Raw genomic sequence first — 55,503 nt, 5'->3', positions numbered from 1 at the left:
TAGCTAATCATGATGTTGATATAAAACCACAGGTTATTAAGTTATGACAGAGGTACCACTGCCTCGACTTGAAATTTGTCGATTAAAGGAGTGTAGAAATTTTGTTCTATAGAAGGAAGTATTATATTGTTAAAAATGAATTTGTAGAAATCTTTAATCAACACTTTAATGAAACAAACTTACCGAATCAATTAAAACATGGTGCTCGATTAATTGGAAGGTGGATGGTTCCTCATAATGAATCGACTACGGAAATATTTGCGATTTGGGAGTATGATAGCCAAGAGAAGTATCAAGAAATTGAAGCAAATGTTAGAAGTAACCAAGAGCATGTAAAGAGAATAATAGCCTGGTATGATAAGCATGGTGGAAGAGACTATGTGTATAATGAATATATTTTAGAAGTGAAAAATGAGCCGTTAACGTCTACTTTGTAAGTGCGGCTAAGTTAATAGTTAATAAAACCCCTGCCATCGAATAAATCTCTTAAAAAGTGGCAGGGGTTTTTACATGTCTTTAGGCCGTACGGAATTGTCGGTGTTAGAAATACAAGGTTTTCGCTGTCTTGAAGAGGGATAAATCGCTGGAAGAGAGTAGCCTATTCCAGATTTAAGCTGCTAGTTCGTTACATCCAACGAAACTAATTTAACTCTTACTCATAAATGAATTTTGATAAAAGTTGATCTCAAATTCTTCTAATTGAGCCATAGAAAGTAGATTAGTTAATCGCTTCGTTAATTCTGTTTCAAATTTTTGATAGCGTTCGGGTTCAAGAGATTTTTGCCAAGCGAATTGATAATGAAAAATATGGTTAGGCTCTTTTTCTAGAGGATTTAAAGCCATACCTTGATTTTCATGAGTTTGAACGTTAACAAAAGCTGCGTTACTCAATGCTAATACTTCAATCAGTTTCATTTCTCTTTCTGAAAAGTTGTGATTGGTTATAGAGATGTTCATGTCGGTCATTGCAATGTTTTTAATAAAAATCCCCACCTAGGTTCAAAGTTTGTTAATTCGCACGCTTTCCTTCTTTATTAATTTTGGAATGATAATGTCTCATATTAAATCGCCTCCTAAATTATTATCATTTTGATTATTCGACATAAAAGAAGAAATACCTTTTAAAATGTAATTGTCTGTATTATATTGGAATATTTGCTTGGGTGTCATTGAGAAAACGTTTGCTTATAAATGGGACAAAAGAATCAAATGCCTTACTTATTATATGCATAAAAGATAAAAATCTCTTAAAGTATTAAAAATGGATTGACTGTATAAGTTCTGAATCTTATAATTATTAATGAAAACGATTGCGCTAATTTGAGAAACAGATACATATTAATGGCGAGGATGAGTGACGGTTGCTATTCTGCTAAATGTCTTTTTTATTTATGAAAGCGCTATCTTTTACGTGGTAAATAAAAGCATTTAGTAGATTAATAGTAAATAAAAAGGATATGAGGGGTGTATGTATTGAGGCGACAATTAAGTAGAGTGTTTATGACCTTTTTAGCTTTTATTTTAGTTTTTTCTGGTTCGAGCTTTTTATTTCCAAATACTGGTTATGTAGACGATTTCCAAGTGCAAGCAGCAGAGTCAGAAATACCGGAAAATGCGTTACGAATTCATTATCAAACAGATGATGGTGACTATACGAATTTAGGGTTATGGACTTGGGATGATGTTGAATCTCCAACAGATAATTGGCCAACAGGTGGAATTCCTTTTGTAGAAGAGCAGATGACAGATTATGGAGTGTATCTTGATATCCCCTTAAAATCTGGAGCACGTAATGTTGGTTTTCTTGTTCTTGATGTGACAACAGGTGCTAAGGATGAAGCTGGGGAGCGTGGCGGTGATAAGCGTTTAGAAATGTTCTCGCCTCATATTAATGAAGTTTGGATTCAAGAAGGTTCAGATGACATTTCCCTTTATGAACCGGTTGAATTAGGAGAGGATGTTGTTCGCATTCACTACAAAAAAGCAGATGGGAATTACGAGAATTTAGGGCTCTGGTTATGGGGGGACGTAAAAGTAGCTTCAGGTGATGCTGGAGAGTGGCCTAGTGCAGCGACTCCATTTACAAATGAGCAAGTTGGAAAATACGGTGCCTACTTAGATATTGAATTAAATGAAGGGGCAGAGGAAATTGGGATTCTTGCTGTGAACAGAGAGACAGGAGATCAAGAGATGGATCGCGAATTTACTAATTTAAGTAGTGCGAACCAATTATTTATCGTTGAAGGTGATGATGGAGTGTATACAAACCCGTATGGGGCTGTTGCAACAGAGTTATTGGCAGCAGAGCTTTTATCAGATACAAAAATGGTTTTAAGTTTTACACGAACAGATGAATTAACAGAAGAAGGGTTGTTAGAAGGGCTAACGATTGAAAATGTAGCTGGTGAGCTCGTATCTTTCCATGAGATACAATTTTTAGAGGATGGAAAGTCGGTTGAATTAAATGGAGAATTCCCACTTGAACAGTCGCCTTATACGGTTACTTTCGAGGAGAAAACCGTGACGACAAAAGTGGGTTGGCGAATGCTCGATGAAATGTACGCCTATGACGGGGAGCTTGGAGCAACATTACATGGCGATGGGACGGCTACAATAAAAATATGGTCACCAAAGGCTGAGAGCGTTTCGGTTGTTTTATATGATAAAGAGGATCAAAATACGGTCATTACAGAATTAGAGATGATATTAGGAGAGCGTGGCGTTTGGCAAATTGATTTAGACCAACAGAATACGGGTCTTGCCCATCTTAATGGTTATTATTATCACTATGAGATTGAACGTGATGGCGAAAAGAAGCTGGCCCTTGACCCATATGCTAAATCATTAGCAGCTTGGAATAATGCAGGTGATGATCCAATTGCAAAAGCAGCGATTGTTGATCCGGCTACGATTGGTCCTGAATTGGATTTTGCTCAGATTGATGGTTTTGAGAAAAAAGAAGACGCGATTATTTATGAAGTACATGTTCGAGACTTTACATCTGATCCGAATATTGCCGACGAATTATCCGCTCAATTTGGAACATTTGCTTCCTTTGTTGAGAAGTTAGATTATATTGAAGAACTCGGTGTTACACATATTCAGCTTTTACCAGTCATGAGTTACTTTTTTGCGAATGAGTTTGAAAATGATGTAAGAATGCTTGAGTATGCGTCGACTAATACAAATTATAACTGGGGTTATGATCCACAAAGTTATTTCTCGTTAACGGGGATGTATTCTGAAAATCCAGAGGACCCCGAATTACGAATAGAAGAATTTAAACAATTAATTGATGAAATTCATGATCGTGGTATGGGCGTGATTTTGGATGTCGTCTATAATCATACGGCGAGAGTGAGTATTTTTGAAGATTTAGTGCCAAATTATTATCATTTTATGGATGCAGATGGAACACCAAGGGAGAGCTTTGGTGGAGGACGTCTCGGCACAACCCATGAAATGGCAAGACGCGTGTTAGTTGATTCGATCATGTATTGGGTGGAAGAGTTTAAAGTTGATGGATTCCGTTTTGATATGATGGGTGACCATGACGCAGAAACGATCCAAATGGCATATGATAAGGCGAAAGAATTAAACCCGAATATCGTCATGATTGGAGAAGGGTGGATCACCTATGTTGGTGATGAGGATGATACGAATGTCCAAGCTGCTGATCAACACTGGATGCAGTATACAGATAGTGTCGGTGTGTTTTCAGATGAGTTTAGAAATGAATTAAAATCAGGATTTGGTAGTGAAGGGCAGCCAATGTTTATTACAGGTGGGGCAAGAAATATCGATTTAATTTTTGATAATATCAAAGCTCAACCTCATAACTTTGTTGCCGATGATCCAGGTGATGTGGTGCCATATATTGAGGCTCATGATAATTTAACATTACATGATGTTATTGCCCAATCGATTCAGAAAGATCCAGAATTCCATCAAGAAGAAATTCACCAACGTATTCGTTTAGGGAACTTAATGGTGTTAACTTCTCAAGGAACCGCTTTTCTTCATGCGGGCCAGGAGTTTGGGAGAACAAAACAATTTAGAGCGGAAACGGCAGGGGCTCCTTATAAATCAACATATATGACGGATGAGGAAGGGAATCCATTTACGTATCCTTATTTTATCCATGATTCTTATGACTCGACAGACATTATTAATCGTTTTGATTGGGAGCAAGCGACAGATGAAGCCGAGTATCCAATTAACAATCTGACGAGAGAATATACGACTGGGTTAATCGAGTTAAGAAAATCAAGTGATGCCTTCCGTTTAGGAACGAAGGAATTGGTTGATAGCCATGTGACAAAAGTCGAGGCACCAGAAATTGAAGAACAAGATTTAGTCATTGCTTATCGTAATGAAGCGACGAATGAAGATGCTTATTATGTGTTTGTTAATGCTGATACAACGGAACGTATATTGACATTGGAAGATGATTTAACAGAAGGAATTGTTGTTGTTGACCAAGTGCAAGCAGGAACGACTGAAATTGTCGAACCAGTTGGAGTGGAAATAACAGCCGATTCGATTAAAATTGAACCACTAACAGCTGTTGTTGTAAAAGTCGGTGATGTAGAAGTGACGGACCCTCCTGAAACACCGGAGCCACCAGTTGATCCAAAAGATCCGGAAGATGATCCTATTGAGGAGGAAGAGCCTCCGGTTAAAGAAGAAAATGGAACGGAAGAAGATGATGAAAAAGAAAGTGACACGACTACTCCTACTCCAGAAAAAGAGGAGCAAAAACGAGGGGAAGGTCTACCGAATACAGCAACATCGCTCTATAATTACTTAGCGATCGGTGCGGCTTTATTGTTGGCCGGTGCAGGGTTGTACTGGGTGAGAAGAAGAAAGTTAAATTAAAGAAATAAACAATAAGAACTATGGTTTCCATTGTCTGGAGGTCATAGTTCTTTTTTTATGTTATCGCCATGCATGGATTCGTGCAAATTTTAGCCAAGCCTCCTTACGAGTTAAAAGGATTAGAGCGATGTGATAAATGTCTAAAAAAAGCTAGGTGACTTTTACCATTAAATAAATGGGCTAAAGCTGTTGACTGACTTGGTACTTTAATATAATATATAATTCGCATGTAAATACTTTGTTTTAGAAATAGAAACAGTAGGAGAGAGATAGATGACTTATATGGTAATAACCGGAATCATTTGCGGTGTTTTACTTGGATTTGTTATGCAAAGAGGACGCTTTTGCTTAACTGGTGGATTTCGAGATATGTTTATCGCAAAAGATAATCGGATGTTTTATGCATTGCTAATCGCGATCGCGGTTCATGGTGTAGGTATATATATTTTAATTGATGCTGGTTTGGTTCAATTTTCAGCTGGCGAATTTTCTTGGTTAGGAGTTATTATTGGTTCGTTTATTTTTGGAATTGGGATCATCTTAGCCGGTGGTTGTGCAACTGGAACATGGTATCGAGCAGGGGAAGGTTTGATCGGAAGTTGGATCGCTCTTGCGACGTATATGTTAATGGCAGCAGTCATGAGGACTGGCCCATTAGCTCCTTTGAACGGGTCTGTACAGGAGTACGCTTTACCAAATAATTCAATGGCTGAATCAACAGGACTTTCCGTTTGGGTATTTGTTGTCATTTTATTAGCCGTTGTAACTTGGGTTTTAGTAAGAGAGTTTCGTAAACCTAAAGTGGCGATTCCATCATTAAAACCAAAACGTACTGGTCTTGCTCATTTATTATTTGAAAAACGCTGGCATCCATTTTTTACAGCTGTATTAATTGGAGTTATTGCTGTTGCTGCATGGCCGTTAAGTCAAGCAACAGGAAGAATGTTTGGGCTAGGAATTACGGCTCCGTCAGCGAATATTTTACAATATATTGTCACTTCAGATACGGGCTTTATTAACTGGGGAGTTTTCCTTGTTCTTGGAATTTTCCTAGGTTCGTTTATAGCCGCTAAAGGTAGCCGTGAATTCCGTTTCCGGATGCCAGATGTAAAAACAGGTTTAAATAGTGCTTCAGGTGGTCTGTTAATGGGGTTTGGTGCAAGTTTAGCCGGTGGTTGTTCGATTGGTAATGGTCTAGTCATGACGGCGATGATGACATGGCAAGGATGGATTGGGCTATCGTTTATGATTTTAGGTACATGGACAGCTTCTTATTTTGTATTTATTCGTCCAATGAAAAAGAGAACAACAACTGCTGCACCACCACAGGCAGCTTAATTAACTGTTTTAGTTGATCGTAGTTGGTTATAAGTTTACGATAAGATAGAATTGAACTACTCCCACTTATAGAAGTGGAAGGGTGTCGGAAAAAATAAAAAATTTCGTAGCATGAATTGGTTTAGGAGGAGATTTACAATGGCTAGAAAATTAGAAGTGATGGGTATGGTTTGTCCATTCCCTTTAGTAGAAGCAAAAAAAGAAATGGAAGAAATGGTACCTGGTGAAGAACTTGTCATTAATTTCGATTGTACACAAGCAACCGAAAGTATTCCACGCTGGGCGGCTGAAAGTGGCCACACAGTAACGAACTATGAAGAAGTAGGCGAAGCTGCCTGGACGATTACGGTAAAGAAGAAATAATAAAGTAGATGAAAACGGCTATCTCACCTGAGATAGCCGTTTTTTAGTGTGTTTTATTTGAACTATGGACGGGTAAGTGGCGAGTAGCGTCGTGCCAATCAAGATATGCTACAAAATGTGATAGAACAGCTATATAAGTTGTGTCGATTTGTCTTTAATCCCAATCAACATAAAGCACATTGCCTGTTATAGCATCCACATAAACTTCGACATCATCGTCATGTATTTCGATTTCTACTTCATATAAAACGTTGCCTGATTTTATTTTACGTTCGACTTCATCTAATTTTCCTTCACCAAGATAGTCTAAGGCAATTTTGGCTGCTTCTTCTTTTGAAATATAAGAGGTAGATTCATTTGTTTTTCCGTTATTACTCTCGCTGCTACTCTTACTTTTAGTTGTCATACGTTCCATTTCTTTCATAATGTCACCATCAAGTTTGATGACTTCGCCTGTATTGGCATCGAGATATAAATCTCCATCTTCATCATTGAGTTCTAACTCAATGTCATATAGATAAATTCCACGTTCTTTTTTTAAATCAATGTCATCAATTTTTGAATTTGGCACTAGTTTGTTGGCGATTTCTTTTGCTTCTTCAACGGTGATTTTCATTTCGTTAGCCACTGGAGTTTTTAATAAATCATCATCAATTTCGATGACCTCAGCGGTATAGGCATCAATGTCGAAATCATATTCTTCTCCTTCAAATAAGACTTCAACCTCATAAATAAGTCTGCCATCTTCCTTATCTCGTTCTACCTCTTTAATTTTTCCATCTAAAACAGCAAGGGCTGCCTTTTTGGCTTCTTCTTTAGTGATAAGTCCATCCTTTTTTTGAACGGTTGTTTCTCCGATGTTTTGAACAGTTGATTGAAGCACAATACTTTCTCCACTGTCACTCAAGGGTGTTTGATTACCCCCTTTTGAATCTGAATCATTTGCGGCTACTACTGCAGTGGCACCTACAGATAGTAATAATGCGGTAAACATAATCGTTGTTTTTTTCATTTTAATTCCTCCTTTTGTTCTCTCAGTTACTATGATAGTCACTGACTCTGAAAACAAGATAAAAGGAAAATGAGAATTTGATGAGAAAAAGGATATAATTATTAGGGAAAAAAAGTGTCGGGTAAGGCTAATCTAATTCAACGCTTATGACTTCTCCAGTAAGGGCATCAATTGTAACGAGCATATCTTCACCTGTTGCAAATTCTTCTATCTCAACCTCATACACATCACGGTCATTTCTTCTTTCTAAATCGATATCATCGACTTCCCCTTGTACTTCTGCAAGGGCAATATCAGCCGCTTCTTGTTCGGTAATAAAGGAAAGTTCTTTTCGTTCGAGAATGTAGCTATTAAACTGTTCAGTCTGAATATCAAGTTCAATCGTGGCAATGCCATTTTCCTGTTCGGCTTTAATCAAATAAGTCGTTTGTTGCTCTGAATCGAGTTCAACCGTTAATAAAGTAACTTCCTCATCTAACTCTTTTTCAATAATTTTTTGAATTTCTTGAGGAGTAAGCCGTTTATCTTCGCTTTCATTTGGTGTGCTTTCTTCTGTTGAGTCATCGAGTTGTCGTAACGTCTTAATAGATCCAGTTATTGCGTCCATTTCCACTAAATAAGGGCCTTGAGCGGATTCAAAATAAACATGATACATTTCCTCGCCGTTTTCGTTTAATTGCTCGATCGCTTGAATCGTACCAGTATATCTCTCAGTAACGAGCTCGACAATTTCTGCTTCGGTTAATAATGAGTTGGAAGAGACGATGTTCCATGTGATAATGCTCGCTAATAGGGCAATAACAATTGTAGTAATAATAAATCCTACCTTTTTCAATTTCTCACTCCCTTTCTAACAGAGGGATTTCCACAATAAACGTTGTGCCCACTCCTAATTCACTTTCCACTTTAATCGTTCCCGAATGACTATTGACGATTGATTTAGCAATGGCAAGTCCTAAGCCGCTACCACCCGTTTCTCGGCTTCTTGCTTTATCAACTCGAAAAAATCGTTCAAAGATATGCTCTTTGTCTTGATGAGCAATTCCTACGCCATAGTCGGTTACAGTAAATTGGGCATGCTTATTTTTGGTCGTTAGCATCAAATCGATTTTCTCTTCACTATATTTCACTGCATTTTCTAATAAAATAAAGAGTAATTGTTTTATTTTTTCTTTCTCTGCTAAAACATAGATAGAGTGATCTGTCTGGTCTTCAAATTCGATTTCACGCTCATACGCTTGATTAAAATGCTTTCGCGTTTCCGCTATTACTTGGCAGAGGTCAACCTTTTCAACTTCATTCACTAAAGAATTTTCGCCGTTCGCTAAATCAAGCATTTGTTTCGTTAACCCTTTCATTCGTAAAGATTCAGAAGAAATCGCTTCAATTGCTTCTTCTAAAACTTCTGGCTTCGATTTTCCCCATCTTTTTAAAAGCTTGGCATAGCTACTAATGACGGTCAAAGGTGTTCTTAACTCATGGGATGCATCGGAAACAAAACGTTGCTGTTTTTGATAATTTTGATCGAGTAAATCAATCATATGATTAAAGGTAAGACTCATTTGTCCTAATTCGTCCTTTGTTTCCTTGGAAATCGCAATTTTTTTAAAGCGACCACTTTGTCTAATTTCTTCCATCGTCTGTATTAAGTTTTTGATTGGGTTTAAAATGATGTTGCTTAAGGCACGACCAGCAAAATAAGAAGGGATAATAATGGCAGCACTCGCAATGAAAAGAGCGATTCTTAACAGTTGAATAGTTGATTCGTGAATATTCATTCGTTCAATATATTCCAATGTTAATACGGAGCCATTAGGCCAAATAACCGGAGTTCTGGCGGCCGCATATTTTTCTTCTCTATGAATGATCGTTTCCATTTCCTCACTTAATGAGTAAGCGGATGGAAGCTCACGTAATAAAGATAAATTTAAGGTCGTTTGTAAATAAGGGAGCCCATCATCTGAAATGAGACGAATGACGCCATCATGAACAACCGCTAATTCGAATATTTGGGTGGCATCCGTAACATTGTTTTGTTCTGAAATTTGTTTGGCCATACTCTGCGCTTGATTTAAACTACGCTCTAGCTCTGCTTGCTGTGAGAATTGCGAAAATAAAAGGTAAATCGCGACACTAATGATGAGCATAAGTAAAATGAGTAAGCCTGTAGAAAAAAACGTTATTTTGCGAGCGAGACTCATTGGTTTTTCTCCTTTAACACGTAACCAACGCCACGTACGGTATGGATAATAGGTTTATCAAATGGTTTATCGACTTTTTGTCTTAAATAACGAATATAAACATCAACGATATTTGTATCACCAAAATAATCATAACCCCACACTTGCTCTAATATTTGCTCTCGTGACATCACTTGTTGTTGATGTTCTAATAGAAATAAGAGCAAATCATATTCTCTCGCCGTTAATTCGATAAACGTTTCGTCTCTTTTGACGTCTCTTGATTTTGTGTTCACTGTTAGATTAGCAAATGTGATCGTTGCTTCCTCTAGTTTTGAATGGCCTCGTTCAACAGAAGGATTCATCCGCAAACTAACTCGAATGCGGGCTAATAATTCTTCTATTTCAAATGGTTTCGTGATATAGTCATTGGCTCCTTGATCAAGGCCACTAACTTTATCAACAACGGTGTCTCTGGCTGTCAGCATTATGACAGGTAAGTCTGGGTCTGTCATTCTTAACCGTCTTAGTACTTCCATTCCACTTAATCCGGGCAGCATAATATCTAATAAAATCAGATCCCAATTGTTATCTTGAATATATGTTAAAGCTTGTAAGCCATCAGCCGCTATTTGTGTTTCGTAACCTTCGTGCTCTAATTCTAGCTGAAGCAATCTTGAGATATTTTTTTCATCCTCAACGATCAAAATTTTTGTGGCCATAAAAACACCTCCTACAAATATAAAGCGAAGTCCGTTGGTCAGAAGTGAGAACATTAAGGATCAACGCTAAGTTCGCGCCATCCTGCCGCAACGCCTTGTACCCACGTCCTGTGAGCAGGGCCAGTTAAAAAGTCGCTTTTTGACTTTATAGATGGACCGATTTTTCTCGAGCTTCTAACGGACGTAGCTAGATTGAATATAAAGCGAAGCCTGTTCGTTTAGAAGCGAGAACATTAAGGAGCAACGCTAAGTTCGCGTCATCCTGCCGCAACGCCTTGTACCCACGTCCTGTGGGCAAGAACAGCTGATGAAGACGTTCTTTGTCTTCACTCAGGTGGGCGATTTTTCTCGAGCTTCTAACAGGCGTAGCTAGATTAAATATGATTCATGTTAAGTTTACATGAAAACAACAAAAAGAAAAATGAAGCATTTGGAATGAATAAGTTGAAGAAGTTAAAAAGCCCATTAATTGATTTTTCTGAACCATTATTTGACTTTTCAATAAAATAAGAGTAAACTACCGATAATTACAAACTGAATTCGATGACGAGAAAGAGTAATGATGGGATCTTATCTGCAGAGAGTTGACGATTTGCTGGAAGTCAATGTTAAGACCATGATGAAAATCCTCTCCGAGAAGCAAGGCTGAGCTTAATGTTTTAAGCCTTGACGGTATTCTACCGATATCCAGGACGCGTATGATGGTACGTAGTGATGAGAATTTGAGAAAAACCCACTACTATGAGGTTTTTTTATTTTTCTTTTAATCGAATGTTATTTGTATAGATAACCCGATCCTACGTCAAGGATCGGGTTTTTTGTTTTAAAAAAAATGAAAAGGAGTGAGTGGAATGAGTGATGTGAAAGAACGAGAACTGAGAGTGCGTCAAGTATGGGAAAAGGAAAAAACGTTTCAGAAGTCAATCGATCAGCGTGAGGGAAAAGAGACCTATGTTTTTTATGAAGGACCACCAACAGCTAATGGCCTACCTCATGCGGGCCATGCTTTAGGAAGAACGATGAAGGATTTTGTCGCTCGTTATAAAACGATGTCAGGCTATCAAGTGTTAAGGAAAGCAGGTTGGGATACACACGGACTGCCTGTTGAATTAGAGGTAGAAAAGCAATTAAACATCCGTGGGAAAGATGAAATCGAAAAATATGGAGTCGAGAATTTTATTAAAAAATGTAAAGAAAGTGTTTTTACGTATGAAAAAGAATGGCGTCAATTTACCGAAGCACTTGGTTATTGGGTGGATATGGACGATCCATATGTAACATTGGATAACCCTTATATCGAGTCTGTTTGGAATATCCTTGCGACGATTCATCAGAAGGATTTGTTATATAAAGGCCATCGAGTTGTCCCATACTGCCCGAACTGTGAAACATCGTTAAGCTCGCATGAGGTCGCCCAAGGTTATGCGGATGTGAAGGATTTATCGGCGACCGCGAAATTTTTAGTGCAGGGGACAGAAAATGAATTTTTATTAGGATGGACAACGACTCCATGGACATTACCGGCCAATGTCGCGATCGCCGTCCACCCTGACATGAATTATGTCAAAGCGAAAAAAGGGCAAGAAGTGTATACGGTGGCAGAAGGTCTTGTTGAGAAATTGCTCAAAACAGATTATGAAGTACTCGAGGTTATAAAAGGTGCTATGTTAGTCGGCACAAAATATGACCCTCCGTTTAATTTTATAAAAGTGGAGAAGGGGCATGAAGTGGTTGCGGCTGATTTTGTAACCGATAAAAGCGGTACAGGACTTGTCCATATTGCACCTGCTTATGGGGAAGATGACTATAATGTGATTAAAGAAAATGGATTTGATTTCGTTCATGTGGTCAATTCAAAGGGACAATACAAACAAGAAATTACTCCACTTGTCGGAAAGTTTGTCAAGGACTGCGATGTTGAGATCGTTAAAATGCTCGCTCAAAATAATCGTCTGTTTGACAAGGAAAGGTATGAGCATAGCTATCCACATTGCTGGCGTTGTGATAGTCCCCTTTTATACTATGCGATGGAAGGGTGGTTTATCGAAACGACCAAAGTGAAAGAGAAGATGCTAGTGAATAATCAAACGGTTGAATGGTTCCCTGGACATATGAAGGATGGACGTTTTGGGAATTTCCTCGAAAATATGGTTGACTGGAATATTGGACGTAATCGTTATTGGGGAACGCCTTTAAATGTTTGGCTTTGCGAAAGCTGTGAAGAGCAAGTTGCCCCTCATTCTTTAAATGAGTTACGGGAACATGCCAATGAAGAGTTACCTGAAGACTTTGAGCTTCATAAACCGTTTGTGGACGAAGTGACGTTCACTTGTTCATGTGGGGGAACGATGAAAAGAACAAATGAAGTCATTGATGTTTGGTTTGATAGTGGTTCGATGCCATTTGCTCAATACCATTACCCGTTTGAAAATCAAAAAAAGGTGAAAACTCAGTATCCGGCCGATGTTGTCATTGAAGGCGTCGACCAAACACGTGGTTGGTTTTATAGCTTACTTGCTGTTTCTACTTTGTTTACAGGGGAAGCCCCATATAAACGGGTTCTCTCGCTCGGTCATATTTTAGATGAGAACGGCCAAAAGATGTCAAAAAGTAAAGGGAATGCTTTAAACCCTGTGGAATTAATTGAGGAATTTGGAGCGGATGCACTAAGATGGGCATTGCTTGGCGATAGTGCCCCATGGAATAATAAGCGCTTTTCGAAAAAGACAGTAAGCCAAGCGAAATCAAAAGTGATTGATACGTTAACAAATGTCCATTCTTTCTATTCTATGTATGCTAAAATCGATCAGTTTGATGTGAATCAGACAAACAAAGGGACAAAAACGAGAATGGATGAGTGGGTGTTATCCCGCTTAAATACAGTGATTGAAGAGGTAACAAAAAGTTTAGATGCATATGATGTCACAAAAGGAGCAAGACTTATTGCCGCTTTTTTAGATGAGGTTAGCAACTGGTACATTCGTCGCTCAAGACAGCGTTTTTGGAGTAGTGGCATGAATGATGATAAAAAAGCAGCCTTCCATACTTTGTATGAAGTGTTAACAAAGACTGCCCAGCTTATGGCTCCATTTGCTCCATTTATTAGTGAGGAAGTGTATCTGGATTTAGTAGGTGACAGTGTTCATTTAAGCGATTTTCCAAAGCCTGAATTATCCTTGATTAATGAGCAATTAGAAGAAAAAATGCAAGCGATTCTACAAGTTGTTGAACTTACACGCTCGATTCGAAATGCAGTCGGAATCAAAACGAAACAGCCGCTCTCTCAGTTAACAGTCTTTCCAGTAGGGGCAGTGGAGGTAAGTGGTTTAGACAAATATGATTCCATTGTTGCAGATGAAACGAATGTAAAAAAGGTGCATTTTGCAACGGGTGATTCAGGTTTAGTCACGAATGAATTAAAATTAAATTTCCCAGTAGCAGGACCAAAGCTCGGAAAAGCGGTGGGCGAAGTGCAAAAGTATGTCGCTCAGCTTTCAGAAGAAGAAACGAGCCATTTTTTAGAGGAAAATGAGCTTGAATTAACATTAAAAGATGGAGTGAAGGTTCAATTAACAAAAGAAGATATTCTCATCGAAACGAGTGCAAAGCTAGGATATGCTTTTGCGGAAGGTGACTCATTTAGAGTGCTTCTTCATACGGAAATAACGGAAGAGTTAAAAGAAGAAGGGTTTGTACGCGAGTTTGTACGGGCAGTGCAAATGTACCGGAAACAATTGAATTTACCAGTAGAATTACGAGTTGAGTTATCTATTGAAGCAAGTGAACACGTACAAATGACGCTCAAAAAATTCGAAGCCTTCCTGCATGAAAATTTAATCATCAAATCGATTACATTTGAACGATGTGAGGAAATGGAAACCTTCACTGTTGAAGGGGAAGAGGTTTGTTTAAGGATAAAATAAAAGTAGGCCCCCTGAGTGTAAAAATTAAGGGGGTTTTTTATAGTGAAAAAAAGTGATTATAAGGACCAAGCGGTACAGTGTCATTGAAGCCGGAAGAAGTGAATTTAGGAGGGGTAAGGGAATCATAAGGAGCTAATGATGCCAGAAGAAGGAAAGTGGAGCGGGGAAAGGGAATCATAGGTCCCAAATGAAGCCGAAAGAAGGAAAGTGGAGCAGCGAAAGAGAATCATATGTCTCCAATGAATCCAGTTAAGCTTAAAATAAAAAGCGTGTCTGCATTTTTGTCAATGATTTATAGGGACCTTTCCAACGAGGCTTTTTATTAAATTTTTTGTTTTAAGTAAAGGGTCATTGTTAGGGCGAACAAGACATGAAAAAATACCTCTTACCATATGATAGTGGTTGTAGAGGTAACTAAAAATTAATGAAATCGTTTTTTTATTTGTAGGTTCATATTGATTTCGTTAACAATACTAGGTACATACATAAAAGATGAATTTAGCAAAGGGCGAGTTTCTCGTCCAAACTATAACGCAAAAAAAAGAGTTGGATTTTCCCTTTCTCTGTGTAAAAAAAAGAAGACAATGGGATGAAGGCTATCCACTTATTACTACAGCTGTTCTGAAAGAAAATGATTATATAAAATTAGCATTTAGTGGATTATGTTCCTATCCATTTCGGAATGAAAAATTTGAAAAAAGTTTTAATAATAAGCATTTATCGGATTTTTCACGTGATTAAATGGTAACATGAAAAAGATATAATGGTGATTGTTAAATTAAAAGCGTCGGGGATATTTCATGTAATAAAATCCCATTAAATGATAAAATGAATGAACTAACCACTTGGAATAGAAATTTTTAGATTGAAATCAGTAATGTGAGGTGAAGTCATGAATATTAGTAAATTTGTTGCGCCAGAAATTATTTTTGGGAAAAATTCAATTAAACAGGCAGGAGATGCTTGCCTACGTTTAGGGGCTAAAAAAGTACTAATTATTAGTGATGATGGGGTTGTTAATGCGGGTTGGTTAGAAAAAGTAATGGACATATGTAAAGAATCACATTTACCATTTGCGACCTTTATCGATGTGACGATTGACCCGACTGATCATGAAGTCATCTACGGCTGTCAAAAGTTTATCGAAAATGAGTGTGATGCGATTATTGGAGTAGGTGGTGGGAGTGTTTTAGATGTAGCGAAAGCCATTGCCATTATCGCAACAAATGGTGGTGAGATTAAAGATTATGAAGGCATTGATAAAATTAGAAAACCATTACCACCGATGGTTATGATTATGACGACCGCGGGATCAGGTTCTGAAGTGTCGCAATTTTCAATCATAGTTGATTCTAAGCGAAAGAAAAAAATGACGATCATCTCAAAAACACTTGTGCCAGACATTGCGATTGTTGATCCATATACTTTAGTTACAAAAGATAGTGATTTAACGGCTGCGACGGGAATGGATGTCTTGACTCATGCGATAGAAGCTTATGTAAGTATTGCCGCTACTCCTCTGACAGATGTTCAAGCGAAAAATGCAATAACTTTGGTCGCCAATTATTTGCGGCCATCAGTTGCTTCAAAAACAAATGAAGAAGCAAAGGAAGCAATGGCGATGGCGAGTTTACAAGCGGGACTAGCTTTTTCAAATGCTATTTTAGGTGCTGCCCATGCGATTTCTCATGCGATTGGTGGTCGATTTCCATTGCCTCATGGTGAAGTGAACGCGATCTTACTTCCTTATGTTATGGACTTTAATTTTATAGCTGCACCAAAACGTTTTAGTGAGATAAGCGAATATATGGGCATTGATACGAGAGGTTTTACGCAAAGGGAGGCAGGCAATGCAGCAATAGAGTTTGTGAAGGAATTATCTCATGATATTGGCATTCCTAAAAGGTTTCGAGAGGTCGGGATCACGAATGATATGGTCGATATTTTAAGTCAAACAGCCCTTAGTGATGCTTGTATGATAACGAATCCTCGCGATATGACGATACATCAAGTGAAAGAAATTATCGAACAAGTTTTATAAGGTGGTGAATGGTTTTGATAGAAGATAAAATCGCCAAAATTGCTCTTCTTACAGGGGTCGACTCATCGAAAAAAAATTATTATACCGAATTGAAAAAAACGGTAGAGCAGCTTGAGAAAAAGAATATGCAACTGGAAATATTAAATGGTGTGATGAAGAGTATTAAAGTTAACATGAGAATAGATGAAATTTTAAATAATTTAATCGATAAATTGTCGTTAATCATTGAATTTGAGCGACTTAGTTTTTTAATGATGAAGAATGGTTCACTTTCCTTATCTTTTGTTTATCCAACGAATAGTGTTGCCTTGGAAATAAGTTCGGTTATTCCAAAGGAACAATCCCTTTATTGGTCTGCAATTACAGAGCGACGGATACGATTTGAATGGTTGGAAGGCGAGACACCTTTTAGTGAAAAGCAATATTTAACGGTCCATCAATTGAAAAGTATTTTAGTATTACCGCTCTTTAGTAAGAACAATGAAATTGGGGTTTTAACGATTGGTCGCAAAAATTTAAAGAATTGGGATAAAGATGATCTTCACTTTTTAGAACAATTAACAGATCATCTAGCTGCAATCATTGAAAATGTCCAGCTGTATAATGAAGTGCTTCAGTCCAAACAAGAATGGGAAAATACGTTTAAAGCTGTTGATGATATGATTATTATTTATGATCAAAATTTAAATGTTTTACAATTAAATGACTCAGCTCAATCCCTATATAAACGAAAGTCAAAGTCTGAGCTTGAGCAGTTGAATGAACAATGTCTAACCGAGGCACAAAACACACTAGATTTTTTTAAAGCTAGTTTTCAAGAAATTCATTTACAAGATCAATCAATCTTTGAATTAACGACGTATCCCATTCTGAATGAAAAGAATGAGCCACAAGGGGTCATTGCCTATCTTAAAGATGTAACGGAGAAGAAAAAAATGGAGACCCAACTTATTCATTCTGGCAAACTAGCCGCGATTGGAGAAATGGCTGCTGGTGTTGCACATGAGTTAAATAGTCCATTAACAGCAATATTAGGCAATGCCCAACTCATATTAAGAAAAGTACAAGAAGGTGATCCGAACTATATCCTATTAACAGATATAAAAAACTGTGGGGATCGATGTAAACATATCATTAAGAGTCTATTAACTTTTTCTAGACAGGATGAATATTCTTTTGATAAATTTTCGCTAAATGACGCGATTGCTCAAGTTCTTAATCTGTTAAAATATCAATTAGAAAAAAATAATATTAGCTTAAAAGTAGAGCTTGATAAAGAGATGCCTTTGTTAGATGGAAATCAACCACAAATTGAACAAATCATTATTAATTTGTTGTTAAATGCTAAAGATGCACTAGAACAAAACGCTAATCTCTCAAAACAAATATTCATCCAAACGTATGTCGATGATGATAATGTTTGTTTAAAGGTGACTGATAATGGAATTGGCATTGAAAGAGAACGATTAACCGCCATTTTTCACCCATTTCATACAACGAAGGAATTTGAAAAAGGAACGGGTCTTGGCCTTTCTGTAAGTTTAGGAATTGCTCGAGCACATGGGGGACATATTGGTGTGGAAAGTGAACTTCATAATGGCAGTGTATTTATTTTAACACTCCCTTTAATACAGCGTGGAGCTGAGGTGAAAAAATGACCGCTATTTTAGTTGTGGATGATGAAAAAGAAATCGGTACATTCCTATCTCATCTTTTTCTTGAAAAGGGATATCGTGTTGATGTTATGTCTTGTGGGAGCGAATTTTTGCAGATTGAGCTTGAAACGTGTTTTTATGACTTGGCATTAATTGATTTAAAGTTACCTGATACGAATGGTTTAATGATTTTGGAAAAGATAAAACAGCATCAGCCAAATTGTAAAGTTGTGATTATGACAGGGTATAGCACGATTGAAACAGCCGTTCGAGCTATTAAATTAGGGGCGAGTGATTATATTGAGAAACCCTTTGATGATATCGATTTGTTAGAAGAACAAATTGATCAATTGTTATTAAAGACTCCAACCCGAGGGGGACAGCACGTAACGAATTTAGCGAATGAAGTGGGATTTATCATTGGTTCCAATCAAACAATGGTTGAGCTTGCTGAATTGGCTTATAAAGTAGCGAATAAAAATATAAATGTGTTAATTGAAGGAGAGACAGGTACAGGGAAAGAGGTGCTAGCAAGGTTTTTACATCAGGCGAGTTCAAGGAATTACTCTTCTTTTATCGGGGTAAACTGTGGGGCTTTATCTGAATCACTGTTGGAGAGTGAGCTTTTTGGTCATGAAAAAGGTTCATTTACCGGTGCGACAAAACAACGAAAGGGTTTATTTGAAGTAGCTACAAACGGAACATTATTTTTAGATGAAGTGGTGGAGGCATCGAGTTCGATTCAAGTGAAGCTATTACGTGTACTGGAATCGAAGGAGTTTATGCGTGTCGGTAGTGAAAAGGTGATAAAAACGAACGCTAGAATTATTGCTGCTACAAATGAAAACTTATTTGAGGCAGTCAAACAAAAGAAATTTAGAGAGGATTTATACTACCGTTTAAATGTGGTTCATTTAGTCATTCCACCTTTACGTGAACGAATAGAGGACATTCCTTTATTGCTCAACTATTATTTACAACGATATCCAGAAGTGAAGCTAGCATTTACGGATGAAGCAATGGATATGCTCCAACACTATTCGTGGCCAGGGAATATTCGTGAGCTTACGAATTTTGTAACACGCTTAGTAGCGATCGAGGATGCTAATGAAGCGATAATCGGAGCCGAACAGCTTCCTTTTTCGGTTCAACCTCAAAAAGAAACGTTACCAGCTAAAGTAAAATCAAATGTAGCAGAAATGTCGCCTAATCATAAATTAAAAGAAATTATTGAGAAATGGATGAATAAGACATTAAATAAATATGAAGAAGAGGAAGTGAACTTAGAGGAAATCTTAAGTGAAATGAAAGGCCTTGAGACTGAAGTTGCTAGAGCTTTTATTAACAAAGCACTAGATAAAACGTATGGAAACCGAAAAGCAGCTTCCAAGCAATTACATATTAACTTGCGAAAACTCCGTTATTTGTTAAATGAAAAAGAGAAATAAGAGTGGATAAAAGTAGGGATAAAAATAAAAGCCTTTTGAGTTGTAATAATTCAAGAGCCATTGACTTAAAGCAAATAAGTTAATGGCTTTTTTATTATGTGGGGGAGAATGAGAATGGGGCTGTCCAAATAGATCGCGACAAAAACTCGGCCTTGTACCGAAAAAATGGATAATAGTTGCCGATTTTTTGGCAAGCCATTCAAAAAGCCTCTATTGTAAGCGTTTTTAAAATTGGCGCGTTTTTTGCAATTATTTAAGTGAATCAAATTTTGAGGGGAGAGGTTATTGTATGTGTAGTCAAAAAAGAATGATGAAAGCAGCTGTCGTTAATGAGTTCAATCAGAAGTTGGAGATTCAAAGTGTTCCAGTTCCAGAACTAGAGCATGGCGAGATTTTAGTCAAAATAAAAGCGTGTGGAGTTTGTCATACTGATTTACATGCTGCTCATGGTGATTGGCCAGTAAAGCCGAAGCTGCCGCTTATTCCTGGTCACGAAGGAGTAGGAGTTGTTGAGGAAGTTGGAGAAGGAGTTACGTCAGTTAAAGTCGGCGATCATGTAGGAATCCCATGGTTATATTCAGCATGCGGTGAATGTGAATATTGCTTAACTGGTCGCGAAACATTATGTCCTGATCAATTAAATGCGGGTTATTCTATAGATGGTGCATATGCGGAGTATTGTAAAGCACCAGCAAATTATGTGGTCAAAATACCAGAACACCTTGATTTTGCTGAAATTTCACCGATTTTCTGTGCGGGAGTGACGACTTATAAAGCGTTAAAGGTATCCGATGCCAAACCAGGTCAATGGGTTGCGATTTATGGAATCGGAGGATTAGGACATGTTGCCCTACAGTACGCAAAAGCGATGGGATTAAATGTCATAGCAGTTGATATATCGGATGAGAAGTTAGAGTTGGCCACTAGTTTAGGAGCTGATTTAACCGTTAATGGTTTAAAAGTAGATCCAGTAGAAGAAATAAAAAATAAAGTGGGAGGAGTTGAAGCGGCAATCAGTGTGGCTGTGACGAAAAAAGCGTTCGAACAAGCGTATGGTTCTGTTAAACGAGGGGGCACTCTTGTTGTTGTTGGTTTACCTAATGACGAGCTTCCAATTCCTATTTTTGATACCGTATTAAATGGGGTAACGGTTAAAGGGTCTATTGTAGGGACAAGAAAGGACTTACAAGAGTCGATTGAATTTGCGGCACAAGGTAAAGTGCGGACAAATATTGAATTACAGCCACTTGATAGTATTAATGAAGTGCTTGAGAGAATGGAGAACGGAAAAATTAATGGACGAGTTGTCTTAACAATGCCATAAATTTAGGCAAGTGGAAAATATGATTAATAGTGATGGTGGTGTAGGTAGTAGTGGAAAGCGAGATAACAGTGGAACCGTTATTCAAATATTGAATGATCAGATGCTTTTAGAAATACATGTAAAAGCGATTCAACATAAGCTTGATCCGATTTTTATCAATATGATAAAGGAAGAAATTGATTCTCGCTATCTAGAGAGTAAGTAATAGTTTATAAAAAGTTAAGGAAATCAGCTAGCTGGTTGTCGTCCATTTTATAAGGGTGCAACCAGTTCTTATTTCGAATCAATTCTTATTTTCGAGCGAATTAATTGACTATTTAAAAAAAAGATTATACACTCAAGGAGTACAATCTATGAAAACGCTTTCTTTAGAGGGTTTTATAGATTTCTAATTTATGTCGTTTTTCTTTTTAAGTTTGAGCTCTAAATAGTAGTTGCAAAAATGTTCAGCGAAAGAGTTAGCTTAAAGTAAATGAGGCACTAGCAGTTATCCTAAATTTGAATTGGAGGAATGAGTAATGATTTATGCAAATCCAAATCAAGACGGTTCGAAGGTTTCATTTAAGGAAAAGTATGACAATTACATTAATGGAGAATGGATGGCACCTGTTAACGGACAATATTTTGAAAACGTGTCACCGGTTACTGGAGCAGCTTTTTGTGAGGTTGCACGCTCAACGGCGGAGGATATTGAACTTGCTTTAGATGCGGCTCATGGAGCAAAAGTTGCATGGGGGAAAACCTCTCCAACAGAAAGAGCAAACATCCTAAATAAAATTGCTGATCGAATAGAAGAAAATAAAGAAATGTTAGCGGTTGCTGAGACTTGGGATAATGGAAAAGCGGTGAGGGAGACACTTGCAGCTGATGTGCCGTTAATGGTCGATCATTTCCGTTATTTTGCCGGCACGATTCGGGCTCAAGAAGGTTCATTAAGCCAAATTGATGATGATACAGTCGCTTATCATTTCCATGAGCCGCTTGGTGTTGTTGGTCAAATTATTCCTTGGAACTTTCCATTATTAATGGCAACTTGGAAGCTTGCACCAGCACTAGCTGCAGGGAACTGCGTTGTGTTAAAACCAGCTGAGCAAACGCCAGCATCTATTATGGTTTTAATGGAATTGATTGGTGATCTTCTACCGAATGGGGTTGTTAATGTTGTCAATGGTTTTGGTGTAGAAGCTGGAAAGCCACTCGCTTCTAATTCCAGAATCGCCAAAATTGCGTTCACAGGAGAAACGACAACAGGACGATTAATCATGCAATATGCTTCACAAAATATCATTCCAGTTACACTTGAGCTCGGTGGGAAATCACCAAATATCTTTTTTAAAGATGTTCTGGATGAGGATGATGCCTTTTTAGATAAAGCAATTGAAGGTTTTGTCCTATTTGCTCTTAACCAAGGGGAAGTTTGTACGTGTCCATCAAGAGCGTTAATTCATGAATCGATTTATGATCAATTTATGGATCGAGCTTTAAAACGTGTCAATGAAATTAAAGTAGGAAATCCATTAGACACATCAGTCATGATGGGGGCACAAGCTTCAACAGAGCAAATGGAAAAAATCCTTTCTTATATTGATATTGGTCAACAAGAAGGGGCAGAGATGCTAACAGGTGGTGGTCGAAATAAGATCGAAGGGTTAGAAAATGGCTACTATGTTAAACCAACTGTCTTTAAAGGGAATAATAAAATGAGAATTTTCCAAGAGGAGATATTTGGTCCAGTTGTCTCAGTCACAACGTATAAAGATGAAGAAGAAGCTCTTGCAATCGCTAATGATACATTGTACGGGCTTGGGGCAGGGGTATGGACACGTAATATTAATAAAGCTTACCGTTTCGGACGGAATATAGAAGCTGGACGTGTTTGGACAAACTGCTACCATGCTTATCCAGCTCATGCGGCCTTCGGTGGATATAAAAACTCCGGAATTGGACGTGAAAATCATAAGATGATGCTTGAGCATTATCAGCAAACAAAGAACCTTCTCGTAAGCTATGGAACAGACCCACTAGGGTTCTTTTAAAGTGGGGAAGTAGATGGTTAAACGTGTGACGGCGACAAATGAGGCGATTGATTTTATTGAGCAGTTAAAAGAAAAACATGGCCCATTGATGTTTCACCAGTCAGGTGGTTGCTGTGATGGCAGCTCACCGATGTGTTATGCTCAAGGTGAATTTCTTGTTGGTGACAGTGATGTTTTACTCGGTAAAATTGCGGAAACCCCCTTTTATATGAGCAAAGCACAATATGAGTACTGGAAACATACACAAATCATCATTGATGTTGTACCAGGACGAGGCGGCATGTTTTCACTTGAGGGACCAGAAGGAAAACGCTTTTTAACTCGCTCTAGAGTATTTACACAGGAAGAATTAACCAAGCTGAATAATTAAATATAAAAGAGCAAGATGGCTTTTAGCGAGACGCTTCTAGCCTCATCATAAGTAAGGGATTGTGTGAAGTCTTGAAAATGACTTCATACAATCCCTTTTTGTATTGAATTATGTAATTATCTTATAAAGCTTTTAAATTGAAAAGGATGTGGGAATATAATCGTAAATCTAAAAGTCGTTAAGTTATCGAGGTGGCCTGTATGCAAGAAAGGATATTGGAAGCCCTTGAACATATTCAAAGTGAAAAAAAGTTCTTTTCATTTGAACAAAATGAGAAGCAAACAGATGCGGTTACGGTGTATATCAATTACTATCAATTGCCGACTGAAGGAGTTAAATATCAATATGGATATGTCCATTCAGGTAATAAAGAAATATATTTGCAGTCTTTTGCCCCTGACAACCCACGTGGGACAGTCTTCTTAATGCACGGCTATTTAGACCATTTAGGCTGTTTAAGTCCCTTTATTACGTACTTAACTGGACAAGGTTATCAAGTCATCGGTTTTGATTTACCTGGTCATGGACTATCTACCGGGGAAAAAGCGTCGATTGATGATTTTCAAGAATACGTGGAAGTTTTAGATAATGTGTTAAATCTTGTCATTAACGATATCCATACCCCTTTATATTTAGTTGCACATAGTACCGGGGCAGCGATTAGTTTTTCATACTTGGTGAAACAACATCACTGTTTTGAACGGGTTGTGATGATTGCTCCACTGATTCGGGCTGCGTCATTTCGGGTATCACAAATTCTGTTCATTTTGGCAAGACCCTTTATTAAACACTTTCCAAGAGTGTTCCGAGCGAATTCAAAAGAGCAAGCTTTTCTTGAATTTATAAAAAAAGATCCATTACAGGCAAAAAAGCTTTCGATGAATTGGGTTGGGGCAAAGTTAAAGTGGTTTAATGCGATTAAAGGAGGGCAGGCATGTGAATGTGATGTCTTGATTTTACAAGGTGATCAGGATAAAACGGTTGATTGGAAATACAATTTATCCTATTTGGAAAAAAGTGTGCCAAACAATGAGATTCATGTTGTAGAAGGGGGAGGGCACCACCTTTTAAATGAAGTTCACCTTTTACAAGAAAAAATATTTCAGCAAATCGAACGGTTTTTCTCTACTGAAAAATAATAAGCTTTTCGAGAAATCTAATGTTTAGTGACTGTGTTAATTCATACGATAATAGATAGATTTCATATGGTTTCAATTGGTTCTTCTTTGACTAATCCCTGTCAGCATTTAAACAAATAAAGACTGCTCAAAAGTAATATAAGCTTTTTTGAGACAGTCTCGAATCGATTTTAAGTATATTGTTGGATGCTTACAACCTCGCCATTTGGAAAGTCATTGGCGTAAAGTAAGTCACTGATAACTTTAGCCACTCTATTTGCTGCCATTAGATGTCCTTCGGCTTTATAAGCTTGGAACCTAGCTAATTCAGTGAAATCAGTTTTATCGGTTGAACGAATTTCTTCTTGCATTCCTGTGTCGATAATCCCAGGGGCAAAGGCACAAACTTGTACAGGAAATGGTTGTTGCTTTTGCTCAATTGCCACTGTTTGGCTAAATAAATTAACACCAGCTTTTGAACTTCCATAGCTACTCCAACCATAAATTGGAGAACGAGAAGCCCCAGAACTAATATTAATAATTCTCTTATCGAGTTTATATTTTTCCGTTTGTTTAATAAAACAAGAGCTGAAAATTAATGGAGCCGTTAGATTGATCGAGATATTCCTTGATATTTCGAGTGGATCAGCATTTTGTATCGGCTTAATAGGTGTGATGACCCCTGCATTATTAATTAAGAAAATACGTTCTGCTCTTTCTAAATTTATTTTTTTAAAAATATTTTGGACAACCTCAGGGATTTTCTCCGTTTCACTTAAATCGAAAGGAACATCTTCAAAAATAGCATCTGTTGATTCAGAAAATAACGTCATTTCAGGGTTATTTGTTCTTGCTACTGAAAAAATATGAATCGGTTCTTGGAGTAATTGTTTTACAATTGCAGCTCCTAGGCCTTTAGAACCTCCAGTAATGATTGCATAATTCATCTCTAATATTCACTCCTTTAATATAAAGCAAACGGACGTATCTAGATTGTTAAAAAAAGCGAAGTCCGTTTTCGAGTTTCTAACAGGTTAGCTAAATTTCAATAAGTTTATCATATCTCTCAAAATAGCTCCTTGCAAATCTTTTTTAAAACGAGGTTATTCTTGATTCTTCTGAAAAACCCAGTATCATAAAGTATATAACCTAATTATAGGGGAGCTGTTACAATTGAATCTATTTAAAGCTCATGTCGTTCATCCACAAACGGACGTCCCGCTAATCATTTATTTTAACAAAAGAGACGGTTTTGTAACGTTTGCAAAAGACGAAGAAGTGATCAACATTTTAAAAAATATTAGAGAAGATCTTTGGAAGGATCATGTATTTTTGCATAACTTAGAAAAGGTAAACAGTCTTTGTGAAACACAGTATCCCGTTGATACATTTGAACAGGTCTATGAATTTCTCACAAAAGTAGGTTTCAAAAAAACGGATGTAGAATTTAAACAGATGATTTTACATTAAAAGAATGAAGAGGCTGGGACAAAACCCTTCTCTGATCTGAAAAGCCAGTAACATTTTACTCGTATAAAATGTTACTGGCTTTGTTCTATTCATTGGAAGTGTAAAGGATTCCATAAACAGAAAAATGGTATCTTTATGGAAATTAGAGTGTAAGTACTCTATTTTTCAGGTACAAGAATGGTTCGTTGTAAAGGTACTCCCCCTGTATTTATTGTACGTTCGGTAAAAATATAAGGTTTCTCGTCAATTAAAAAGCGACGATTACCTAAATACTTTACCATTTTACCTTGATTTTGAAGCTCTTGTTGAACAGCTTTTGTATGCTCATCTAACTTAGTATAACGTTGATCGAAATCAATAATAATGTGATTCTTTTTATAGCCCATTAAATAATTAAATAATCCCCATAAAACAATTAAAAACAATATAGCAAAAATGATAAACATATTCTCCACTCCTAATATAAATTTCTTTAAATATTTTTTTGAATTAATTCATCTAATATCAATAGTTTAAGTTCCTAGTAATCGAAAAAACTGCTATTCTACTTCTCTATAAAGTATACAGTATAATAGCTGTATATAAAATACTGAAAATGAAAAATTAGGATCTCGAAACTATTTGTTCTTTATAAATAATAATTAAGTGAATCAATTTCATACTGACCTCATTTTAAAATTTATGCTGCTTGTTGCTGCTTTGACTAGTACGAAGCCGACCCACAGCGAGTCTCGAAGCATTGTAAACCAAAGTGAACAAAAAACACCTCGGTCTTTAGACTCTTTTTCTACTTTTTATAGCTAGTAATGTCCCAGTATCTTTATTATAGGCAAAAAATTGTACATTAGTGCTTATTCGTTATTTAATAAGTACATGATAATAAAGAGAAGAGAGGGAGGGGTTCAAATGGAATTAGGAATTAGTACATTTGTCGAGACCACACCGCATGTAGGAACAGAGAAAGTCACAAGTCATGCACAAAGAATACGTGAGGTTGTGGAAGAAATAGAGCTCGCTGATCAAGTGGGATTAGATGTTTTTGGGGTTGGTGAGCACCACCGCGAGGATTATGCCGCGTCATCGCCGGCTCCTATCCTTGCTGCAGCTGCGACCCGAACAGAAAGAATTCGCTTAACAAGTGCTGTAACAGTTTTGTCATCAGCTGATCCAGTCAGGGTTTTTCAAGACTTTGCAACGGTTGATGCTGTTTCAAATGGACGAGCAGAAATTATGGCTGGTCGCGGATCCTTTATCGAATCATTTCCTTTATTTGGATATGATTTGAATGATTATGACGAATTATTTGAAGAGAAATTAGATTTATTATTGAAGATTCGTGATTCAGAAAAGGTAAGTTGGTCAGGTAACCATCGAGCCTCAATTAATAACTTAGGGATCTATCCTCGTCCCCACCAAGAAAAACTCCCGGTTTGGATTGGAAGTGGTGGTAACTCTGAATCTGTCGTTCGAGCTGGTTTATTAGGGTTACCACTCGTTTTAGCTATTATTGGTGGTAGCCCATCAAACTTCAAACCGTTAGTTGATTTATATAAAAAAGCTGTCGCACATGCAGGGCATGACTTTTCGAAATTAGCTGTTGCCTCCCATTCACATGGGTTTGTTGCCGAGACAACAGAAACAGCAGTAGAAAAATTTTATCCTTCGACCGCACAAGCGATGACAAAGCTAGGGAAGGAAAGAGGCTGGCCACCATATACCCGTGAGACATTTGATGCTGCAAGAAGTTTTGAAGGGGCTTTATATGTAGGTGATTCAGATACGGTCGCTGAAAAAATTATTAATTTGAGAAAGAATATCGGAATCACTCGGTTTATGTTGCATGTCCCAGTAGGTTCGATGCCACATGAGGATGTCTTAAGAGCGATTGAATTGTACGGAAAAGAAGTCGCACCAAAAGTTCGAGCGGAGATTGCGAAGTGGGAAGAAAATTAACTCTTTTAAAAGAAGGAACCGCAACAAGTTCGTAAAAACTTGTTGCGGTTGCTTTTTATGTTTAGCTTTAATTTAGATTTTTCGGGAGTTGGATGGTTCGTGTTGTGCTTCGAATGTTTTTATTAAGTCAATCACTCATCTGAATCATCTACAGGGTAAACCCCATTTTCATCATGCACTTCATTCCCTGTAAGGGGTGGATTGAAGACACATACCATTCGCATATTTGTTTTCGCACGAAGAAGATGTTCATCATGTTTATCTAACACATAAATTTCATCTTTTTTGATTGGCCACACTTTACCATCTGAAATCGTTTCGACTTCACCTTCACCCTCAATGCAATATACGGATTCGAGGTGATTTTGATACCAAATATGAGTTTCCGTACCCGCATAAATAATCGTATCATTTACAGAATAACCCATGCCATCTTTTTTCATCACAAGGCGGCGACTATTCCATGTTTTATCTTCATTTTTGACGTCATGTTCTGTTCCAATTACGTCTGCTAATTTAACTACTTTCATGATTAAAACCTCCAAAGATTGTTGATAAAATAGTTGATAAATTGTTAAAGTAATGTTATTTGCAATTATGGCGTCACAAGTTCTTTTTTCCCAATCACTGCTCTGACACTCTGTTCAAGGATGTTAAATCCTTTTTCAAGTGTTTCATTATCAATGGTTAAGGCAGGGAATAATTTGAAAACTTCATCGTCTGGACCTGATGTTTCCATAATTAAACCACGTTTAAAAGCTTCTGCTGCCACTTTTGATGCTAAGCCCTCAACTTCAGAGCAAATCCCAACCATTAATCCACGGCCGCGGAAGTGTCCTTTAATTTCAGGGTAATCTTGAACGATTTTTTCTAAATAAGCTTTTGTTTTCTTGGACTTTTCGGCAATGCTTTGTTCAAATTTCGGATCTTCCCAATAAGAAAGGGCTGCAGTTGCAGTAATGAAAGCATGGTTATTGCCACGGAAAGTTCCGTTATGCTCACCTGGTGCCCAAATATCAAGGTCCGGACGAATCAGTGTTAAGGCAAGAGGTAACCCCATTCCACCAATTGATTTTGAAAGGCAGACGATATCGGGAGTAATGCCCGCTTTTTCAAAACTAAAGAAAGTACCTGTGCGGCCAATTCCAGCCTGAACATCATCAACGATTGAAAGAATGCCCCAACGTTTACAAATCTTCTCTATTCTTTGTAGCCACTCGTAACTTGCGGCATTAATACCACCTTCACCTTGGACTGTCTCGAGAATCATGGCAGCTGGAATTGCAACTCCACTTCCACGATCTTCTAGGAAACGTTCGAGATACTCCAGAGTGTCGAGCTTATCACTGACAAAGCTGTCATAAGGCATCGTTACAACGTTATGCAAAGGAATTCCTGCCCCTTTACGTTTAAATGAGTTACCTGTGACAGATAATGAGCCAATTGTCATTCCATGGAATCCATTTGTAAAACTGATAATATCAGGACGACCCGTTACTTTACGAGCTAATTTCAGAGCACTCTCAACTGTATTCGTTCCAGTTGGACCAGGAAACATCACTTTATAGTTTAAGTTACGGGGTTTTAGAATCGTTTCATTAAAAGCAGTTAAAAATTCACCCTTAGCTGTTGTTGCTTTATCTAATGAATGGGTAATTCCATCTGCTAAAATATAATCAACTAATTTTGACTTCATTTTAGGATCATTATGACCATAATTTAGTGCTCCTGCTCCTGAGAAGAAATCAATATATTCTTTATTATCTTCATCCCACATTTTTGCCCCTACCGCTTTTGTAAAGACGGTTGGAAAACTTCTGCAGTAACTACGTACCTCTGATTCTAACTCTTCAAATAGCTTCATATCGGTTTGTGTCATTCTTTTGGTCTCCTCCTAATTAAAATATACATATACGGTGTATAGGTATTTCTGTGGTTAGACTTAGTTAAAGAGATAAGTTCTTTATAATAGAATTGGTCCTACTTTAAACATAAGCTCTTCTTCGTGGTTGTCACCAGGAAATAATTCTTCCTTAAAATAAGGTCGAATATCGCAGTTGGTTTCGTAGACTCTAGCCAATTTTTTAAATAGAGCTTGAGAGGCATCATTAGACGGGGTAACAGTAGCTTCTACAAACTTGATCTTCGGTAAGAAGTTACTTTTAATTAAGTAGTTTAATAAACCTGAAGCAATTCCCATACCATGAGCTGATGGTTTAACCCCGATTTGCCAAATAAATAATGTATCTTGGCGATTCGGAGGTCTAAAAGCTGTAACAAAACCTACCACTTCATCCTCGCGTTTAGCAATGACACAAGTTTCAGTGAAAAAGTCCGCCATCATAATATACTTGTAAGCTGAGTTTTGATCTAGAGACGTTTCATTCACTATCTCCCACATGGCAGTACCATCTTGCTTAGAAGGGTGTAAAAATTCAATAATTTCTGTTTTCTTTTCAGGTGCAATAACCGTTTGATTAATAATAGTTGTTTCCTCCTTTTCTTTTAAAATAAATGATAAAGGTAAATAACAGACGTTTCGCAATTTCAATTCCCAATTCTCATTACTTTTAAACGACTTTTTTATTACTTTTTTAAACTACATCATTAATCATAATTGTATCGTTTAAAAGGTGCAAACGAGTTAATCAAGGATTATCTAGCTAATAACAGCCTTAGCAACGTTCAAAGTATCTAAGAGGGAACATTATCTTATATCCTCCCATATCGTAAGCAATTCTCACAATATTAAAAAAATACCTATATATTAAGGGTGAAAAGACCTATTTGGTGGGGGAGAAATTACAACCGTTAAGGGGAGTATCTACAGAAAAACAAAGATAGAAGCAGCATTAGACAATAAAAGCCTTCTTTAGTCATCATTCTTCACAAAAAAGTCGGTGACTATTGGGAGAGATGTTGAAACTTTCGGATCGCGTGAATTAAGGTTGAAAAACAGGGGATAGGTAATGAAAAGCCGAGCTGACTCAAATTAGGGTGCGAAATGTCCGGGATAAGTAATAAAAATCGGTGCTGCGTCAAATTACGGTGCGAATAACTGGTAATTGCTAATAAAAAAGCGGAGTCCCCGGAATTAAGGTACGAATAATGCCAAGTGTTTATAGGCCAAAAAAACAGAAGAAAAGGGTAAATACTACTCTTCTCTTCTATTTTGGAATTCTTTTATTTGTTCTTTTTTCTTTTCTTCTTTTTATTTGTTGATTCTGTTTCAACTGGCTCTGCAAATTCTTGAGCAAATTCGGTTTCTACTGTTTCGTTTGTTTGATTTTGCTGCTGTTTCTGTTTCTTTTTACCCATAGGAAACACCTCTGTTCTTTTTAGTTGGTTTACATATTTTTAGGTTGAGAGCGTGCTGCACGGTCAGCAGCTCGGAATTCTGCTCCGTACTGAACTTCTAATGCCTTACGAAATGGAGTACGTCCATCTTGTTGTGCTTTCTTTTTAGTCATAATTTGCTGCCCCCTTCCATCAAGATACTTTTAGTTTGTACATTAAAAAGTAAAATATTCCATATGAATGAGAAGGATTTATTTAAGAGTAATCTTTAAGAGATTATCGCAAAAATTGGAGTAGTAGGGTAAGAAGGCTATTGAAACATAAGCTATAAGTTACTAAAACGATTGAGGGTGGAAGTTTCGATTTTCGTCTCAAAGCTAACAGCCCAAAAACAAAAGGAAAGCCATCTATTAGGGTACATGAACGGACCTTAATAAATGGCTTTTATTCACTTTATTAAATTTAAGCTTCCATTGCTTCTTGGTTTTCCATTTCGACTTGGTGAGTACGCAGTCTATGGAAGTGGTATTGGTCTTTTTCGATTTGAAAAAGGTCGTAAATTTCGCTGTCTTTGTTAAGATGTGCATATATATCTGGACGAATTTCATTTGCAAGTGTGCAATATGGCAACTTTTTGGCAGCTTGAAAAGAACGGACATTTTCTTTGCGAATTCTCATAAAGACAGTTTGAATGTCACAGCTGTAAAAGAGCTCATCAAAAAAAGCATCTTTTGCAAGCTTGTTATAACCTTTGCCAAAGAAGGGCTTTCCGATCCAAGTTCCGAGAAATCCAGCATTGTCTGATAGATCGAATAAATTAATGGTGCCAATCGGGGCACCCCATTCATCTGTAACTGTCCTAGAAATTAACTCACCGCGTTCTTCTGCCTCAATCGTTTGTTTCGTTAAAAACACAAACTCATCATAAGAATTTGCCTTTTGGCGAACATAAGGAAATACAGCAGGATCAATTAAATAGTCGTACAATACATGGCAATCAGCTACGTCACGTTTTTTTAAGATCATAAAAAGCCCTCCTTGTAAGACGAGGGCAAATAACGGTGATCCACCCTCGAATTTAATAGTCGTACATTATCAAATTCGGGGTGGGAATCGAACCCACTAGGACCAGAAAAACTGGTGGCGCACCAATTGCCTTCCCAATGTTTATATAATTGGATTTATCGGTATATAGCGTCATAATTAATGGTTAGATGTGATTAGCAACAGTTAACTACCTTTATATATTGTTATTTCGTCAATATACTCTTGATTCCTTCTATATATTAATGTTTTTTTTGAAAAAAAGATACATTTTTTTTGAAAAATATTGTGAAAAAATTTGCCATAATCCTTATTTTTGTAACAAATCTGTTAAGGCTTCGTTAAGGTTAGGGAATTTGAAGGAATAACCGTGCGTTAAGGCTTGTTCAGGTAAGACTTTTTGCCCGTCTAGGACGAGTGTGCTCATTTCTCCAAGTAAAATTTTTAAAGCAAAACTTGGCACTGGAATCCAGTGAGGTCGGTTCAATATAGAACCAAGAGTTTTTCCGAACTCTTTCATTTGTTTAGGATGAGGGGAGGTAAGATTTATTGGACCATTTAATTCCTCATGTTGCAAAACAAAAGCAAACAAATGAATGACATCATCAATATGAATCCAGGAAAACCATTGATTGCCTGTGCCGAGTGGACCACCAATGAATAACCGATAAGGAAGCAGCATTTGATTTAAGGCACCCTCATTAGCGTGAAGGACAATTCCTAAACGACAAAAAACGGTTCTAATCCCGAACTCGCGAGCCTGTGCGACCTGTCCCTCCCATTGATGAACGACGGAAGTTAAAAATTTATTATCAACTGATTTTGATTTTTCTGTAAATGTCTCGGACTCAGAGTTCCCATAATAGCCTATGGCAGAGGCACTAATGAGTGTTTTTGGTTTTTGTTTCAATTTGGAAATGATCGATAACAATTCATTGGTTGATTCAATTCGGCTATTCAAGATTTTTTGTTTTTGTTCAGTGGACCACCTTTTTCCCCCGATTGATTCGCCTGCAAGATGATAAATCGCTTCAATTCCTTCGAGTTCTACAGCGGGATTTGAATCATCACTAAGCCATTTAATATAAGTAACTCCTTCTTTTGCTTCTTTATTTTTTAAACTTCGTGTTAATATTTTGATTTGATGACCTTCTGTTAATAAATAATCAACAAGTCTTGATCCAATAAATCCGGTCCCTCCTGTAATGGCTATCTTCATATGACCCCTCTTTTCGTTGAGTATATATATTTCTTTTACCGTTGTTACGCTTTTCTTAAACATTCTTTTTAAGTTGACGATTCCCTTCTTAAAATGAAATACTTTATAATAAAGCCTAGTTTACGAAATGAAGTACTTTTTTCCAAAAAGAGGTGACATTAATGAAAGTAACGATTACGAAGATTACGGCCCATAAACGTTTTAAACAAAGGTATCATCTCTTTTTTAATAAAGGGAATGGAGAAGAGTATGGGTTCAGTATTGATGAAGACGTTCTAATTAAACGAGGTATTAAAAAGGGTCTTGAGATTGATCAAGAGGAACTAGAGCAAATTGTGGATGAGGATGAAAAAAAGAAAACTTATCATCTAAGCATTCATTACTTATCATATAGAATGCGATCGGTTTTTGAGTTAGTTGAATACTTACAAGGGAAAGAACGAAAAAAAGAACATATTGAATATACAGTGCAATTATTACTTGAACAAAAGTTATTAAATGATGAAGAGTTTGCGAAAAGTTTTGTGCGGACCAAAAAAAATACACAGCTAAAAGGACCGCTCAAATTAAAGCAGGAGTTAAAACAAAAGGGTATCTCTGAAGCGATTATTGAAGGAGCTTTAAGAGAATTTTCGTTTGCAGAACAAATTGAAAAACTGACAAAATGGTTAATGAAACAAAAACCATCCATGAGGGAATCGGCTCATGCCTTAAAACAAAAGCAGCAAAACAGATTACAAGCAAAGGGTTTTAGTCATGCAGTCATTCAGATAGCGTATGATGAGGTGGATGCAGATTTAGACAATGACTCTGATCAAGATGCCGAGTGGCAAGCTTTATGTTTTCAAGCGGAAAAGCTGAAAAGAAAGTACAAAACGAAGTATAATACTTATGAATATGAGCAGAAATTAAAACAAGGGTTATATCAAAAAGGCTTTCCGATTGATGAAATTACCCGTTTTATTGAAAAAGACAAAGAGAACGAGACATTTTAGGGGGAAGTATTGAAATGGATGAAAAACGATTTAGTGACATGAGTGAATATGAGCTTCATACAGTTATACGCCAATTTAATGAAAAGGCGAAAAAGGCGGAGCAGCTCGGAATGATGAATGAGTATGCGGTTTATGAACGGAAAGTTTGGATGGCTAAAGCCTATTTGCTTGATCCGAAACAATTTGAGCCAGGTAAAACGTATCAAATGTTTGATGAAGAATCGACATTTCAAATTTCTTATTTAAATGGTCATTTTGCTTGGGGTTATCGTAATGATCAAGCCAACCTTGATGCCGTACCGATTTCATTATTAAAAGTAGAGAGTAAATAAAAACTCCCCCTAAAATAAAGCTTTTAGGGGAAAGTTTTATAAAATGGTTGAGCTAGTCCATAATTTTTGTCTTAAGCACGTTTCCGTGTCTGCACGGCTAGAACAATATTATGGTAACTTTGTTGGGTCTCACCATTGACTTGGTGGAATGCACGTTTAGGGTTTGCTCTAGGTGATTGAAATGGATCTTGATAGTTATATCTCTTTTTCTCCTTACCCATAGTAAAAGCCCTCCTTATTAAGTTAACTGTCGTCAGCTTCGTTTGCCGATAGCATTCTTTCTTGTGGACGGTCCTTGATTGTCCCGTTTGCACGTTTAGAAGCGTGCTTTTCGTCTTCCAAAGATGCTCCTGAAAACTTAATGTGATTAGGAAAGTCTTTTGCTTTATTACGCATTGGATGAGCCCCCTTTCAACTAGCTCAATCTTAGTATGAGAAAAAGCGCTATGCTTTATTTGTGATAATTACTTGTAAATGGAGGAAATCAATGTGGAAGAAATTTTTCAACGACTTACGGATAAATTATTAGATGTTAATCAAGAGTTGACAGTGAATCAAGCGAGAACATGGGTGGAAGGATTATGGGAGGATTTTGAAGCAACAAGTGCAAAAGCCGGACGAACATATAAAGGGCAAGAAATGACGGAACAAATTGTTTTAAAGTGGATTAGTCAATATGGACCGCATTTACATAAGTATGCCCCTAAAAATGAAAAATTTTCTCATTTGAACAAAGATGAAGGATTGAAGCATTAAAAAAAGAAAAGATGATGAGAAGTATTGAAATTCTCATCATCTTTCTCTTTTGAAATGAGGGAAAGAGTAAAGAAACGTATCATAAAAAGGCTCATACGACACGGCATGTAGAAGTTCTAATTTTCGGTCAAGACATTTAATTTTTTTCTTAATGTATTTTCATTATAGACCCAGCCTGTATAAGAACTAATGATTTGAAGTTGCTCGTTTAGTTGGACGATGGCGACAAAGGGGTAATGTCCTTTGCTGCGGTATCGTAAATCGATAAATCGAACTTCTGTATAGTCATCATTCTTTTCTACTTCCCATCGATAGGTTGGAGAGAAGGATAAAAAAGCGTGTAAATTATCATCTTTTCTAGCTGCATTCATAATTGGCATGTCTGGAATAGGCTCAAATGGATATTGTTCAAAGTAATTGATTTCATTATGAGTGGATTCGGCCACATATAATGTCTCTTTCGTGCGAATGACGAGATGCCATTGATACCAACGCATGGAGGGTGAAACAAATATATGTGTCGCTGTTGGGTGTAGACGTTTCGCATGTTGAATGACTTTGTTTTTCTCGTAAAATCGCCAAATGTAATAAAGGATTAAGATACCGTATAGTCCAAAAAAGGTTGCTACTGGTGGGCTTCCGAGTAACCACATCATCAGAGCACCTAAGTGGGTAAAAAAGATATAAGGATCGAACGTATTAATGACGCCAAGTGCGACCCATCTTTTTGAAAATGGGCGTAGAGCTTGGGTGCCATATGCATTAAAAATATCAACAAATACATGTAGAAACACAGCGATAAAGGACCATAATAAAACGGTTGCCCAAGCAATACCTGGCACAAAAAGGGCAAGGGTAGCTGTAATTAATAAAGGCCATAATAATACGGCAGGGATGGAATGGGTTATCCCTCGGTGATTACGAAGGTAAACGGCATTATTTCGTAACTTCAACACAGTATCAAAATCAGGTGCTTGTGAACCAATTATTGTGGCAATCAGAACGGTCTTCTGCATCACTGGATCACTTGCTACAACTGGATCAACCATCGCTAATCCACCAAGAGCAAATCCCATTACTACATGTGTACCAGTATCCATTATGGATTCCTCCTCCTTGGTGAATAAAAGCTCACCTTTTAAAGTTTGAGCTTAGGATTTTCCAATGATATCAAATCTTTAGCGGAATTTCTATAATTAAGCACTTGGGAAAGTAGTTAAATACTTATAGTTCTTCTTTATTTATACCCGAAAATGAAAAGTTTAAAAGGCAAGGAGAAAAATCATGACAAAAGAATTACAAATCTTTATGGAATATAAAGTGAAACAAGAAATGATTGAAGAGTATGAAAAACTAATGAGCTCTATTTTACAACAATTAGAGGTGCTTGGGGCGACAGATATTAATTGGTTTGTTGCATCTGATCAACCATATTTATATGTAGAAATGTTTAAAGTGGAAACACATCGTCAATACGAAGAGATAAAACAAATCCGACAATCGACTTCGGAACCGATCTTTGGAAAGATGATTCCTTTGATTGAAGGTGGAGAGAAAAAAATTCATTGTTGGGCGTTTGAACGTAAGGAGTAGTGTTATGAGTCATCCAGATTTAGAAAAGTTTAGTATTATAGGTTTCCAAGAAGATTTAGTTGGTTGGTTTGTTGAACATCAACGTGAACTCCCTTGGCGCGAAAATAAAGATCCTTACCGTGTTTGGGTATCAGAAATAATGCTTCAGCAAACAAGAGTTGATACAGTAATTCCTTATTATACAAATTTCATGCGTGAGTTTCCGACTGCAGAAGCACTAGCGAATGCAGATGAAGAAAAATTTTAAAAGCATGGGAAGGGCTTGGATATTATTCAAGGGTTCGTAATTTACAATCAGCGGTGAGGGAAGTTGTAGAGCATTATGAAGGAGTCGTTCCAAACAATCGTAAAGAAATTTCTGCACTAAAAGGAGTAGGTCCTTATACAGCTGGAGCGATTTTGAGCATTGCCTATGACTTGCCAGAACCAGCAGTAGATGGGAATGTCATGCGAGTTTTATCACGAGTTTTATTAATTAAAGATGACATTGCTAAACCTAAAACAAGAACCCGCTTTGAAGCGATTTTGTATGAATTAATTTCTAAAAAGAATGCGTCCTTTTTTAATCAAGGGTTAATGGAATTAGGGGCTCTTGTCTGTACGCCGACTTCACCAGGATGCTTATTATGTCCAGTGCGTGAACATTGTAGAGCGTATGAACAAGGAGTTCAAACAGAGTTGCCAATTAAATCTAAAAAGAAAAAGCAACAGCAGAAAAATATGATCGCCTTAGTTATCAAAAATGAATTAGGTGAGTTTCTGATCGAAAAAAGACCGGATAAAGGATTGCTTGCTCGTTTATGGCAATTTGTTAACTTTGAAACCGAAAAGTTAGAACAGGAGAAAGTAAATATTGAAAAAGAAATAAGTAACTTTTTAAAAATAGATGGATTTGAAAGTCTTGGACCACTTCAAGAGGTAGAACATGTTTTTTCTCATTTAAAATGGCATATTCATGTTTATGAGTTGAAAGTATTATCGGCTGAATTGGAGCTCAGTACTAGTCAACGCTGGGTTCAAAAGCAGCAGATTGAAGATTATGCATTTCCTGTTTCTCACCAAAAAATCATTGAACAACAATTAAAAATGGAGGAATGATGATGGACTTAAACTTAGCGGGGAAAACAGTCTTAGTTACAGGGGGTTCTAAAGGGATTGGTCAAGCGGTTGCCTTAGCTTATTTAGCTGAAGGAGCAAAAGTAGTGGTTGTAGCGAGAAATGAAGCCGATTGGATGAGGGAATTTAAAGCTGAATATTTTCAGTTTATTAAAGCTGATTTAGTAATGGAGCAAGAACGTGAAAAAGTAGTCGAGATAGCCTTAGAAAAGTTTGGCTCAATTGACATTTTGATTAATAATGTTGGTGGTAGTAATGGCTCAACGATTGCTGAAACGGAGCTTTCCCTTTTTTATGAAGCCTTTAATTTAAACTATTTTTCGGCTGTCCATTTTAGTCAATTAGTTCTGCCAAAAATGAAAGAAAACGGTTGGGGGAGTATCATAAATATTTCTTCAATCTTTGGACGTGAATCAGGAGGGAAAGCTACATACAATGCTGCTAAAGCGGCGATGATTAGTTTTACAAAAGCCTTAGCGGATGAAGCGATAAAGGACGGAATTCGAGTTAATGGTGTTGCACCAGGTTCGATTTTACATCCAAGCGGAAACTGGAAAAAGAGAATGGAAGAGAACCCTGAGAAAATGAAGCAATTTGTTAAGAATGAAATTCCTGCAGGCCGATTTGGAACTGTCGAAGAAATTGCGAATGTTGTCTTGTTTTTAAGTTCTGAAAAAGCAAGCTGGGTTGTTGGAGCCACGTTAAATGTTGATGGTGGACAATCCAAGTCGAATTTTTAAGTGCTAAAACTATGTAAATGATGGAAGTGTCTTAGAGCGAATTGATTTATCGCTTTAAGGCATTTTTTTAGGTGTAATGTGGGAGGGGAAGGAGATAACGAACCTATGAATGAAGTCAAAATTTGAGGTCAAGAAATTGGGAATAGGTAATGAAAAATTGTGCTGAGCCGGATTAGAGTGCGAAAAAAGCGTAATAAGTAATGAAAATTGTGAGCTGACAGGATTAGAGTGCGAAAAAAGCGTAATAAGTAATGAAAGCCTGAGTTGAGCCGGATTAGAGTGCGAAAAAAGCGTAATAGGTAATGAAAATATGTGCTGAACCAGATTAGGGTGCGAAAAAAAGACAAATGAGATAGACTCTCACCTGTCTTTTAATGATAGTCATGAACTTTTAGATAATAGGTTCTTAATGCTCTCGATTTCTTAAATGAATTTCCTCAATAATTCTTTTTGTTTCTGGTGTACCTAAGCGATATAGAGCTTCATATACATCATCCATGCCTTTTTGATATTCCTCTTGATCGATATCTGTTTTGCTCTGGTCAAAATGCTCAAAGGAAAACAAATTACTCAGTTCTAAATCATGTTTTTGGACTTCATGAAGCAAATTAGCTAAATCTTTTTTTTCGGTTTCGGTTGCTTCAATTTCATATTCAATGAGCTGCCCATCGCCGATCTTTGTTGGACTAATGTCATCCATACTAATCGGATTTAAGTTAATATAATACTTTTGTTTTTCCATCAATTTCTCTCCTTTCCTAGCTCCTATTTTTAGGATAACCAGGCGCGAAAAAAGGATGTATCAGAAATGAGGAAGGATATTTTCGAAAAAAGATGCCTCTATATTAAGAGACATCTTTAAACCATTGCTAAATTATTTATGAATTAAAATCGCACGGCCATTTATTTCTTTTGCTTCCACAGCTTGATGAGCCATTACGGCGTCTTCTAATGTGAAAACTTGATGATTGTGGGTTTGTAATTTTTGCTCATGAAATAATTTACTAATTTGTTGTCCTGCTGCAATATAAGCTTCTTTTGGGACGGTAAATAAGAGCAGCCCTAATAAAGCAGCATTTTTTTGATTTAGTTGTCTCCAAAGTAACGGTGGTGTGTTGTCATTTGGTGAGCCAATTGTAATAATTCGTCCACCATTTTCAATGATTTCAAAGTCCGTTTCCATATTATCACTTAAAGACATTTCTAAAATGAGTGGTACACCAGCACCATCCGTTAATTCAAGCACTTTCTTCGTAATGGTCGTTTCTTTATATAAAATCACATGGTCGGCACCGGCTGCTTTTGCTATTTGTGCTTTTTCTGTTGAACTAGCTGTGGTAATGACGGTAGCACCAGCTTCTTTTGCTAATTGAATCGCCGCATATCCAACAGCCCCCAGAGCCACCATATATAAGGACCGTTTCGTCGCTTTTTAACTGACCTCGGAAGAAAAGAGCTAAATGAGCCGTTAAAAAAGGCATCGATAAAGCGGCGCCGTCGGCAAATGATAGCGAATCGGTTAATGGAAAGGCGAGTTCTGCATCAAGTGCAACGTATTCACCTGAAGCCCCTTTTGCATTTGAAGCCCAAACGCGATCACCTATGCTATGGGAAGTAACGTTTCCTCCAACTTCAATTATCGTCCCAGCAACATCAAAATGTGGAATATGTGGGAAACTAGGTACTTCTCTAATCCCTTTTCGAAAATATGTATCAACTGGATTAATACCACTTGCTTGAACTTCAATAAGTACTTGGTTGTCCTTAATTGTTGGTGTAGGCATTTCTTTGACTCTTAACACATCCGGCGTACCGTATTGTTCATAAACTAATGCTTTCATGCGATCACTCCTTTGAACAAGATATCTCCATCTTACGGAAAAATTCAAAAAAAACAAAGGAAATGTACTTACTAAAAAGGAGGAGATTATAAGGTCACGACAAAAGAGCTCATGTGACTAGCTCATTTGATTTGTCATTTGTACGTATAGCAAAAAATTACCCGCTTTTATAATCCAGGGATAGTTTATTCATTCAGGCCACCTCGTGCTTCAATTTCTTCAATGATTTCCCTATGAATGGTAGCTCCTTCTGCATTTAAATAAGGAACCATCTGTTGTAAATTATAGTGGAAGTAAGCTAATTCTTGTTTTGTCCACTCATTTTTGGGGAGCATTGAAAGCTCGGTCATATCACGTCTGTCATGCATCATCTTCGCCTCCTTTTTTTGTTTTTTATTATATTGAAAATGACTTAAAGTTAGTCTCCCTGTTCTATCATCAAGCTATACGATATAATAACAAGGAATGACTAATAAACTTTGTTGCGATACATATAGATTTTAGGAGGAAAAGTAATGGAACAAAAAGTAGCACTTGTTACAGGTAGTAGTAGAGGAATAGGAAAAAGAATTGCCCTACGTTTAGCAGAGCAAGGGTATGATATTGTCATTAACTATGCTAGAAATAAAAATGCGGCTTTAGAAACAGCAGCTGAAATTGAACAATTAGGACGAAAAACATTAGTTGTCAAAGCGAATGTTGGAAAACCTGAGAAAATTAAGGAAATGTTTGAAGAAATTGACGAGCATTTTGATCGATTAGACATTTTTATTAATAATGCTGCATCTGGTGTTTTGCGCCCACTTATGGAGTTGGAAGAGAATCATTGGGATTGGACAATGAATATTAACAGTAAAGCATTATTATTTTGTGCTCAGGAAGCCGCTAAACGTATGGAAAAATCAGGTGGTGGAAAAATTGTCAGTTTAAGTTCTTTAGGTTCGATTCGATATTTAGAAAATTATACGACTGTAGGGGTATCAAAAGCAGCAGTTGAGGCTTTAACGAGATATTTAGCGGTTGAATTAGCAGAAAAAGGAATTGTGGTTAATGCGGTTTCAGGAGGAGCGGTTGATACAGATGCCTTAACCCATTTTCCTAATCGTGAAGAACTTTTAGCATCATCTGCAAGTCGAACACCTGCTGGCCGTTTAGTGGAACCAGAGGATTTAGCGAATGCAGTTATGTTTTTAGTTTCTGATCAAGCGTCAATGATTAGAGGCCAAACACTCATTGTTGATGGAGGAATTTCCCTTTTAACATAAAATTAGAGAATTTATTATGGATAGAATGCTCGCCTCCTGGACATCTTAATTTTTGTGGAGGTGATAAAAATGGCAAACCAAAATCAACAGAACCAATCAAAAACAAATGCACAACAAGTGAAGAAGCAAAATCAAGCTTCTCAACAAAACGCTAGCTATGAAACAGAATTTGCTAGCGAAACAGATGCACAACAAGTAAGACAACAAAACGCACAATCCCAGCAAAAGAAAAAACAACAATAGTAAAAAGGTAAAAAACCTAACCAAAAGTCAGTGCGAAGTTCAATCTTCGTACCGGCTTTTTTGTCGCTAATGAAAATTGAAACTAAGGTATGAATAAACTAGCATAGGTAATGAAACCACCGTGAATGTTAAATTAATGTGCGAATAGTCAGGAATAGGTAATGAAACCACGGCAAATTCAAAATTAGGGAGCGAATTATCCAGGATAGGTAATGAAAGCACGGCGAAAGCAAAATTAAGGTTCGAATAGTCAGGAATAGGTAATGAACCCACCGCAAATTCAAAATTAGGGAGCGAATCATCAGGAATAGGTAATGAAACCACGGCGAAAGCAAAATTAAGGTTCGAATAGTCAGGAATAGGTAATGAACCCACCGCAAATTTAAAATTAGGGAGCGAATCATTCAGAATAAGTAATGAAACGACCAATCCAAATTTAAGGAGCGAATCTCGAACTCGCATTAAAACTACCTGAAAAGTAAATAAAAAAAGCCCAAAAGCTCATTTAAGTGCTTTTGGGTCGTTTGCTATTTATTTGACAAATTGTTTGATTAATTCTTTATTTCGTTGTTTAAAAATTTCATTATGGGAAGAAACCATTGCGGTTTGAGCAGCGTCTGGTTGAATATATTGTTTGGCTTTATTGACGGCGTTTGCAGCATCTTGAAAAGCTCCAGCAATTAAATGAACTTTGCCAGGGTGGGATAAAATATCCCCAGCCGCAAATATACCAGGTACAGTCGATTCGCTCTGTGATGTACCTTTAATATAAAAATCTTCAACTAATTCGATTGGCAATGAACTTTTTTGTAAGAGCGTACTATCTCGTTCATAGCCGTGGTTAATGATTACTTCATCAACATCAATGTATGAAGTTGATTTCGTCCGGTGGTTCATGAGCTCAACGCTACTAATTCTATCGTGAGTTTCATTTGGAATAAATTTTGTAATATAGCTGTTAAAGTGGCATTCACAACCACTATTTGAAAGTTGAGTTACTTGTGCTTCATGACCAGTAAGGGCTTCTTTCCGATAAGTTAGATAAACTTTTTTGGCAATTGGTTCAAGTTCGTTTGCCCAGTCAATCGCCGAGTTTCCGCCACCTGAGATCATTACGACTTTATTTTTAAAATGCTGTAAAGATTTGACCGTGTAATTTAGATTCGTAATTTCAAATCTTTCCGCTCCATCAATTTCAATTTTAGAGGGAGAAAGGATTCCGCCACCAACAGCTACGATAATGGTTTTAGAATAATGAATATTGCCTGTTGCACTTGTTAAAATAAAATAACCTTCATCAAGATCACGAGAAATGGAAGTCACTTTTTCATTGAGAACAACTTCTGGATTAAAAGTTAGTCCTTGTTGCACAATTTGTTCAATCAATTTTGCTCCAGGAGTAGGAGTTAATCCACCGACATCCCAAATCATTTTCTCTGGATAAACATGAACTTTTCCACCTAAACGTGGTTGATATTCAATTATTTTTGTTTTCATTTCTCGTAAGCCACTATAAAAAGCAGAATATAATCCAGCAGGTCCAGCCCCAATAATTGTTACATCAAATAAGTCTATTGAGTGCAAAAGACTCACTCCTTCCAAAACCTAGTCTATATTGATAATCATTATCACCATCATACACCGAATATGTATATTTGGCAATTACTATTGACAACGATTCTCAATCGCATTATAGTCAACTTGTGCTTAGTATTATATAGATGTTATCAATCCATTTGAAAATTAATAAACAAATCGAATTAATATATTTTTACGATAATAATACAATGAGTTAGAGGGTGATGAAGATGACACGTCTATATACGGAAAATTTACATATAGCCTATAGTGATAAAGCGATTATTAAGGATATGTCAATTGAAATACCGGATCATAAAATTACGACCATCATCGGAGCGAACGGCTGTGGGAAATCAACGTTATTAAAAGCGATGACAAGAATTATCTCGTATCAGACGGGTACGGTTGTTTTAGATGGAAAAGAAATTGTCAAAGAGAACACAAAACATTTGGCTCAAAAAATGGCGATTTTGCCGCAAACACAAGAGAGTGCAAGTGGCTTAACAGTTAGTGAACTTGTTTCTTATGGTCGTTATCCTCATCAAAAAGGGTATGGTCGATTAAATAAAAAAGATCTAGAAATGATTGATTGGGCTCTTGAAGTGACTGGGTTACAAACATTTAAATATCGGACTGTCGATGCTCTCTCCGGAGGACAGAGACAGCGTGTTTGGATTGCGATGGCTCTTGCCCAAGAAACAGAAATTATTTTCTTAGACGAACCAACGACTTATTTAGACATGGCTCACCAATTAGAAGTGTTAGAACTCTTACAAAAATTAAATCAAGAACAAGGGCGTACCATTGTGATGGTGTTACATGACCTAAACCAAGCGGCTCGCTTTGCTGATCATATTGTCGCTTTAAAAGACGGTGAAATTGTTAAATCGGGTAACTGTGAGGAAGTAATCACTCAACCAGTACTTGAAAAGGTCTTTAACATTGATGCGGTGATCGGGCGTGATCCAAAGACAAATAAACCAATTTGTTTAACATATAGCTTAATTAAAGAGGAAAAAGAAGCGGAGAAAAATGTGGCTACGATGCCTCGCCTTGCTCAAGTTGTTAATTAGTTATCCAAATTAAATAATCGTATGATTGAGGGGACCTTCGTTGTTGATACCAAAACAAAAGAAGGCCTTTTTTTCTGCTATCGGGTACTTACCGTTTCAAAAGAGGTTAGAAAGCGGTATAATAGAACAGAATAGACAAATTAAGATTGATTGAAGTGTAGATAAGTACATGAGAGTTGGCTCACATTTAGGAGCTTGATTCGTACAAGCAACTAGATTGAAAAGCTCTATGTATGGACGTCCAGTGAAAAGTTACACAGAAAGGAGTAACAAATGAACTTTCCCAAAGTGGGTAGTAGTATTCAGATCCATAGTTATAAACATAATGGATCTCTTCATCGGATTTGGGAAGATACCATCATATTAAAAGGGACGTCAAAGGTTGTGATTGGAGGAAATGATCGAATCCTAGTAAGAGAATCAGATGGACGTAATTGGAGAACAAGGGAACCTGCCATATGTTATTTTGATTCTGAGCAATGGTTTAATACGATAGCTATGCTCAGAGCTGATGGCATCCATTATTATTGTAACATCGGAACTCCGTTTACTTGGGACGAGGAAGCATTAAAATATATTGATTATGACCTTGACATTAAAGTCGCTCCAGATATGACATTCAAGTTATTGGATGAAGATGAGTACGAGCTCCATCAAAAACAAATGAATTATCCACCTGAGTTAGACGCGATTTTGCAACGAAGTGTCGACACATTGGTATCTTGGATTCATCAACGTAAGGGCCCTTTCGCCCCACAATTTATTGAAAATTGGTATGAGCGCTTTTTACAATATCGATAAGTTGATAGCAATGTATTCCAGAAAAAGCCTGAGGTTCGGGCTTTTTTCGATGTTTTTGGGAGGTTTTACGAAAAGGATGTTTTAAGGACATCTCTATTCTGCACATGAATAAGGCGGAAAATGCTGAATAAAAAAGCTCTGAGCAAAATTTGAGTGATTCAAAAGTTTTTCGTTCATAATAAGACTTGAAAGGGAGGAGTGTAGATTTGGGAAGTATTAGACGCTATATGGCGTTTGTAAAACCATATACAAAACAAATTATTATCACGATATTAATTGGCATCTTAAAGTTTGGAATTCCATTATTATTGCCTTTAGTCGTTGCTTATATTATTGATGATATTATTTTAGTGGACGGTTTATCAGTAGAAGAGAAGCAATCAATGTTATTTAAGATTATGGCTATTATGTTATTTATTTTTGTAGTATTACGCCCACCAATAGAGTACTATCGTCAATACTTTGCTCAATGGATAGGTAGTAAAATATTATATGATATTCGTGATCAGCTCTTTAGTCATATCCAGAAATTAAGCCTTCGCTTTTATTCCAATCGTAAAGTAGGGGAGATTATTTCTCGCGTTATCCATGATGTGGAACAAACAAAGAATTTTGTGATTACAGGGTTAATGAACATCTGGCTTGACTTATTTACGATCATTATTGCGATTATTATTATGTTAAATATGAATGTTTGGTTGACGCTTGTGGCCATTTCAATGTTTCCGCTTTATGGATTTTCGGTTAAATATTTTTATGCCAGACTACGAAATATTACCCGTGTGCGCTCGCAAGCGTTAGCCGAAGTACAAGGACATTTGCATGAACGTGTTCAAGGAATGAGTGTTATTAGAAGTTTTGCTTTAGAAGATCATGAGCAAAAGCAGTTTGCTAAACGGAATGATCACTTTTTAGCAAAGGCCCTCGATCATACGAGGTGGAATGCGAAAACGTTTGCTGTTGTGAACACGATAACCGATATTGCCCCATTACTTGTCATTATCGTTGCAGGTTATTTTGCTTTAAATGGTGTGATTGAAGTAGGGGTTATGACAGCATTTGTTTTATATATGGAAAGGTTATATGGACCTTTACGTCGTCTTGTAAATTCATCAACAGTTTTAACTCAATCAATCGCCTCGATGGACCGAGTGTTTGAATTTATTGATGAAGAATATGATATTACCGACAAGCCTGGTTCAAAGGAATTAAAACATACGGATGGGAAGATCGAATTTTCAAATGTGAGCTTTTATTATAATGAAGAAAATACGCCCGCCTTGAAAAATTTAAATTTAACGATCAAAAGTGGGGAAACGGTTGCCTTTGTTGGAATGAGTGGTGGAGGTAAAAGTACTTTGATAAGCTTAATTCCGCGCTTTTATGATGTGACCTCAGGAGCGATTTTACTTGATGGGACCGACATTCGCCATTATCAAGTGAGAAGTTTACGTGATAAAATAGGCATGGTTTTACAGGATAATATTTTGTTTAGTGAGTCTGTAAAGGAAAATATTTTAATGGGGAATCCAGGTGCAACAGATGCTGAGGTAATCGCAGCAGCTAAAGCGGCGAACGCCCATGAATTTATTATGAATTTACCTGAAGGGTATGATACTGAGGTCGGGGAAAGAGGCGTGAAGCTCTCAGGTGGTCAAAAGCAACGTGTTGCCATTGCTCGTGTCTTTTTGAAAAATCCCCCAATGCTTATTTTTGATGAAGCGACTTCTGCCCTTGATTTAGAAAGTGAACATTATATTCAAGAGGCTTTAGAAGAGCTTGCAAAAGACAGGACAACCTTCATTGTCGCCCATCGCTTATCAACGATTACCCATGCAGATAAAATTGTACTCGTTGAAAACGGGGAAATTAAAGAGGTTGGAACCCATGATCAGTTAATGAATGACAAAAACAGTAGCTATAAACGTTTGTTTGAAGTCCAGCAATTTCAATAAATTTGTATATAGGGGATTGGATTCCTCTATCTTGAATTAGAACGATAAAAAGAGCTGTTCCGGTAAAGTCAATTTGGACTTTGTGGGACAGCTCTTTTTGCTTATCGTGTATAGTGCTTTATTAAAGAAGTGTTATTCTTCGGGATTAATATCAAGTGTACTTTCCTCGGTATGATATTTAAAGAAGCTGTTAACTAAATGGTCTAAATGGACCAACTCTTCTTGATATTCGATAATTTGTGAAATCGCGGGAAAAGTATGCATCCATGTTTGTTCTTCAATTTCCTCTTGATTATAGTAGGTAATAAAAGCTTGGGCTAAAGATGCCTTCCCTATATCTAGATCCTCTAATGTTTCTTGAGAAGGGGAGGAAGTCACTTTTCCAACATAGCGTAACAGAATTCGATTATGGAAATTCGTTAATAAATCAAGTTGTTGTTCAAATTGTTGTTGAATTGGCTCTGGTAGTTGTTTAATATCATCAGAGCGTCTTTCAAAGTTTTTTAGAACAAAAATTGATTTTTTTATTGTAATGAGCATTTGCCTAAAGAGCACTAATTTTCGTGCTTTACTATACTTGTTTTTTAAGAAATAATTTCGTTCCTCTTTATATAAACTATAAAGATTGTCTAATTTTTTCACTTGCCCATCTAATCGTTCAAGGTCATCTTTTAATGAACGAGGATCGGCATCTTGTCTTAACAATAACATGATCCATTGAATCACATTGTCTGTTTCATTTAACATTAATTGATAAAATTTTGTTTCATATCTTGGTGGGATAAAGAAAAGATTGACAATAAAGGCTGTAAACACACCAAGCATAATGAGTAGAAATCGATCTGTTGCAAATTCGACGAAATTCGTCGTAGGGCTTTCCATAATAATAATGATCGTTACAATCGCAAGCGGAATCGTTGAAGGCTCCAGTTTTAATTTAGAAATAATAGCGATAGCTAAAATAACAACAACACCAACCACGAATGGATCATGACCAAATGTGAGCACAAAAATGACCGCTAAAATCGCTCCAATTAGATTTGCTTGAATTTGATCTAAAATTGTTTGGAAAGTTCGATGAATGGAAGGTTGAATCGCAAAAGCAGCAGCAATTGCAGCAAATGTTGCAGAATCAGAACCTAACCATAAAGCTGCATACATAGCTAATGTAACAGCAAGACCCGTTTTAAAAATACGAGCACCAAGTTTCATTTTAATAAGATGTCCTTTCTGATATCCGTTCATCTCACTATTAGAGAGAACGTCATGTAATCATAAGTACTAATCGTAAAATTCTTTTGAAAAATAGTTTTCTTCCTATTAGTTTACATCAGTACCGAACGTACTATACCGTGATTAGAGAGAAGAAGCAAGTGATTTCTTGAAAAAGATTATGTGTAATTATTATAGTTTATGAAAAAGCTGGTTGAGGCGAAAGTTTTAAAATTATATGAACGGTTTTTAATAAATAGGACAATTGATTAAAAGAAAAGTCTGTATACATAACAGATGTGATATATGCAAAGGAGTTGTGGAAAGCATCCTGTAATTAGAAGCATAGCTCTCAATTCTTCGATGTTTTTTGCGAAATGAAGTGTGTGAATAGTTATAAATTAGAGGGAGAAATGAACCAAATAAAAAGACTTAAAAGCAGCAGTTAATTGCTTTTAAGTCTATTAGTATTAAACGTGTAAAGATACAACGGCAAAAGCCTCATCTACAGCTTTTAATGTAGCTTCGATATCTTCCTTCGTATGCTCTGTTGTCAGGAACCAGGCCTCATATTTAGATGGAGCTAAATTAATGCCTTGTTTAAGCATTTCTTTGAAGAAAATCGCAAATAAATCGCCATTAGAGGCTTCCGCTTCTTCGTAATTGGTGACAGTTGTCGTAGTGAAATACAGTGTTAGGGCTCCTTTTAAACGATTTAAGCTCATAGGAATATGATGTTTTCTTGCTAGTTGGCGAATGCCTTCTTCAAGCTTTTGCCCTAATAAATCCAACTGTTCGTAGACGCCATCTTGTTTAAGCACTTCTAGACAAGCAATTCCAGCACTCATGGAAGCGGGGTTACCAGCCATCGTTCCGGCTTGATAGGCAGGACCGAGCGGAGCGACTTTTTCCATAATATCGATGCGCCCGCCGTATGCTCCAATTGGCAGGCCACCGCCAATAATTTTACCTAATGCTGTCATATCTGGTTCAATGCCTAAATAATTTTGAGCTCCACCATACATAAAACGAAAAGCCGTAATGACTTCATCGTAAATGACTAAAGCACCTGCTTCGTGGGTTAAATCATTTACAGCTTGTAAAAAGCCTTCTTTCGGTTCGACAATTCCGAAGTTGCCCACTATCGGTTCTACTAAGACAGCGGCTACTTGGTCGCCCCATTTATCAAGAGCTTCTTTATAGGCACTGATATCATTAAATGGAACAGTAATGACTTCTTCAGCCGTGCTTTTAGTCACACCTGCTGAATCAGGTGTACCGAGAGTGGAAGGGCCGGAGCCAGCTGCAACAAGGACTAAGTCAGAGTGGCCATGATAACAACCTGCAAATTTAATGATTTTGTCTCGTCCTGTATAAGCCCTAGCAACACGAATCGTTGTCATGACAGCTTCGGTTCCTGAGTTGACAAAACGAACCTTTTCAAGAGATGGGATCGCTTCTTTTAACATTTTTGCAAAAGTGATTTCAAGACCTGTTGGAGTGCCGTATAGTATTCCTTTTTCAGCGGCGGTTTGAATCGCTTTTGTAATATGGGGGTGGGCATGTCCTGTAATGATTGGCCCGTAAGCTGCTAAATAATCGATGTATTGGTTGCCATCAACATCCCAAAAGTAAGCCCCTTGCCCTCGTTCCATATAAACCGGTGAACCACCACCGACTGCTTTAAAAGAGCGTGAGGGACTATTCACCCCACCAACGATATGTGCTAATGATTCCTTATGTAATTCTTCTGATTTTGAGAAATTCATAATTACCTCCAAATAAAAGCTGATTCATAAAATTATTTTGATCGTTATTCAATCATATTATTTATGATAGAGCAACTGTAGACATTTGACTAGGGGAGTCTATTATCCGTTAGAATTTGCTTAAATTCTCTTGGGATTATTCATCTTTTTTTATCTCGCTCAAATGGAGCTCTCTTCTTTTAATTTCCTCTAATAAAAGTTGGATAAATTGTTCATTTAGACGTAAATTTTTTGCCTGAAAGTAACTTTGAATTAATAACTCATTAGATAAGGCTTGCAGTGGACTCATCTCCTTTTTAAAATAGTAATAAATAGAGAGTTAATACTTTTTTGATAGAAATCGGATAAGTTGTTTTTAGAAGAAAGTTCAGATACGCTAGAAGATATAAATTTTGAAAGGGTGGTTTTAAATGGCTATCGCAGTAGGAGAAAAAGTACCAGCATTTACATTACCAGCAAATAATGGCGAGAGTGTCTCATTAAAAGATTATGAAGGTAAAAATATTATTCTTTATTTTTATCCTAAAGATATGACACCAGGTTGTACAACACAGGCTTGTGATTTTAGAGATTATAGTGAGGAATTAGAAAAGCATGATGCGGTGATCTTAGGGGTAAGTCCAGACCCAGTTGCTAGACATGAGAAATTTATTGAGAAATATAACTTACCATTTTTACTATTATCTGATGAAGAGCATCAAGTATCAGAGCTCTTTGATGTATGGAAATTGAAAAAGAACTTCGGGAAAGAGTATATGGGAATTGTGCGTTCTACTTTTGTGATTGATAAAGAAGGAAAATTAGCAAAAGAGTGGAGAAAAGTAAAAGTGGCCGACCATGTAAAAGAAGTGTTTGATTATATAGCTGCCGAGCTTAGCTAATAGGTGGATGCGATTCAAAGTAACGGAGGCTAGGATATGAAAATAATTTCATCAGCCCAAATAGCAACTAATATTCAAAAAGACTTAGAAACAGTATTTCCAGAAGCCTATTTTTCTTTCTATAATAATATGGCCGAAGCGGAAGACGAATTAAGAACGGCAGAAATTTTGATCACATATGGTGAAGATTTAGAGGAAAAACATATTCAAACTGCGAATAAATTAAAATGGGTTATGGTTATCTCAGCTGGCTTGGAGCAGCTACCATTTGATGCCTTGAAGAAAAAGGGTATTTTAGTAACGAATTGTCGAGGTATTCATGCTAAACCAATGGCAGAGTATACGATTGGAATGATGCTTCAAGTTGCGAGAAAAACTAAAACTTTAATTGAGCAGGAGCAAGCTCACGATTGGAATCGCTCTGTCCCGATGATTGAATTAAATGGTAAGACGATATCAATTCTAGGGGTGGGTGCTATTGGTCAAGAGATAGCGAGGCTCGCCAAAGCTTTTAATATGAATGTCTTAGGCATGAACTCTTCTGGACAGGAAGTGGAAAATGTCGATCAAGTTGTATCTAATGAAAGAGTAGAAGAGATTTTAACTGTTGCTGATTTTGTTGTTAATGTGTTACCAGCAACAGAGGAAACGAAGGAAATAATGAATGAACAACGTTTTCGTAAAATGAAACGTAGTGCAACATTTATTAATATTGGCAGAGGTTATACAGTTGATGAGAATGCGTTAATTAAGATTATGACCGAGGGGGCGATCGAGCATGCGGTTCTAGATGTCTTTTGGCAAGAGCCATTAGCAAATGAAAGTCCATTTTGGGATATGAATAATGTGACGGTGACCCCTCATTTATCTGGAATCTCTTCTTCATATCAGCCCAGAGCATTTCAAATTTTTAGAGAGAACCTAAAGAAATATATAAACCAAGAGAAACACGAAAACTTTATTAATCGAATAAACTTAAATAAAGGGTACTAAAGATTGGTCATCATTTGAGGGAAGTGAGGCGAAAAAATGAAGCTGCTTATTTGTATTATTGATGACTTCTATGCTGATGAAGTGGAAAAGAGCTTAAAAGAAAAAGGGTATCGAATGACGGAATTAGCGAGTTCAGGAGGTTTTCTTCGGAAGGGCAATACAACCTTTTTAATTGGTCTTGAAGAAAAGGATCACTCGGAGTTAAAAGAAGCGTTACAAAGTTCTTGCTTAAGCATAGAGAAACGTAAACAAAAAAGAAAAAATAATCATATTCATCGCTATACCTCATTTCTTATTGATGTAAAGGACGTTGCTTTATTTTTGGAGGGCAAGTCGTTTATTAAATAAGGCTTTGCACCATAATTTGAAAAGCACTCTCATATAAGATTGGCTAATTGATAAGAGAATCCTGCCAGTTTGTAATAATATCGCTGTAATGACTAATTGACAGCCCTCTCACTTCTATACTATACTTATTATAAAATAAGAATTGTTGTATTGAAAGAGAGGTGCATGACGATGTCAAACCATCGCTTGCAAGATGCCATTGAAGCACTTAAAAGCACACGTGTACGTATGACACCGCAGCGTCATGCTATCTTGGAATATTTATATGATTCAATGAAGCATCCAACGGCGGATGAAATTTATAAAGCACTTGAAGGGCGTTTCCCTAATATGAGTGTGGCGACTGTTTATAATAATTTACGCGTTTTTAAAGAAGTTGGGATTGTAAAAGAGTTAACTTATGGAGATTCTTCAAGCCGTTTCGATTGTGTCACAACTGACCATTATCATGTAATTTGCCAAGATTGCGGAAAGATAGTTGATTTTCATTATCCAGGTCTAGATGAAGTTGAAACGTTAGCAGAGCATGTAACTGGATTTAGAGTTCATAATCACCGTATGGAGATTTACGGTTCATGCCCCGAATGTTCTAAAAAAGTCCAGCATTAAGTTTGAATTAATGAATGAACGTCTTAGCGCGACTACTTTAAATGTAGTCGTGCTTTCTTTTGACGTGTGACTTTTCAGTTAGCTATCATTTGGGTAAAAAGAAACAGAGCTACATGACCGTTAGCTCTGTGTCGATTTTTTATTATAATCCTCGTTAAATTCTTTACCTTCTAGTTCTTTATCCATCGTTAACGGTTGGTTGCAGTGCATGCATGCATCAACGCGGCCTAACACTTTGGTCGGTTTCTCACAACTTGGACAAACAACTTGAATTGTTTTAGTTGAAAGCATTCCAATCCAAAAATAAACAAGTGTACTAGCAATAATCGCTAAAAAGCCAACCATCATTAAAATAGTCATGACTACGGGTGTAGATTTAAAGATTAAGCCGAGATACATAATTAAGATCCCGATAAAAACTAAAGATAGTGCAAATGTGCGGATTTTATTAATTTTATTTGTATATTTTAGTGCCATATTTGTCCCTCCTGCGATTAGTATAGCATAGTGTACATTTGACTGCCTGTGAATATTTTTTGTAAAAAGGGTTTTGCAAGAAAGAAGTAGAAATAAAAAGTAAGACGTTATTTCTCTATATTTGATTATTCATATTTAAGTAAAGGTACTTGGGGAAGGGAGTCGTTGGAATGGTAGATACAATGTTGAGGCAATTATATCAAGACCGTGCAAGCGAACTAGATACATGTGCAATCTTGTTATTAGAAAATGAGGGAGAAAAAACGTCAATAACGGACGGTTTTAATGCTGTTGTTCTTATTATAAAGGAAGATACAGCGATTCAATGGGATATTAAACACTATGTTATTGATAACAGAACAGTTGCATTACATATATTAGACAAAGAACTGATGCATTATTCTCTTATTGTTGGAAGTAATCGCCGTTTAGTTGATTGGCTAGTGAGTGGAAAGATTGTTTACGATCGAAATGAGTTTTTAGCGAATGTGAAAGAAAGGATCGAAACATTTCCTCTAGACGATCGTGCAAAAAAGATGACTATTCAGTTTACAAAAATGTTGCGTCGGTTTGAAGAGGGGAAAACGCTATTTGCTCAAGGACATTTCTTTGATGCTTATTCAAATATGATGCATGCTCTTCATCATTTAGCGAGGCTTGCGGTTATTCGTCAAGGATTTTATCCGGAAATAACGGTGTGGGAACAAGTAAGGCAAATCGAGCCGGAAACATATAAGTTATATCAAGAGTTATTAAAAAGTGAAGAAACTTTAGAAAAGAGAATTGAGTTAATGGTTTTGGCTACAGAGTTTGCGATTCATTCGAAAACAATAGAAGGTAGCCAACACTTTATAGACTGTATTAGACTTGAGAAAAGAGAATGGTCGATTTCTGAGTTGATGGCTTTATCTGAGGTCGAAGATTATAAAATCGATCTAGAGCTATTTCTTAACTTTTTAGTTGAAAAGAAGATTATGAGGGTTGAGTGTAAGCCTACTAAAGCAAATGGAATTAACCATTTGCGCTATCATATAAATTTTTCTTAAAAAAGTATTGATCAATTAATTTCTGTGTGATATATTATTACTTGTCGCTGAAACAACGCGTCATCATCAAAAAAACATTTGAAAAAAAGTGGTTGACACAAAACATCAAATTTGTTAAGATGATAAAGTCGCTAAAGAGCGAAACGAGTTCTTTGAAAACTGAACAAAAGCCAAGCGAATTAAAGAGATACAAGGTATCTCGTCAATGTTAGTCATTGAGAAATCAATGCAAATTGGAACTTCAGTGAAAACTGAAGCAAGCCAGCAAAATGAGCGAATCAGCTTATCCTTTAACGGAGAGTTTGATCCTGGCTCAGGACGAACGCTGGCGGCGTGCCTAATACATGCAAGTCGAGCGGACCAAAGGGAGCTTGCTCCCAGAGGTTAGCGGCGGACGGGTGAGTAACACGTGGGCAACCTGCCCTGTAGACTGGGATAACATCGAGAAATCGGTGCTAATACCGGATAATCAAAGGAATCACATGA

General features: G+C 36.9%; 57 protein-coding genes, 1 rRNA gene and 1 pseudogene. 33 read left to right on the top strand and 26 right to left on the bottom strand.

Translation table 11 applies throughout. From position 1 onward, the window contains the following. Positions 1-101: 101 nt before the first annotated feature. Entirely contained in the window at positions 102-437 is a 336-nt protein-coding gene (locus BALCAV_RS08295) for an NIPSNAP family protein (protein WP_003321027.1), read from the top strand. A gap of 208 nt (positions 438-645) precedes the next feature. On the opposite strand, the gene BALCAV_RS08290 is transcribed toward BALCAV_RS08295, so the two are convergent. Then, complete coding sequence (locus tag BALCAV_RS08290) at positions 646-915, bottom strand: hypothetical protein (protein ID WP_003321028.1); 270 nt, start codon at positions 913-915, stop codon at positions 646-648. Positions 916-1,473: 558 nt separating this feature from the next. On the opposite strand from BALCAV_RS08290, the gene BALCAV_RS08285 reads away from it, so the two are divergent. From BALCAV_RS08285 to BALCAV_RS08275, 3 genes are all read left to right on the top strand, one after another. Next, positions 1,474-4,878, top strand: a complete 3,405-nt coding sequence (locus tag BALCAV_RS08285) for a pullulanase (protein WP_235213092.1) — start codon at positions 1,474-1,476, stop codon at positions 4,876-4,878. A 273-nt stretch (positions 4,879-5,151) separates the two neighbouring features. Then, positions 5,152-6,216: a YeeE/YedE family protein gene (locus BALCAV_RS08280; RefSeq protein ID WP_003321030.1), complete on the top strand. Its 1,065-nt coding sequence runs from the start codon at positions 5,152-5,154 to the stop codon at positions 6,214-6,216. Positions 6,217-6,354: 138 nt separating this feature from the next. Further along, the gene (locus tag BALCAV_RS08275; protein WP_003321031.1) at positions 6,355-6,579 is read left to right on the top strand and encodes a sulfurtransferase TusA family protein; all 225 of its coding nucleotides are present in this window, start codon (positions 6,355-6,357) and stop codon (positions 6,577-6,579) included. A 154-nt stretch (positions 6,580-6,733) separates the two neighbouring features. Here the strand turns inward: BALCAV_RS08275 and BALCAV_RS21115 are convergent, their stop codons facing one another. From BALCAV_RS21115 to BALCAV_RS08255, 4 genes are all read right to left on the bottom strand, one after another. After that, positions 6,734-7,591, bottom strand: a complete 858-nt coding sequence (locus BALCAV_RS21115) for a PepSY domain-containing protein (RefSeq protein WP_003321032.1) — start codon at positions 7,589-7,591, stop codon at positions 6,734-6,736. Positions 7,592-7,718: 127 nt separating this feature from the next. Next, positions 7,719-8,426, bottom strand: coding sequence for a PepSY domain-containing protein (locus BALCAV_RS08265; RefSeq protein WP_003321034.1), 708 nt, complete (start codon positions 8,424-8,426; stop codon positions 7,719-7,721). 4 nt (positions 8,427-8,430) lie between these two features. Further along, positions 8,431-9,792: a sensor histidine kinase gene (locus tag BALCAV_RS08260; protein ID WP_003321035.1), complete on the bottom strand. Its 1,362-nt coding sequence runs from the start codon at positions 9,790-9,792 to the stop codon at positions 8,431-8,433. Further along, on the bottom strand, positions 9,789-10,493 hold the full coding sequence (locus BALCAV_RS08255) for a response regulator transcription factor (protein WP_003321036.1): 705 nt from the start codon (positions 10,491-10,493) through the stop codon (positions 9,789-9,791). The genes BALCAV_RS08260 and BALCAV_RS08255 overlap by 4 nt, the downstream gene beginning before the upstream one ends. Positions 10,494-11,344: 851 nt before the next feature. Between BALCAV_RS08255 and ileS the strand changes: the two genes are divergently transcribed. From ileS to BALCAV_RS08205, 10 genes are all read left to right on the top strand, one after another. Then, positions 11,345-14,416 carry an isoleucine--tRNA ligase gene (gene ileS, locus BALCAV_RS08250; protein WP_003322958.1) on the top strand — a complete coding sequence of 1,024 codons (3,072 nt, stop codon included), beginning with the start codon at positions 11,345-11,347 and terminating at the stop codon, positions 14,414-14,416. Positions 14,417-14,908: 492 nt separating this feature from the next. Further along, complete coding sequence (locus BALCAV_RS08245) at positions 14,909-15,157, top strand: hypothetical protein (protein ID WP_003322956.1); 249 nt, start codon at positions 14,909-14,911, stop codon at positions 15,155-15,157. A gap of 151 nt (positions 15,158-15,308) precedes the next feature. Continuing rightward, positions 15,309-16,457 carry an iron-containing alcohol dehydrogenase gene (locus BALCAV_RS08240; RefSeq protein ID WP_003322955.1) on the top strand — a complete coding sequence of 383 codons (1,149 nt, stop codon included), beginning with the start codon at positions 15,309-15,311 and terminating at the stop codon, positions 16,455-16,457. An 8-nt stretch (positions 16,458-16,465) separates the two neighbouring features. Then, positions 16,466-18,115, top strand: a complete 1,650-nt coding sequence (locus tag BALCAV_RS08235; protein ID WP_040323798.1) for a GAF domain-containing sensor histidine kinase — start codon at positions 16,466-16,468, stop codon at positions 18,113-18,115. Beyond that, on the top strand, positions 18,112-19,560 hold the full coding sequence (locus BALCAV_RS08230; RefSeq protein WP_003322953.1) for a sigma-54-dependent transcriptional regulator: 1,449 nt from the start codon (positions 18,112-18,114) through the stop codon (positions 19,558-19,560). The genes BALCAV_RS08235 and BALCAV_RS08230 overlap by 4 nt, the downstream gene beginning before the upstream one ends. A 310-nt stretch (positions 19,561-19,870) precedes the next feature. Then, complete coding sequence (gene adhP / locus BALCAV_RS08225; RefSeq protein ID WP_003322952.1) at positions 19,871-20,884, top strand: alcohol dehydrogenase AdhP; 1,014 nt, start codon at positions 19,871-19,873, stop codon at positions 20,882-20,884. Between the two features lie 19 nt (positions 20,885-20,903). Then, on the top strand, positions 20,904-21,089 hold the full coding sequence (gene sda, locus BALCAV_RS08220) for a sporulation histidine kinase inhibitor Sda (protein ID WP_003322951.1): 186 nt from the start codon (positions 20,904-20,906) through the stop codon (positions 21,087-21,089). Positions 21,090-21,402: 313 nt separating this feature from the next. Beyond that, complete coding sequence (adh, locus tag BALCAV_RS08215; RefSeq protein WP_003322950.1) at positions 21,403-22,920, top strand: aldehyde dehydrogenase; 1,518 nt, start codon at positions 21,403-21,405, stop codon at positions 22,918-22,920. Between the two features lie 13 nt (positions 22,921-22,933). After that, positions 22,934-23,290 carry a DUF779 domain-containing protein gene (locus BALCAV_RS08210; protein ID WP_003322949.1) on the top strand — a complete coding sequence of 119 codons (357 nt, stop codon included), beginning with the start codon at positions 22,934-22,936 and terminating at the stop codon, positions 23,288-23,290. A 200-nt stretch (positions 23,291-23,490) separates the two neighbouring features. After that, positions 23,491-24,429: an alpha/beta hydrolase gene (locus BALCAV_RS08205; RefSeq protein ID WP_003322948.1), complete on the top strand. Its 939-nt coding sequence runs from the start codon at positions 23,491-23,493 to the stop codon at positions 24,427-24,429. 170 nt (positions 24,430-24,599) lie between these two features. Here the strand turns inward: BALCAV_RS08205 and BALCAV_RS08200 are convergent, their stop codons facing one another. Next, positions 24,600-25,355 (bottom strand): (S)-benzoin forming benzil reductase, encoded by a 756-nt coding sequence (locus tag BALCAV_RS08200; protein ID WP_003322947.1) that lies wholly within the window; start codon positions 25,353-25,355, stop codon positions 24,600-24,602. Positions 25,356-25,581: 226 nt separating this feature from the next. Between BALCAV_RS08200 and BALCAV_RS08195 the strand changes: the two genes are divergently transcribed. Beyond that, positions 25,582-25,878, top strand: a complete 297-nt coding sequence (locus BALCAV_RS08195; protein WP_003322946.1) for a hypothetical protein — start codon at positions 25,582-25,584, stop codon at positions 25,876-25,878. A 158-nt stretch (positions 25,879-26,036) separates the two neighbouring features. On the opposite strand, the gene BALCAV_RS08190 is transcribed toward BALCAV_RS08195, so the two are convergent. Next, a complete protein-coding gene (locus BALCAV_RS08190) occupies positions 26,037-26,324 on the bottom strand; it encodes a hypothetical protein (RefSeq protein WP_003322944.1) in 288 nt (95 codons plus the stop codon). A gap of 460 nt (positions 26,325-26,784) precedes the next feature. Here BALCAV_RS08190 and BALCAV_RS08185 point away from each other — a divergent pair, with 460 nt between their 5' ends. Beyond that, on the top strand, positions 26,785-27,831 hold the full coding sequence (locus BALCAV_RS08185; protein WP_003322943.1) for an LLM class flavin-dependent oxidoreductase: 1,047 nt from the start codon (positions 26,785-26,787) through the stop codon (positions 27,829-27,831). 131 nt (positions 27,832-27,962) lie between these two features. Here the strand turns inward: BALCAV_RS08185 and BALCAV_RS08180 are convergent, their stop codons facing one another. The 7 genes from BALCAV_RS08180 to BALCAV_RS08160 all read right to left on the bottom strand — a co-directional run bounded on the left by BALCAV_RS08180 (position 27,963) and on the right by BALCAV_RS08160 (position 33,391). After that, positions 27,963-28,361: an ectoine synthase gene (locus BALCAV_RS08180; RefSeq protein ID WP_003322942.1), complete on the bottom strand. Its 399-nt coding sequence runs from the start codon at positions 28,359-28,361 to the stop codon at positions 27,963-27,965. A gap of 65 nt (positions 28,362-28,426) precedes the next feature. Next, positions 28,427-29,710, bottom strand: coding sequence for a diaminobutyrate--2-oxoglutarate transaminase (gene ectB / locus BALCAV_RS08175; RefSeq protein WP_003322941.1), 1,284 nt, complete (start codon positions 29,708-29,710; stop codon positions 28,427-28,429). An 84-nt stretch (positions 29,711-29,794) separates the two neighbouring features. Then, on the bottom strand, positions 29,795-30,382 hold the full coding sequence (ectA, locus tag BALCAV_RS08170) for a diaminobutyrate acetyltransferase (RefSeq protein ID WP_003322940.1): 588 nt from the start codon (positions 30,380-30,382) through the stop codon (positions 29,795-29,797). A gap of 632 nt (positions 30,383-31,014) precedes the next feature. Next, positions 31,015-31,149, bottom strand: a complete 135-nt coding sequence (locus BALCAV_RS23070; RefSeq protein WP_268746798.1) for a hypothetical protein — start codon at positions 31,147-31,149, stop codon at positions 31,015-31,017. Positions 31,150-31,178: 29 nt separating this feature from the next. Further along, complete coding sequence (locus BALCAV_RS22030) at positions 31,179-31,301, bottom strand: YfhE family protein (RefSeq protein ID WP_136445961.1); 123 nt, start codon at positions 31,299-31,301, stop codon at positions 31,179-31,181. A 289-nt stretch (positions 31,302-31,590) separates the two neighbouring features. Further along, positions 31,591-32,154 (bottom strand): GNAT family N-acetyltransferase, encoded by a 564-nt coding sequence (locus BALCAV_RS08165; RefSeq protein WP_003322939.1) that lies wholly within the window; start codon positions 32,152-32,154, stop codon positions 31,591-31,593. A gap of 328 nt (positions 32,155-32,482) precedes the next feature. Then, positions 32,483-33,391, bottom strand: a complete 909-nt coding sequence (locus tag BALCAV_RS08160) for a TIGR01777 family oxidoreductase (protein WP_003322938.1) — start codon at positions 33,389-33,391, stop codon at positions 32,483-32,485. A gap of 161 nt (positions 33,392-33,552) precedes the next feature. Between BALCAV_RS08160 and recX the strand changes: the two genes are divergently transcribed. Continuing rightward, entirely contained in the window at positions 33,553-34,386 is an 834-nt protein-coding gene (gene recX / locus BALCAV_RS08155) for a recombination regulator RecX (protein WP_003322937.1), read from the top strand. 14 nt (positions 34,387-34,400) lie between these two features. Continuing rightward, a complete protein-coding gene (locus BALCAV_RS08150) occupies positions 34,401-34,718 on the top strand; it encodes a YfhH family protein (RefSeq protein ID WP_003322936.1) in 318 nt (105 codons plus the stop codon). 71 nt (positions 34,719-34,789) lie between these two features. Here BALCAV_RS08150 and BALCAV_RS21575 read toward each other — a convergent pair whose 3' ends face one another. Together BALCAV_RS21575 and sspK are read right to left on the bottom strand one after the other, a co-directional pair. After that, positions 34,790-34,939, bottom strand: coding sequence for a YpzG family protein (locus tag BALCAV_RS21575; RefSeq protein ID WP_003322935.1), 150 nt, complete (start codon positions 34,937-34,939; stop codon positions 34,790-34,792). A 22-nt stretch (positions 34,940-34,961) separates the two neighbouring features. After that, positions 34,962-35,114: a small, acid-soluble spore protein K gene (gene sspK, locus BALCAV_RS08145; RefSeq protein ID WP_003322934.1), complete on the bottom strand. Its 153-nt coding sequence runs from the start codon at positions 35,112-35,114 to the stop codon at positions 34,962-34,964. Positions 35,115-35,207: 93 nt separating this feature from the next. On the opposite strand from sspK, the gene BALCAV_RS08140 reads away from it, so the two are divergent. Continuing rightward, positions 35,208-35,474 (top strand): YfhJ family protein, encoded by a 267-nt coding sequence (locus BALCAV_RS08140; RefSeq protein ID WP_003322933.1) that lies wholly within the window; start codon positions 35,208-35,210, stop codon positions 35,472-35,474. 116 nt (positions 35,475-35,590) lie between these two features. Here BALCAV_RS08140 and BALCAV_RS08135 read toward each other — a convergent pair whose 3' ends face one another. Beyond that, the gene (locus BALCAV_RS08135) at positions 35,591-36,574 is read right to left on the bottom strand and encodes a metal-dependent hydrolase (protein ID WP_003322931.1); all 984 of its coding nucleotides are present in this window, start codon (positions 36,572-36,574) and stop codon (positions 35,591-35,593) included. A 184-nt stretch (positions 36,575-36,758) separates the two neighbouring features. Here BALCAV_RS08135 and BALCAV_RS08130 point away from each other — a divergent pair, with 184 nt between their 5' ends. The 3 genes and pseudogenes from BALCAV_RS08130 (at position 36,759) to BALCAV_RS08120 (ending at position 38,923) form a co-directional block, all read left to right on the top strand. Further along, complete coding sequence (locus BALCAV_RS08130; RefSeq protein ID WP_003322930.1) at positions 36,759-37,067, top strand: hypothetical protein; 309 nt, start codon at positions 36,759-36,761, stop codon at positions 37,065-37,067. Positions 37,068-37,071: 4 nt separating this feature from the next. Next, positions 37,072-38,165, top strand: a pseudogene (gene mutY / locus BALCAV_RS08125) (A/G-specific adenine glycosylase). 2 nt (positions 38,166-38,167) lie between these two features. Next, entirely contained in the window at positions 38,168-38,923 is a 756-nt protein-coding gene (locus BALCAV_RS08120) for an SDR family NAD(P)-dependent oxidoreductase (RefSeq protein WP_003322928.1), read from the top strand. A gap of 406 nt (positions 38,924-39,329) precedes the next feature. Here the strand turns inward: BALCAV_RS08120 and BALCAV_RS08115 are convergent, their stop codons facing one another. The 4 genes from BALCAV_RS08115 to BALCAV_RS08105 form a co-directional block, all read right to left on the bottom strand. Then, positions 39,330-39,665: a hypothetical protein gene (locus BALCAV_RS08115; protein WP_003324357.1), complete on the bottom strand. Its 336-nt coding sequence runs from the start codon at positions 39,663-39,665 to the stop codon at positions 39,330-39,332. A gap of 132 nt (positions 39,666-39,797) precedes the next feature. After that, positions 39,798-40,331 carry a zinc-binding dehydrogenase gene (locus BALCAV_RS22750; protein ID WP_235213091.1) on the bottom strand — a complete coding sequence of 178 codons (534 nt, stop codon included), beginning with the start codon at positions 40,329-40,331 and terminating at the stop codon, positions 39,798-39,800. Further along, positions 40,252-40,764 carry an alcohol dehydrogenase catalytic domain-containing protein gene (locus tag BALCAV_RS22745; protein WP_235213090.1) on the bottom strand — a complete coding sequence of 171 codons (513 nt, stop codon included), beginning with the start codon at positions 40,762-40,764 and terminating at the stop codon, positions 40,252-40,254. The genes BALCAV_RS22750 and BALCAV_RS22745 overlap by 80 nt, the downstream gene beginning before the upstream one ends. Before the next feature lie 185 nt (positions 40,765-40,949). Continuing rightward, positions 40,950-41,132: a hypothetical protein gene (locus tag BALCAV_RS08105; protein WP_003324359.1), complete on the bottom strand. Its 183-nt coding sequence runs from the start codon at positions 41,130-41,132 to the stop codon at positions 40,950-40,952. Between the two features lie 147 nt (positions 41,133-41,279). Here BALCAV_RS08105 and fabL point away from each other — a divergent pair, with 147 nt between their 5' ends. Continuing rightward, positions 41,280-42,029, top strand: coding sequence for an enoyl-[acyl-carrier-protein] reductase FabL (gene fabL, locus BALCAV_RS08100; protein WP_003324360.1), 750 nt, complete (start codon positions 41,280-41,282; stop codon positions 42,027-42,029). Positions 42,030-42,098: 69 nt separating this feature from the next. Next, positions 42,099-42,272: a gamma-type small acid-soluble spore protein gene (locus BALCAV_RS08095; RefSeq protein WP_003324361.1), complete on the top strand. Its 174-nt coding sequence runs from the start codon at positions 42,099-42,101 to the stop codon at positions 42,270-42,272. Positions 42,273-42,803: 531 nt separating this feature from the next. Here the strand turns inward: BALCAV_RS08095 and BALCAV_RS08085 are convergent. Then, positions 42,804-43,856, bottom strand: coding sequence for an NAD(P)/FAD-dependent oxidoreductase (locus tag BALCAV_RS08085; protein ID WP_003322765.1), 1,053 nt, complete (start codon positions 43,854-43,856; stop codon positions 42,804-42,806). 224 nt (positions 43,857-44,080) lie between these two features. Here BALCAV_RS08085 and BALCAV_RS08080 point away from each other — a divergent pair, with 224 nt between their 5' ends. The 3 genes from BALCAV_RS08080 (at position 44,081) to BALCAV_RS08070 (ending at position 47,682) form a co-directional block, all read left to right on the top strand. Beyond that, on the top strand, positions 44,081-44,926 hold the full coding sequence (locus tag BALCAV_RS08080) for an ABC transporter ATP-binding protein (protein ID WP_003322764.1): 846 nt from the start codon (positions 44,081-44,083) through the stop codon (positions 44,924-44,926). A 273-nt stretch (positions 44,927-45,199) separates the two neighbouring features. Continuing rightward, the gene (ntdP, locus tag BALCAV_RS08075; protein WP_003322763.1) at positions 45,200-45,727 is read left to right on the top strand and encodes a nucleoside tri-diphosphate phosphatase; all 528 of its coding nucleotides are present in this window, start codon (positions 45,200-45,202) and stop codon (positions 45,725-45,727) included. Positions 45,728-45,933: 206 nt separating this feature from the next. Further along, complete coding sequence (locus BALCAV_RS08070) at positions 45,934-47,682, top strand: ABC transporter ATP-binding protein (RefSeq protein ID WP_003322761.1); 1,749 nt, start codon at positions 45,934-45,936, stop codon at positions 47,680-47,682. Between the two features lie 132 nt (positions 47,683-47,814). Here the strand turns inward: BALCAV_RS08070 and BALCAV_RS08065 are convergent, their stop codons facing one another. The 3 genes from BALCAV_RS08065 to sda (BALCAV_RS21570) form a co-directional block, all read right to left on the bottom strand. After that, a complete protein-coding gene (locus tag BALCAV_RS08065; protein ID WP_003322760.1) occupies positions 47,815-48,894 on the bottom strand; it encodes an FUSC family protein in 1,080 nt (359 codons plus the stop codon). 470 nt (positions 48,895-49,364) lie between these two features. Next, positions 49,365-50,663, bottom strand: a complete 1,299-nt coding sequence (locus BALCAV_RS08060) for a glutamate-1-semialdehyde 2,1-aminomutase (RefSeq protein WP_003322759.1) — start codon at positions 50,661-50,663, stop codon at positions 49,365-49,367. A 136-nt stretch (positions 50,664-50,799) separates the two neighbouring features. Then, on the bottom strand, positions 50,800-50,943 hold the full coding sequence (sda, locus tag BALCAV_RS21570; protein WP_136445964.1) for a sporulation histidine kinase inhibitor Sda: 144 nt from the start codon (positions 50,941-50,943) through the stop codon (positions 50,800-50,802). 130 nt (positions 50,944-51,073) lie between these two features. Here sda (BALCAV_RS21570) and bcp point away from each other — a divergent pair, with 130 nt between their 5' ends. From bcp to perR, 4 genes are all read left to right on the top strand, one after another. Next, a complete protein-coding gene (bcp, locus tag BALCAV_RS08055; protein ID WP_003322757.1) occupies positions 51,074-51,544 on the top strand; it encodes a thioredoxin-dependent thiol peroxidase in 471 nt (156 codons plus the stop codon). Positions 51,545-51,580: 36 nt separating this feature from the next. After that, on the top strand, positions 51,581-52,537 hold the full coding sequence (locus BALCAV_RS08050) for a D-2-hydroxyacid dehydrogenase (protein WP_003322756.1): 957 nt from the start codon (positions 51,581-51,583) through the stop codon (positions 52,535-52,537). A gap of 36 nt (positions 52,538-52,573) precedes the next feature. Next, complete coding sequence (locus BALCAV_RS08045) at positions 52,574-52,885, top strand: cyclic-di-AMP receptor (RefSeq protein WP_003322755.1); 312 nt, start codon at positions 52,574-52,576, stop codon at positions 52,883-52,885. A gap of 171 nt (positions 52,886-53,056) precedes the next feature. Further along, positions 53,057-53,494, top strand: coding sequence for a peroxide-responsive transcriptional repressor PerR (gene perR / locus BALCAV_RS08040; RefSeq protein ID WP_003322754.1), 438 nt, complete (start codon positions 53,057-53,059; stop codon positions 53,492-53,494). A gap of 120 nt (positions 53,495-53,614) precedes the next feature. Here perR and BALCAV_RS08035 read toward each other — a convergent pair whose 3' ends face one another. Next, complete coding sequence (locus tag BALCAV_RS08035; RefSeq protein WP_003322753.1) at positions 53,615-53,971, bottom strand: YgzB family protein; 357 nt, start codon at positions 53,969-53,971, stop codon at positions 53,615-53,617. A 170-nt stretch (positions 53,972-54,141) separates the two neighbouring features. On the opposite strand from BALCAV_RS08035, the gene BALCAV_RS08030 reads away from it, so the two are divergent. Both BALCAV_RS08030 and BALCAV_RS08025 read left to right on the top strand, forming a co-directional pair. Further along, complete coding sequence (locus tag BALCAV_RS08030; RefSeq protein WP_003322752.1) at positions 54,142-55,017, top strand: nucleotidyltransferase-like protein; 876 nt, start codon at positions 54,142-54,144, stop codon at positions 55,015-55,017. Positions 55,018-55,307: 290 nt separating this feature from the next. Further along, a 16S ribosomal RNA gene (locus BALCAV_RS08025) occupies positions 55,308-55,503 on the top strand; the annotation flags it as partial.

This window comes from Alkalihalobacillus alcalophilus ATCC 27647 = CGMCC 1.3604 (assembly GCF_000292245.2).
Lineage (GTDB): Bacteria > Bacillota > Bacilli > Bacillales > Bacillaceae_D > Alkalihalobacillus > Alkalihalobacillus alcalophilus.
The sequence above is the reverse complement of the archived record's forward strand: the minus strand, read 5'-3'. Positions and strand labels throughout refer to the sequence as shown.

Excerpts from the sequence above, each read along its gene's own strand:
- BALCAV_RS08290 (WP_003321028.1), bottom strand. The coding sequence starts at position 915 with ATGAAACTGATTGAAGTATTAGCATTGAGTAACGCAGCTTTTGTTAAC.
- BALCAV_RS08280 (WP_003321030.1), top strand. The coding sequence starts at position 5,152 with ATGACTTATATGGTAATAACCGGAATCATTTGCGGTGTTTTACTTGGA.
- BALCAV_RS08275 (WP_003321031.1), top strand. The coding sequence starts at position 6,355 with ATGGCTAGAAAATTAGAAGTGATGGGTATGGTTTGTCCATTCCCTTTA.
- BALCAV_RS21115 (WP_003321032.1), bottom strand. The coding sequence starts at position 7,591 with ATGAAAAAAACAACGATTATGTTTACCGCATTATTACTATCTGTAGGT.
- BALCAV_RS08260 (WP_003321035.1), bottom strand. The coding sequence starts at position 9,792 with ATGAGTCTCGCTCGCAAAATAACGTTTTTTTCTACAGGCTTACTCATT.
- BALCAV_RS08255 (WP_003321036.1), bottom strand. The coding sequence starts at position 10,493 with ATGGCCACAAAAATTTTGATCGTTGAGGATGAAAAAAATATCTCAAGA.
- ileS (WP_003322958.1), top strand. The coding sequence starts at position 11,345 with ATGAGTGATGTGAAAGAACGAGAACTGAGAGTGCGTCAAGTATGGGAA.
- BALCAV_RS08245 (WP_003322956.1), top strand. The coding sequence starts at position 14,909 with ATGAATTTAGCAAAGGGCGAGTTTCTCGTCCAAACTATAACGCAAAAA.
- BALCAV_RS08240 (WP_003322955.1), top strand. The coding sequence starts at position 15,309 with ATGAATATTAGTAAATTTGTTGCGCCAGAAATTATTTTTGGGAAAAAT.
- BALCAV_RS08235 (WP_040323798.1), top strand. The coding sequence starts at position 16,466 with ATGGTTTTGATAGAAGATAAAATCGCCAAAATTGCTCTTCTTACAGGG.
- BALCAV_RS08230 (WP_003322953.1), top strand. The coding sequence starts at position 18,112 with ATGACCGCTATTTTAGTTGTGGATGATGAAAAAGAAATCGGTACATTC.
- adhP (WP_003322952.1), top strand. The coding sequence starts at position 19,871 with ATGAAAGCAGCTGTCGTTAATGAGTTCAATCAGAAGTTGGAGATTCAA.
- sda (WP_003322951.1), top strand. The coding sequence starts at position 20,904 with ATGATTAATAGTGATGGTGGTGTAGGTAGTAGTGGAAAGCGAGATAAC.
- adh (WP_003322950.1), top strand. The coding sequence starts at position 21,403 with ATGATTTATGCAAATCCAAATCAAGACGGTTCGAAGGTTTCATTTAAG.
- BALCAV_RS08210 (WP_003322949.1), top strand. The coding sequence starts at position 22,934 with ATGGTTAAACGTGTGACGGCGACAAATGAGGCGATTGATTTTATTGAG.
- BALCAV_RS08205 (WP_003322948.1), top strand. The coding sequence starts at position 23,491 with ATGCAAGAAAGGATATTGGAAGCCCTTGAACATATTCAAAGTGAAAAA.
- BALCAV_RS08200 (WP_003322947.1), bottom strand. The coding sequence starts at position 25,355 with ATGAATTATGCAATCATTACTGGAGGTTCTAAAGGCCTAGGAGCTGCA.
- BALCAV_RS08190 (WP_003322944.1), bottom strand. The coding sequence starts at position 26,324 with ATGTTTATCATTTTTGCTATATTGTTTTTAATTGTTTTATGGGGATTA.
- BALCAV_RS08185 (WP_003322943.1), top strand. The coding sequence starts at position 26,785 with ATGGAATTAGGAATTAGTACATTTGTCGAGACCACACCGCATGTAGGA.
- BALCAV_RS08180 (WP_003322942.1), bottom strand. The coding sequence starts at position 28,361 with ATGAAAGTAGTTAAATTAGCAGACGTAATTGGAACAGAACATGACGTC.
- ectB (WP_003322941.1), bottom strand. The coding sequence starts at position 29,710 with ATGACACAAACCGATATGAAGCTATTTGAAGAGTTAGAATCAGAGGTA.
- BALCAV_RS23070 (WP_268746798.1), bottom strand. The coding sequence starts at position 31,149 with ATGGGTAAAAAGAAACAGAAACAGCAGCAAAATCAAACAAACGAAACA.
- BALCAV_RS22030 (WP_136445961.1), bottom strand. The coding sequence starts at position 31,301 with ATGACTAAAAAGAAAGCACAACAAGATGGACGTACTCCATTTCGTAAG.
- BALCAV_RS08165 (WP_003322939.1), bottom strand. The coding sequence starts at position 32,154 with ATGATCTTAAAAAAACGTGACGTAGCTGATTGCCATGTATTGTACGAC.
- BALCAV_RS08160 (WP_003322938.1), bottom strand. The coding sequence starts at position 33,391 with ATGAAGATAGCCATTACAGGAGGGACCGGATTTATTGGATCAAGACTT.
- recX (WP_003322937.1), top strand. The coding sequence starts at position 33,553 with ATGAAAGTAACGATTACGAAGATTACGGCCCATAAACGTTTTAAACAA.
- BALCAV_RS08150 (WP_003322936.1), top strand. The coding sequence starts at position 34,401 with ATGGATGAAAAACGATTTAGTGACATGAGTGAATATGAGCTTCATACA.
- BALCAV_RS21575 (WP_003322935.1), bottom strand. The coding sequence starts at position 34,939 with ATGGGTAAGGAGAAAAAGAGATATAACTATCAAGATCCATTTCAATCA.
- sspK (WP_003322934.1), bottom strand. The coding sequence starts at position 35,114 with ATGCGTAATAAAGCAAAAGACTTTCCTAATCACATTAAGTTTTCAGGA.
- BALCAV_RS08135 (WP_003322931.1), bottom strand. The coding sequence starts at position 36,574 with ATGGATACTGGTACACATGTAGTAATGGGATTTGCTCTTGGTGGATTA.
- BALCAV_RS08130 (WP_003322930.1), top strand. The coding sequence starts at position 36,759 with ATGACAAAAGAATTACAAATCTTTATGGAATATAAAGTGAAACAAGAA.
- BALCAV_RS08120 (WP_003322928.1), top strand. The coding sequence starts at position 38,168 with ATGGACTTAAACTTAGCGGGGAAAACAGTCTTAGTTACAGGGGGTTCT.
- BALCAV_RS08115 (WP_003324357.1), bottom strand. The coding sequence starts at position 39,665 with ATGGAAAAACAAAAGTATTATATTAACTTAAATCCGATTAGTATGGAT.
- BALCAV_RS22750 (WP_235213091.1), bottom strand. The coding sequence starts at position 40,331 with ATGGTGGCTCTGGGGGCTGTTGGATATGCGGCGATTCAATTAGCAAAA.
- BALCAV_RS22745 (WP_235213090.1), bottom strand. The coding sequence starts at position 40,764 with ATGAAAGCATTAGTTTATGAACAATACGGTACGCCGGATGTGTTAAGA.
- BALCAV_RS08105 (WP_003324359.1), bottom strand. The coding sequence starts at position 41,132 with ATGCATGACAGACGTGATATGACCGAGCTTTCAATGCTCCCCAAAAAT.
- fabL (WP_003324360.1), top strand. The coding sequence starts at position 41,280 with ATGGAACAAAAAGTAGCACTTGTTACAGGTAGTAGTAGAGGAATAGGA.
- BALCAV_RS08095 (WP_003324361.1), top strand. The coding sequence starts at position 42,099 with ATGGCAAACCAAAATCAACAGAACCAATCAAAAACAAATGCACAACAA.
- BALCAV_RS08080 (WP_003322764.1), top strand. The coding sequence starts at position 44,081 with ATGACACGTCTATATACGGAAAATTTACATATAGCCTATAGTGATAAA.
- ntdP (WP_003322763.1), top strand. The coding sequence starts at position 45,200 with ATGAACTTTCCCAAAGTGGGTAGTAGTATTCAGATCCATAGTTATAAA.
- BALCAV_RS08065 (WP_003322760.1), bottom strand. The coding sequence starts at position 48,894 with ATGAAACTTGGTGCTCGTATTTTTAAAACGGGTCTTGCTGTTACATTA.
- BALCAV_RS08060 (WP_003322759.1), bottom strand. The coding sequence starts at position 50,663 with ATGAATTTCTCAAAATCAGAAGAATTACATAAGGAATCATTAGCACAT.
- bcp (WP_003322757.1), top strand. The coding sequence starts at position 51,074 with ATGGCTATCGCAGTAGGAGAAAAAGTACCAGCATTTACATTACCAGCA.
- BALCAV_RS08050 (WP_003322756.1), top strand. The coding sequence starts at position 51,581 with ATGAAAATAATTTCATCAGCCCAAATAGCAACTAATATTCAAAAAGAC.
- BALCAV_RS08045 (WP_003322755.1), top strand. The coding sequence starts at position 52,574 with ATGAAGCTGCTTATTTGTATTATTGATGACTTCTATGCTGATGAAGTG.
- perR (WP_003322754.1), top strand. The coding sequence starts at position 53,057 with ATGTCAAACCATCGCTTGCAAGATGCCATTGAAGCACTTAAAAGCACA.
- BALCAV_RS08035 (WP_003322753.1), bottom strand. The coding sequence starts at position 53,971 with ATGGCACTAAAATATACAAATAAAATTAATAAAATCCGCACATTTGCA.
- BALCAV_RS08030 (WP_003322752.1), top strand. The coding sequence starts at position 54,142 with ATGGTAGATACAATGTTGAGGCAATTATATCAAGACCGTGCAAGCGAA.